The 57,671-nt window shown below is 49.5% G+C and carries 47 protein-coding genes, 2 tRNA genes and 1 riboswitch (1 of these 50 cut by a window edge); of the genes, 43 read left to right on the forward strand and 6 right to left on the reverse strand.

The genetic code is table 11. The features are described from left to right. Positions 1–143: 143 nt before the first annotated feature. From DWY93_RS13320 to DWY93_RS13360, 9 genes are all read left to right on the forward strand, one after another. Positions 144–1,916, forward strand: a complete 1,773-nt coding sequence (locus tag DWY93_RS13320) for a bifunctional homocysteine S-methyltransferase/methylenetetrahydrofolate reductase (RefSeq protein ID WP_117470864.1) — start codon at positions 144–146, stop codon at positions 1,914–1,916. Between the two features lie 163 nt (positions 1,917–2,079). Further along, complete coding sequence (locus DWY93_RS13325; protein ID WP_117470863.1) at positions 2,080–3,336, forward strand: ATP-binding protein; 1,257 nt, start codon at positions 2,080–2,082, stop codon at positions 3,334–3,336. A gap of 179 nt (positions 3,337–3,515) precedes the next feature. After that, positions 3,516–3,595 (forward strand) — tRNA-Leu (locus DWY93_RS13330). Between the two features lie 219 nt (positions 3,596–3,814). Then, positions 3,815–4,378 (forward strand): manganese efflux pump MntP family protein, encoded by a 564-nt coding sequence (locus DWY93_RS13335; RefSeq protein WP_117472490.1) that lies wholly within the window; start codon positions 3,815–3,817, stop codon positions 4,376–4,378. Positions 4,379–4,576: 198 nt separating this feature from the next. Beyond that, positions 4,577–6,367: a VanW family protein gene (locus tag DWY93_RS13340; RefSeq protein WP_117470861.1), complete on the forward strand. Its 1,791-nt coding sequence runs from the start codon at positions 4,577–4,579 to the stop codon at positions 6,365–6,367. Positions 6,368–6,444: 77 nt separating this feature from the next. Beyond that, complete coding sequence (locus tag DWY93_RS13345) at positions 6,445–7,401, forward strand: LysR family transcriptional regulator (RefSeq protein WP_117470877.1); 957 nt, start codon at positions 6,445–6,447, stop codon at positions 7,399–7,401. A 284-nt stretch (positions 7,402–7,685) separates the two neighbouring features. Next, on the forward strand, positions 7,686–8,609 hold the full coding sequence (locus DWY93_RS13350) for a fumarylacetoacetate hydrolase family protein (protein ID WP_117470860.1): 924 nt from the start codon (positions 7,686–7,688) through the stop codon (positions 8,607–8,609). Positions 8,610–8,734: 125 nt separating this feature from the next. Then, positions 8,735–9,529: an SDR family oxidoreductase gene (locus DWY93_RS13355; protein WP_117470859.1), complete on the forward strand. Its 795-nt coding sequence runs from the start codon at positions 8,735–8,737 to the stop codon at positions 9,527–9,529. Between the two features lie 119 nt (positions 9,530–9,648). Then, entirely contained in the window at positions 9,649–10,833 is a 1,185-nt protein-coding gene (locus tag DWY93_RS13360; RefSeq protein WP_117470858.1) for a pyridoxal phosphate-dependent aminotransferase, read from the forward strand. A 79-nt stretch (positions 10,834–10,912) separates the two neighbouring features. On the opposite strand, the gene DWY93_RS13365 is transcribed toward DWY93_RS13360, so the two are convergent. Continuing rightward, positions 10,913–10,984, reverse strand: a tRNA-Gly gene (locus DWY93_RS13365). Between the two features lie 198 nt (positions 10,985–11,182). Here DWY93_RS13365 and DWY93_RS13370 point away from each other — a divergent pair. The 6 genes from DWY93_RS13370 to DWY93_RS13395 all read left to right on the forward strand — a co-directional run bounded on the left by DWY93_RS13370 (position 11,183) and on the right by DWY93_RS13395 (position 16,741). Beyond that, positions 11,183–11,929, forward strand: coding sequence for a gamma-glutamyl-gamma-aminobutyrate hydrolase family protein (locus tag DWY93_RS13370; RefSeq protein ID WP_117470857.1), 747 nt, complete (start codon positions 11,183–11,185; stop codon positions 11,927–11,929). Between the two features lie 15 nt (positions 11,930–11,944). Continuing rightward, positions 11,945–13,282, forward strand: coding sequence for an amino acid carrier protein (locus DWY93_RS13375; RefSeq protein ID WP_117470856.1), 1,338 nt, complete (start codon positions 11,945–11,947; stop codon positions 13,280–13,282). Between the two features lie 284 nt (positions 13,283–13,566). After that, positions 13,567–14,112, forward strand: coding sequence for a flavodoxin family protein (locus DWY93_RS13380; RefSeq protein WP_117470855.1), 546 nt, complete (start codon positions 13,567–13,569; stop codon positions 14,110–14,112). 20 nt (positions 14,113–14,132) lie between these two features. Next, positions 14,133–14,681: a flavodoxin family protein gene (locus DWY93_RS13385; RefSeq protein WP_117470854.1), complete on the forward strand. Its 549-nt coding sequence runs from the start codon at positions 14,133–14,135 to the stop codon at positions 14,679–14,681. A gap of 148 nt (positions 14,682–14,829) precedes the next feature. Beyond that, positions 14,830–15,117 carry an antibiotic biosynthesis monooxygenase family protein gene (locus DWY93_RS13390; protein ID WP_117470853.1) on the forward strand — a complete coding sequence of 96 codons (288 nt, stop codon included), beginning with the start codon at positions 14,830–14,832 and terminating at the stop codon, positions 15,115–15,117. Between the two features lie 256 nt (positions 15,118–15,373). Continuing rightward, complete coding sequence (locus tag DWY93_RS13395) at positions 15,374–16,741, forward strand: MATE family efflux transporter (RefSeq protein ID WP_347466209.1); 1,368 nt, start codon at positions 15,374–15,376, stop codon at positions 16,739–16,741. Positions 16,742–16,911: 170 nt separating this feature from the next. Here the strand turns inward: DWY93_RS13395 and DWY93_RS13400 are convergent, their stop codons facing one another. From DWY93_RS13400 to DWY93_RS13410, 3 genes are all read right to left on the reverse strand, one after another. Further along, entirely contained in the window at positions 16,912–17,595 is a 684-nt protein-coding gene (locus DWY93_RS13400; protein WP_117470852.1) for an ATP-binding cassette domain-containing protein, read from the reverse strand. Further along, a complete protein-coding gene (locus DWY93_RS13405; RefSeq protein WP_117470851.1) occupies positions 17,579–18,352 on the reverse strand; it encodes an ABC transporter permease subunit in 774 nt (257 codons plus the stop codon). Before DWY93_RS13405 ends, DWY93_RS13400 begins: the two co-directional genes overlap by 17 nt. Positions 18,353–18,749: 397 nt before the next feature. Beyond that, a complete protein-coding gene (locus tag DWY93_RS13410) occupies positions 18,750–19,829 on the reverse strand; it encodes an ABC transporter substrate-binding protein (RefSeq protein WP_117470850.1) in 1,080 nt (359 codons plus the stop codon). Between the two features lie 218 nt (positions 19,830–20,047). On the opposite strand from DWY93_RS13410, the gene DWY93_RS13415 reads away from it, so the two are divergent. The 3 genes from DWY93_RS13415 (at position 20,048) to DWY93_RS17805 (ending at position 22,315) form a co-directional block, all read left to right on the forward strand. Then, positions 20,048–20,314: a hypothetical protein gene (locus DWY93_RS13415; protein ID WP_117470849.1), complete on the forward strand. Its 267-nt coding sequence runs from the start codon at positions 20,048–20,050 to the stop codon at positions 20,312–20,314. Positions 20,315–20,447: 133 nt separating this feature from the next. Further along, the gene (locus DWY93_RS13420) at positions 20,448–21,920 is read left to right on the forward strand and encodes a 4Fe-4S dicluster domain-containing protein (protein ID WP_117470848.1); all 1,473 of its coding nucleotides are present in this window, start codon (positions 20,448–20,450) and stop codon (positions 21,918–21,920) included. 188 nt (positions 21,921–22,108) lie between these two features. Next, positions 22,109–22,315, forward strand: a complete 207-nt coding sequence (locus DWY93_RS17805) for a hypothetical protein (RefSeq protein ID WP_117470847.1) — start codon at positions 22,109–22,111, stop codon at positions 22,313–22,315. 168 nt (positions 22,316–22,483) lie between these two features. On the opposite strand, the gene DWY93_RS13430 is transcribed toward DWY93_RS17805, so the two are convergent. Further along, positions 22,484–26,806 carry a 2-hydroxyacyl-CoA dehydratase gene (locus DWY93_RS13430; RefSeq protein ID WP_117470846.1) on the reverse strand — a complete coding sequence of 1,441 codons (4,323 nt, stop codon included), beginning with the start codon at positions 26,804–26,806 and terminating at the stop codon, positions 22,484–22,486. Positions 26,807–27,203: 397 nt separating this feature from the next. Between DWY93_RS13430 and DWY93_RS13435 the strand changes: the two genes are divergently transcribed. The 16 genes from DWY93_RS13435 to xerD all read left to right on the forward strand — a co-directional run bounded on the left by DWY93_RS13435 (position 27,204) and on the right by xerD (position 46,667). Continuing rightward, positions 27,204–28,067: a hypothetical protein gene (locus DWY93_RS13435; protein ID WP_117470845.1), complete on the forward strand. Its 864-nt coding sequence runs from the start codon at positions 27,204–27,206 to the stop codon at positions 28,065–28,067. Between the two features lies 1 nt (position 28,068). Next, complete coding sequence (gene pyk, locus DWY93_RS13440; RefSeq protein WP_117470844.1) at positions 28,069–29,505, forward strand: pyruvate kinase; 1,437 nt, start codon at positions 28,069–28,071, stop codon at positions 29,503–29,505. A gap of 27 nt (positions 29,506–29,532) precedes the next feature. Then, complete coding sequence (locus DWY93_RS13445; protein ID WP_117470843.1) at positions 29,533–30,807, forward strand: diaminopimelate decarboxylase; 1,275 nt, start codon at positions 29,533–29,535, stop codon at positions 30,805–30,807. A 549-nt stretch (positions 30,808–31,356) separates the two neighbouring features. Further along, on the forward strand, positions 31,357–32,250 hold the full coding sequence (locus DWY93_RS13450) for a S8 family peptidase (RefSeq protein ID WP_242990634.1): 894 nt from the start codon (positions 31,357–31,359) through the stop codon (positions 32,248–32,250). A gap of 513 nt (positions 32,251–32,763) precedes the next feature. Continuing rightward, entirely contained in the window at positions 32,764–34,539 is a 1,776-nt protein-coding gene (locus tag DWY93_RS13455; protein WP_117470842.1) for a Na/Pi cotransporter family protein, read from the forward strand. 68 nt (positions 34,540–34,607) lie between these two features. Further along, entirely contained in the window at positions 34,608–35,273 is a 666-nt protein-coding gene (locus DWY93_RS13460; RefSeq protein ID WP_015552367.1) for a response regulator transcription factor, read from the forward strand. Then, the gene (locus DWY93_RS13465; RefSeq protein ID WP_117470841.1) at positions 35,270–36,628 is read left to right on the forward strand and encodes an ATP-binding protein; all 1,359 of its coding nucleotides are present in this window, start codon (positions 35,270–35,272) and stop codon (positions 36,626–36,628) included. The genes DWY93_RS13460 and DWY93_RS13465 overlap by 4 nt, the downstream gene beginning before the upstream one ends. Positions 36,629–36,824: 196 nt before the next feature. Beyond that, positions 36,825–36,928, forward strand: a riboswitch (glycine riboswitch). Between the two features lie 178 nt (positions 36,929–37,106). Further along, positions 37,107–38,459, forward strand: coding sequence for a sodium:alanine symporter family protein (locus DWY93_RS13470; RefSeq protein ID WP_117470840.1), 1,353 nt, complete (start codon positions 37,107–37,109; stop codon positions 38,457–38,459). Between the two features lie 348 nt (positions 38,460–38,807). Continuing rightward, on the forward strand, positions 38,808–38,933 hold the full coding sequence (locus DWY93_RS17810) for a hypothetical protein (RefSeq protein WP_278286485.1): 126 nt from the start codon (positions 38,808–38,810) through the stop codon (positions 38,931–38,933). A 330-nt stretch (positions 38,934–39,263) separates the two neighbouring features. Beyond that, positions 39,264–40,328, forward strand: a complete 1,065-nt coding sequence (gene recA / locus DWY93_RS13475) for a recombinase RecA (RefSeq protein ID WP_015552372.1) — start codon at positions 39,264–39,266, stop codon at positions 40,326–40,328. A gap of 93 nt (positions 40,329–40,421) precedes the next feature. Continuing rightward, positions 40,422–40,934: a regulatory protein RecX gene (locus DWY93_RS13480; protein WP_117470839.1), complete on the forward strand. Its 513-nt coding sequence runs from the start codon at positions 40,422–40,424 to the stop codon at positions 40,932–40,934. A 158-nt stretch (positions 40,935–41,092) separates the two neighbouring features. Then, positions 41,093–42,637, forward strand: coding sequence for a ribonuclease Y (gene rny / locus DWY93_RS13485; protein WP_117470838.1), 1,545 nt, complete (start codon positions 41,093–41,095; stop codon positions 42,635–42,637). A 162-nt stretch (positions 42,638–42,799) separates the two neighbouring features. Continuing rightward, entirely contained in the window at positions 42,800–43,600 is an 801-nt protein-coding gene (gene proC / locus DWY93_RS13490) for a pyrroline-5-carboxylate reductase (RefSeq protein ID WP_117470874.1), read from the forward strand. 177 nt (positions 43,601–43,777) lie between these two features. Next, a complete protein-coding gene (locus DWY93_RS13495) occupies positions 43,778–44,314 on the forward strand; it encodes an NUDIX hydrolase (protein WP_117470873.1) in 537 nt (178 codons plus the stop codon). A 375-nt stretch (positions 44,315–44,689) separates the two neighbouring features. After that, positions 44,690–45,169 carry a hypothetical protein gene (locus tag DWY93_RS13500; protein ID WP_147324210.1) on the forward strand — a complete coding sequence of 160 codons (480 nt, stop codon included), beginning with the start codon at positions 44,690–44,692 and terminating at the stop codon, positions 45,167–45,169. A 610-nt stretch (positions 45,170–45,779) separates the two neighbouring features. Next, positions 45,780–46,667, forward strand: a complete 888-nt coding sequence (gene xerD / locus DWY93_RS13505; RefSeq protein ID WP_117470836.1) for a site-specific tyrosine recombinase XerD — start codon at positions 45,780–45,782, stop codon at positions 46,665–46,667. Between the two features lie 235 nt (positions 46,668–46,902). On the opposite strand, the gene DWY93_RS13510 is transcribed toward xerD, so the two are convergent. Continuing rightward, positions 46,903–48,357, reverse strand: coding sequence for an NAD(P)/FAD-dependent oxidoreductase (locus tag DWY93_RS13510; protein WP_278286486.1), 1,455 nt, complete (start codon positions 48,355–48,357; stop codon positions 46,903–46,905). A gap of 294 nt (positions 48,358–48,651) precedes the next feature. Here DWY93_RS13510 and DWY93_RS13515 point away from each other — a divergent pair, with 294 nt between their 5' ends. The 9 genes from DWY93_RS13515 to DWY93_RS13555 all read left to right on the forward strand — a co-directional run. Then, positions 48,652–49,368: a FadR/GntR family transcriptional regulator gene (locus DWY93_RS13515; protein WP_015552379.1), complete on the forward strand. Its 717-nt coding sequence runs from the start codon at positions 48,652–48,654 to the stop codon at positions 49,366–49,368. Between the two features lie 173 nt (positions 49,369–49,541). Beyond that, complete coding sequence (locus tag DWY93_RS13520) at positions 49,542–50,789, forward strand: enolase C-terminal domain-like protein (protein ID WP_015552380.1); 1,248 nt, start codon at positions 49,542–49,544, stop codon at positions 50,787–50,789. 33 nt (positions 50,790–50,822) lie between these two features. Beyond that, complete coding sequence (locus DWY93_RS13525) at positions 50,823–51,842, forward strand: TRAP transporter substrate-binding protein (RefSeq protein ID WP_117470834.1); 1,020 nt, start codon at positions 50,823–50,825, stop codon at positions 51,840–51,842. 10 nt (positions 51,843–51,852) lie between these two features. Next, positions 51,853–52,338, forward strand: a complete 486-nt coding sequence (locus tag DWY93_RS13530; protein WP_015552382.1) for a TRAP transporter small permease — start codon at positions 51,853–51,855, stop codon at positions 52,336–52,338. Then, on the forward strand, positions 52,338–53,621 hold the full coding sequence (locus tag DWY93_RS13535) for a TRAP transporter large permease (protein WP_117470833.1): 1,284 nt from the start codon (positions 52,338–52,340) through the stop codon (positions 53,619–53,621). The genes DWY93_RS13530 and DWY93_RS13535 overlap by 1 nt, the downstream gene beginning before the upstream one ends. A 57-nt stretch (positions 53,622–53,678) precedes the next feature. Beyond that, positions 53,679–54,719: an alcohol dehydrogenase catalytic domain-containing protein gene (locus DWY93_RS13540; protein ID WP_117470832.1), complete on the forward strand. Its 1,041-nt coding sequence runs from the start codon at positions 53,679–53,681 to the stop codon at positions 54,717–54,719. Positions 54,720–54,744: 25 nt separating this feature from the next. Then, positions 54,745–55,506 carry an SDR family oxidoreductase gene (locus DWY93_RS13545; RefSeq protein WP_117470831.1) on the forward strand — a complete coding sequence of 254 codons (762 nt, stop codon included), beginning with the start codon at positions 54,745–54,747 and terminating at the stop codon, positions 55,504–55,506. A gap of 267 nt (positions 55,507–55,773) precedes the next feature. Continuing rightward, the gene (locus DWY93_RS13550; RefSeq protein ID WP_117472492.1) at positions 55,774–57,606 is read left to right on the forward strand and encodes an NAD(P)-binding protein; all 1,833 of its coding nucleotides are present in this window, start codon (positions 55,774–55,776) and stop codon (positions 57,604–57,606) included. Then, a protein-coding gene (locus DWY93_RS13555; RefSeq protein ID WP_117472494.1) for a [FeFe] hydrogenase, group A crosses the window boundary here: on the forward strand, positions 57,600–57,671 show its start. The gene runs 1,662 nt beyond the window's last position; the window shows 72 of its 1,734 coding nt (coding positions 1–72); its start codon is at positions 57,600–57,602; its stop codon lies off the right edge, out of view. The genes DWY93_RS13550 and DWY93_RS13555 overlap by 7 nt, the downstream gene beginning before the upstream one ends.

Here is a 57,671-nt window from a genome sequence, read left to right on the forward strand (position 1 = left end):
GATACGTGGGTTCGATTCCCATCACCCGCTCTTCTTATGAATTGCCGGATCTCTGAATCTCAGAGGTCCGGTTTTTCTATATAATAATTGTGTCAGAATGTCAGAATACCCCATAAAAGCTGATACCCCACAGGAGGACGCACATGAATTTACGCGAATATCTGAAAACCACCAACCTCATCACCGACGGCGCCTTCGGAACCTATTTTGCCGCAAAATACCAGACCCAGGATATCCCGGAGCTGGCAAATATTACTGCGACGGAGAAAGTAAAGAAGATCCACGAGGAATACCTGAATGCCGGAGCGAAATTTATCAGGACAAATACGTTTGCGTCAAACACAGAAACACTGCAGGAGGATTTTGCGGAAGTTGAGAAAAACATTCAGGCGGCGGTTGAGATCGCGAGAGACGCGGTAAACGGGAGAGATGCCTGGATCGCGGGAGATATCGGCCCGATTCCGGTGAATGGAGCGGAGGACGCGGCGGCAGCGGCGGACGAGTATTATCAGATCGCGAAGACCTTTGCGGAGTGCGGTGTCACAGTTCTGGATTTTGAGACATTCGCGGACCTCGACGGAATTCTCCCGGCGATCAAAAAGATCTGCGCGGAATATGAGATGTTTATCATGGTCTCCTTCTCTGTAAACCAGTTCGGCTACAGCGCGGCGGGACTCAGCGCGAAGCGCCTGTTAGCGGATGCGGCGGCTGTTCCGGAGATCGATGCGGTGGGCTTAAACTGCGGCGTAGGTCCGGCCCATATGCGCCAGATCCTGGAAAAGGCAGGACGTCCTGGGGATAAGTTCCTGCTTGCGATCCCGAATGCGGGATATCCGACACTGACAAGAAATAAGCTCCAGTTTGGCAACACACCGGCATACTTTGCGGAGAAGATGAAGGAACTTCAGGCGCTCGGCGCAGATATTCTCGGCGGATGTTGTGGAACGACCCCGGAATTTATCGGAGAAATGTCTTTATGGGACGGAATCTTAAACAAGATTGTCCTGGATACAGAGACGGATAATGGGGAGCAGACGGGACATGTCCAGAGACATGGATTCCTCTACGATGAAAACGGAGAGAGAAAACAGAAAAAGCTTATCGCGGTAGAACTTGCCCCGCCGTTTGATGCGGATGATGAGAAGCTTTTAGAATCTGCCCATCTTTTAAAGAATGCGGGCGTGGATGTTCTCACATTCCCGGATTCCCCGTCCGGACGTACGAGAGTCGATTCTGTCCTCATGGCGAGCAAGGTGCGTCAGGCCACAGGCCTTTCTGTGATGCCGCATATCTGCTGCCGTGACCGGAATGCCATCGCTATGCGGTCCCTGTTTTTGGGAGCCGCCATCAACGATATCCACAACTTCCTGATCATCACAGGAGATCCGATCCCGTCCACAGCGAGACAGACCGTAAAGGCGGTGTTCAACTCCGATTCCACCGGTCTCATGAAGATCGCAAAGGAGATGAATGAGGATGTCTTCGCGAAGAATCCACTGTGCTACGGCGGCGCCATCAACCAGGGAAGAAAGAATCTGGATGTGGAGATCGGACGTGTGAAGAAAAAGATGGAAGAGGGCGCGGAGTTCTTCCTGACCCAGCCGGTATTCACGAAGGAGGACGCGGCGAGACTGCGCCGGATCAAGGAGGAGACGGGCGCGACAATCCTCTGCGGGATCATGCCGCTGATCAGCAGAAAAAATGCCATGTTCATGAAAAATGAGATCGCAGGCGTCAACGTGACGGACGAGATCGTTGCCAGATACCCGGAGAAAGCGAACCGCAAGGAAGGCGAGGCAGCGGGAATCCAGCTCGCGAAGGAAGTCATGAAGATGGTGGAAGATTTTGCGGACGGATATTACTTCTCATTCCCGTTCAATAGAGTCTATATGCTGCAGGACATCATGGGAAAATAAAGAACTGCAAAGATACAGATTGACAGCTTTTTTTCCTTATGTTATCATGTCAACCGTTGTATAAAATCGGAAACTCCTTGAAAATACAGGGATTTTCTTCCTATAGAAACAGTGACGGCACCCCGGCACCCGGAGACGGCCGTAAACGGAGAACAGAAAAAGAATGATTAAAACGATTACAGCCGCAGAGCTGATCAATGGAAGAACCTTTGACCGGACGATCATTGACATCCGTCCGGCGGAGGAATACAAAAAGGGGTCCATGGACGCCGCCTTAAATATCCCGGAGGACAAGCTGGTGGAATATCTGGAGAATCCGGAAGAGGCGGATCTGGAATCCGGCACCATCGGCGATGGAAAAGCCTGGGAAGAGGGCGTGAATGTGGGAAAGCTTCTCGCGGCGATCCCGAAGGACAAGCCGGTATGGGTACTCTGTCACACCGGAAATAAGAGTCTTTACGTTGCAGAGCTTATGAGCGATGCGGGCTTTGATGCCGGAAGCGTGGAGGGCGGATACCGTTCCTTCCTGCGCCTGTCCCTGTCCATGATGGTCATGAACGAGGAAGAGGTCACAGAGCGGACGAAAGCCATCGAGCGCAGCATCATCACGAAATACCGCAAGTCCATCTGGAGACGCTTCACAAAGGGAGTCCATGACTACGAGTTAATTAAGGAAGGCGATAAGATCGCGGTCTGCATTTCCGGAGGAAAAGACTCGATGCTGATGGCGAAGCTTTTACAGGAGCTGCAGCTTCACGGCAAGGTAAAATTCGATCTTGTGTTCCTTGTGATGAATCCGGGCTACAACGAGGACAACTGGAATATCATCTTAAACAACGCGAAGCTTCTCGGCATCCCGATCAACGTGTTTGAGAGCGATATCTTCAATATTGTCGCTGACGTGGATAAGAGTCCGTGCTATCTCTGTGCGAGAATGCGCCGCGGTTACCTTTACTCCCACGCGAAGGAGCTTGGCTGCAATAAGATCGCATTGGGGCATCATTTCGATGATGTGATCGAGACGACGCTCATGGGCATGCTGTACAGCGGAAAAGTCGAGACGATGATGCCGAAGCTCCACAGCAAGAATTTTGAGGGCATGGAGCTGATCCGCCCGATGTACATGGTCCGCGAGGCGGACATCAAGGCCTGGAGGGATTACAACAACCTTCACTTTATCCAGTGCGCCTGCCGTTTCACCGAGCGCTGTGCGACCTGCGGCGGAGAAAAGGGATCGAAGCGCGACGAGATGAAGGAACTGATCGCGGAACTCAGGAAGCGCTGCGACACCATCGACATGAACATCTTCAACAGTGTCCACAATATTAATTTAAAGACGGTCATCGGTTATCACAAGGGAGACTGGACGTATAATTTCCTGGATGACTACGATGAGGAAGAGAAGAAAATACCGCGGTAGATAAGAATATTTTAGGGCGTCAGTCGGTGGAAAGTTACTTTTCATGGGTAGGAATTTTCTGAACTGAAAATTCCGTATGATACCGTTGTAACTGTGGGAAACTTGCGCGGAAAATTAAACAAAAGCGTAATTGACAATTCTTTTCAAACACGCTATAATGAGATTCTATCGGAGATCATGCGGATGTGGCGGAACTGGCAGACGCACCAGCCTTAGGAGCTGGCGGGCAACCGTGGGGGTTCAAATCCCTTCATCCGCATTCTTCTTTAGAATTACGAATCGAATAACTACCAGAATAGGGGAGTAGTCGGCGCCACTGGCGCAGTAAGGCCAACATACTGGAAATGATCCTGGTTTTACTTTAAATGATGAGACTTATCTGTCGGGAAAAGACAGAGGGGGTCTCTTTTTTTATGCATTTGCGGGCCTCTTACTGGTGGGAAGATCAACAAGAAATAAAATTTGGAGGAAATGATCTATGGGGCTTCTGGAATTGTTTATCCTGGCTGTGGGGCTGTCGATGGACGCCTTCGCGGTGTCTGTCTGTAAGGGCTTGTCGGTGACGAAAATGGAACCGAAGCATGCGTTGCTCTGCGGCGCTTATTTTGGCGGATTTCAGGCGCTGATGCCGGCACTTGGCTATCTTCTGGGAAGTCAGTTTGAATCCATGATCACCCGGATCGACCACTGGATCGCCTTTGTGCTTCTCGGGATCATTGGATCAAGCATGATCAAAGAATCCAGGGAGGACGAAGAGGAAGAGGTCAGCGCGAGCTTTGATATGAAGACCATGCTGGCGCTGGCGGTTGCGACGAGTATTGATGCCCTCGCCGTGGGAGTCACCTTTGCGTTTCTCCATGTAAATATCGTCTGGGCGGTGACCTTTATCGGCTGTACGACCTTTGTCCTGTCGGCGGTCGGGGTAAAGGTTGGTAATATATTTGGGATGAAATATAAGTCGAGGGCGGAGCTGGCCGGCGGAGTGATCCTGATACTCATGGGGATCAAGATCCTGCTGGAGCATCTGGGATTCCTCGGATAATATGAGATACAAATAGACCTCCGGGATTCTTGACAATGGTTTGACAGACCGATATAATGAGTGAGTATCCGAGAAGCGTACAGCAGTGTACGATGAGCATTGTATACATCAGGGTTCGGCATCATTTGATGCGGACCCTGTAACTATGTTGACATAAGCATGGAAAACGATTCTAATTTTCCGGAAAGTTGAAGAAATATGGAAAAGAGAAACACAAACAGACAGAGAGAATATCGGGACGATTACCGCCAGCATTCCCCGGCGTGGATCCGGGCACAGCGCAGGAAGAGAAAGCGCATTATGAGACGGCGGATCATGATCGGCGGAGCGGTGATCTGCGTCGTGCTGATCGCGGGCGTGATCCGGATCTTTTCCGGCGGAAAGAGCCATGGAAAAGAGACGGAGGCCAGTGCCATCGAGGAATCCACATTCCAGGCATCCGATATCAGCGTAAACGGAATTTCCTTAAAGGGAATGACGAGAAGTGAGGCGAAGGCCGCTATTGAAAAAGAATATCCGTGGAAGGTGACGATCACCTACAACGGGGAGAGTATCGACGCGGAGAACCTGATCGACACTGATCTTGACGCGTTTTTAGATGGAATCTGCACGGGAAAGGCAGAGGGAGAGTACACCTTCGCGGTTGAAGACTCCGAGGATCTGCAGTCCGCTGCGGCAGAGGCAGCGGCGGACGCGGCGGCGAAGTGGGATGTGAAGGCAAAGAACGGCTCGATCTCCGAGTATGACGCTGCGACGGATAAGTTCCTGTTTGCGGACGGAGCTCCGGGCAAGGCTGTGAACCAGGAGAAGCTTATAAAGGACCTCGTGGAGGCTGCGACAAGCGGAAACTATGACGCCGTGATCCAGGCTGAGGTCAATGAGAGCCAGCCGGAGCTTTCCGCAGCGAACGCGAAGGAGCAGTATAAGACTCTTTCTACATTTACGACGGAGACGACCGCCAACGAGAAGAGAAATACAAACGTAAAGCTTGCGGCCAGAGCTATCAACGGAACCATCGTGCAGCCGGGTGAGGAATTTTCCTTTAATAAGGTTGTAGGACAGCGCACGGCGGAAAAGGGATATCAGGAAGCGGCTGCCTACAGTGGAGGCGAGGTCGTACAGGAACCGGGCGGTGGTGTATGCCAGGTATCTTCGACGATGTACCGTGTGGCATTCCAGTCCGGTATGCAGATCACGTTCCGAAGATCCCATACCTTTGAGCCGAACTACGTAACTCCGGGACAGGATGCGGCGATCAGCTGGGATATTCCGGATTTCAGGTTTATCAATACATCAAAGGCGGCCATCGGTATTCGCGCGAACTACAGCAACCGGAAGATGACGGTCTCCTTCTATGGGGTTCCGGTTCTGGAAGATGGAATCACGTGGAGTCTGGAGTCTGAGAAGACGGATGAGCTTCCGCCGCCGGAGCCGACTTATGTGGAGGATCCGACGCTGGATCCGGGCACCGAGGTGACACAGAAGGCGGCGACAAACGGCAGCCGCTGGGTTACCTATAAGATTGTTTCAAAGAACGGAACTGTTGTGGAAAAGACGGAAGATCATGCGAAGACTTACAAGGGACATGCAGCTGTGATCCGCAGAAATACAGGAACCGTGAAGGTTTCACCGGATGAGACGACAGCCGTTGAGTCCACGTCGGCAGCAGCTGTAGACGGAATGCCGGACGGATACGTTCCGGGTGAGAGCGTCGCACCGGAGAGCTCCGCCGCCGCGACAACCGCAGCCGGTTCTTCCGGCACATCGGCGGCAGCGGTATCCACCGGTGGCTCTGAGACGAAGGGCACACACAGTGAGACAACGGCTGCATCGACGACAGCGGCAGCGACTGAGGCAGCGACGACGGCTGCACCGGCGACAGAAGCAACGACGGCAGCCGCGCCAAAGGGCCCGGGTGATGAAACATCCGCAGCTGCACCGACGGAAGCCATTGGAAATATTGCGGGATTTCCGGGAAATGGGAACTAGGGAAATCTTTGCACGCATTGGCAATGGCACTGGCAGATACAGGAAAACACCAGATAGAAACAAGGGGTGAATGCGGCATGTTCAGCAGGCGCGAATATGAATATGTGATGGAGATCGCCAAAGAGGGCAGCTTTTCGAAGGCAGCCCAAAAGCTTTATGTGTCCCAGCCAGCACTCAGCGGCGCGATCAAAAAGCTGGAAAAGGACCTTTACGGGATCCCGCTTTTTGACCGTGCCGTCACGCCGGTGGCATTGACACCGGCAGGGCAGTATTACCTTGAGCAGGCGAGAAAGATTTATGAGCTGAGGAATGAAATCGAACATCACTTTGCGGATCTTGCCGGAATCCGGACGGGAATCATCAATATTGGAACTTCCGGATATTTCTGCGCCTATCTTCTCCCGGATATCATCCGTGGCTACTACCGGCTCAATCCGAAATGCAGGATCAATGTGACGGAGACGGATGCCTCCGGCATGGACGCAGGTCTCCGTTCCGGACAGTTCAATATCACGATCGATGTCGAGGTGCTGGATCCGGAAATGTTTGAGAGTGTGACACTGGGATATGAGTATATGGTAATGGCTGTTCCGGCATCCTTTGAGGTCAATGACAGAATGAAACAATATCAGATCTCGAGAGAGGCAATCTTAAACAGAAGTTTTCTGGATGATTCGGTACCGGCTGTTGATCTTTCCCTCGTCGCGAAGGAACCGTTTTTGATGCTCAAAAAACATCACGATGCCTATCGCAGGAGTATGGATATCTGTGCGCATTCGGGATTTGAGCCAAACGTCGTGATGTCCTTCGATCAGCTTCAGACAGCCTATAACGTGGCGAGAAGTGGACAGACCGGTATTATTTTCTTCCGGGATGGGCTTTTAAAATACACGGAGAATACCGAAAAGCTGTGTTATTATAAGCTCGGGGATCCTCTGGCGAAGAGGGCAATTCTGCTGACAATGAAGCGCTATCCCGGCGTTGGACCGACGGTGGATGACTTTATTAAATATCTAATGCTTGCGAAGAAATAACGTGGATGGATACCGACTGCGTATCTGTCAAAATATATAGTATCAGGCGAAAAGCGTCTGGAACAGAATTCTGTTCCGGGCGCTTTTCGTTTATCCCCTATAAGCATTTGCTTATACATCCATATCTGAAAGCGAGTTGGAAATCTTTTCTCATAGATGTTACAGTAATGTCAGAAACAAGCAAGGTACATAAAGAGTTACCGCACAGAGGTCGGATGCGTCAGAACAGAAGCTCCGCATGAAGCGGGAACCACAAAGAAGTCACAGTATAAGGAGGATTCAGCATGAGATTAGCAACTATCAAGGTAAACGGAACAGAAAAAGCCGGTATCGTATTAAATCGCGGTATTCTTCCGATCAAGGCGCTGAACGCCGCAAAGGGAACTGCATGGGCGGAAGACATGATGAGCCTGATCCAGAAACAGCAGATCCCGGGCTTAACAAAATGGTATAACGAGGGCGGAAAGGAAGAGCTTGAGAACATTGCAGGTCTTGTCCCGAACGCAGATGTTGTATATGGTCCGCTTTACCGCAACCCGAAACGTATCTTTGGAATCGGTCTTAACTATGTGGATCATGCGGGAGACATCGGATCCGCAGCGCCGAAGGGATTCCCGGGAAGCTTCTTCAAGATGGCAGATACCCTGATCGGACCTGGGGACGAGATCCTGCTTCCGAAGTTAAAAGAAGCGCAGAAGACGACCGCTGAGGCAGAGCTTGGAATCATCATGGGAAAGGATTGCAGAGACGTTTCCGAGGAGAACTGGCAGGATGCCATCGTCGGATACACAACGATCCTCGACATGACAGAGGAGTCCATCTTAAAGGGAAATGATTATGTGACAGGAAATCCGAGATACCTCTGCATCGTCAAGAACTTCCCGACCTTCTTCTCCTTTGGACCGCAGCTCGTAACACCGGATGAGGTTCCGGATGTGCTGAAATTAAATGTACAGAGTATCCACAATGGCGAGGTTCACGCGGAAAACGTAGTTGCGAATATGACACACCGCCCGGCACGCCTCGTGTCCCTGCACAGCAGTATTCAGGGCTGGTACGCAGGAGACATCCTTTCCACCGGAACACCGAGAGCATTCCACATTCAGGACGGCGACATAGCGGAATGCCGCATCCAGGGACCGGACGGATTTGAGATGGCACCGCTTGTGAACCCGGTCGTTGACTTGAAAAAGCATCCGGAGAAATAGAACTTATTCAATTACTGTATTTTAATCAAACAATTCAAATAATTAAAACAATAATTTGATCCCGGATAGCTGTGAAGAGATAAACAGTTACCAGTTTCAAAACATTTAAATTGGAGGTATCTATCATGGATTTAGGTTTAAAAGATAAAGTTGTTCTTTGCATGGCATCTGCAGCAGGACTTGGAAAAGGAATCGCAACAGAGATGGCGCGTGAGGGCGCAAAGGTTATGATCTGCACCGCTGAACCGTTTAAGGATCAGCTCCTCGAGGCGCAGGCTGAGATCGAGAAAGAGACCGGAAATAGACCGGAAACATTCCTCTGCGATGTGAATAAACCGGAAGACATTGACGCACTTGTAAAACATACGGTCGATACTCTCGGCGACATCTACGCTTTAGTAAATATGTGCCCGGGTCCGAAGCCGGGACCGTTCGAGAACTTTGATGACGCAGCATGGACAGGCGCTTTCAATATGTGTCTCCTTTCCTATGTAAGAACCATCCGTGCGGTACTCCCGTCCATGAAACGTCTCGGCGGTGGCCGTATCGTAAACTCTACATCCTCTTCTGTTAAGGACTGCCTCGACAACCTGATCCTTTCCAACACCATGAGAATGGGCGTTGTCGGCATGAGCAAGACACTTGCAAGAGAAGTCGGCAAGGACAACATCCTGATCAATGTCATCGGACCTGGTCGTATCGGCACAGCAAGAATCGAGAGCTTAAATAAGATGCGCGCGGACAAAGCCGGAATCAGCGTATCCGACTATGAAAAAGAGGACCTTAAGAAATTCCCGATGGCGCGCTACGGCACTATCGACGAGTACGGTCGTCTCGCAACATGGCTCTGCTCTGAGGCAAACACATATGTATCTGGCCAGACGATCCTCTTAGACGGCGCTATGACGACCGCATATTAATCAGAAAACATGTATTGTCCCGCTGCGTGTGAAAACAGCGGGGCAATACGGATTGAAACAGCCAATATCAGGTCGCTCCTTCTGGACTGGGAAGCGTAAAGCAGAAAGGAACTTTAGTGATGGATAAATTATTTGCAAAAAGAATGGACGAGCTCGCTCCGTCCGGAATCAGAAAAGTAAACGAAAAAGCGCTTGCAATGGAGCGTGCCGGTGAGACCGTGATTCACTTTGAACTTGGTCGTCCGGATTTTGACACACCGGAATATATCAAAAAAGCCTGCATCGCCGATATCGAGAAAGGTGACGTTTTCTACACCTCCAACTTCGGTACCATGGAGCTCCGCGAGGCGATCGCTTGGAAATTAAAGACTCAGAATAATGTCGACTACAAGCCGTCCGAGATCATCGTCAGCGTTGGTCTTTCCGAGGCTGTCTTCGATGTAATGACAGCGATTCTCGATGAGGGCGATGAAATTCTCGTTCCGAATCCAGGCTGGTTAAACTACTTAAATGTACCGAAGCTTCTCGGCGCAACACCGATCACCTATACATTAAAGGAAGAGAATGATTACCAGATCGATCTCGATGAGATCCGCGCAAAGGTAACTCCGAGAACAAAAGCCATGGTCCTCATCACACCGAGCAACCCGACCGGAGGTGTTCTCGCTGAGAATGTCTTAAAGGAACTGGCGGAAATCGCAGTGAAGAACGACATCATGGTCATCTCCGATGAGGTTTACGAGAGACTGCTATATGATGATGCAAAGCACATCAGCATCGCTTCCCTTCCGGGAATGAAAGAGCGTACCATCACATTGAATGGCTTCTCAAAGGCGTATTCCATGACCGGATGGAGACTCGGATATGCTGCATGCAATGAGGAGATTGTTAAGACCGTCAACAAGCTTCATCAGCATGTGGTCACATGCGCAACTTCCTTCGTACAGAAAGCAGGCGTCGTTGCCCTCAAAGAAGAGAAAAACGAAGTCATCGACATGGTCAAAGAGTATCAGAGACGCCGCGACTACGCAGTCAAAGCCATCAATGAGATCGACGGCTTAAGCTGCCGCTGTCCGAAAGGTGCATTCTATATCTTCATCAACATTGAAAAACTCGGCATGACCGGGCAGGAATTCGCACCGCTGCTCCTTGAGAACGCAAAAGTTGCCCTTGTTCCGGGCGATGTATTCGGGACGGAAGGTGATCATTATGTCCGGATGTCCTTCGCGAATAGCTATGAGAATGTCGTTGAGGGATGTAAGAGATTGAAAGAGTTTGTTGAGAAGCTTCGCAGGAACAAATAAGCATTTCATATCGGAAGATTACTTCTTTTATATCTAAAAACCCCGGAACCTGTTATAAGATTCCGGGGTACATAACGAGAGCACGAGACGGGATTCGAACCCGCGACCCTCGCCTTGGCAAGGCGATACTCCACCACTGAGCCACTCGTGCGAAATGAAATTGCTTTAAGAGATGTTTCTATTATACCTATAGTTTTTTTACCTGTCAATGATGAAAACGTAATGTTTTACATGATTTTGCACAGCAGCAAAATGGAAATAGTACAATGATCTGGCGAAGATTCGTATCTTTTGACCGTAGTCATGGGATACGGACTCAGGCAGAATCAGATAAACAGGAGGTAAAGATGTGAAGAAAAAGGTGTTGTATGTTGAGCGTGGTATTGATGAATACGGTTTGTATGAAGGAATGCAGGATGCCATGAAGGATCTGAACGTGGAGTTGTCCATCACGCTTGATCCGAAGGACATTGAAGACTGCGACGGAGTGATATTTCCGGGAGGTCTGCCGGATGTTGATCCTGAGCTTTATGGGGAAGAGAATCAGGGCAGCATGAACCTCGACAGAACGCTGGATGATGAGCAGATGGCAATGATCGACGCTGCGGTAAAAGCAAAGAAGCCGATCCTGGCGATCTGCAGAGGAATGCAGTTGGTTAATGTTTATTTTGGGGGAACATTGATCCAGGATCTGGAGAATGGAACTATGCATAAATATGTTCCGAACGAGAATAAGCTGCATGATACGGTCTGCATTTCAGGAACTCCATTCGCGATCATCTACGGTGATACCGGAATCGTCAATTCTGCTCATCATCAGGCTGTAAAAAAACTGGGAAAAGGATTTAAGATCGGTCAGGTATGGCTTTCGGGAAAGCTTAGCCCGGAGCAGAAAAAAGAATGGATGGAAAAGATCGAAAATGATGAGAACCTGGAGATAGAGTGCAAGAGAACCTGTATTATAGAAGGAATGATACATAAGGAGCTGCCGATCATTATGGTACAGTGGCATCCGGAGCTGATGCACAGAGATCCGATCAAGGGAACATTGGATCAGGACCGTATCTTTATGTACTTTGCGTCATTACTGAAATAACAGGGGGAAGATCATATGGCAATTTACAATGCAATCATGGCATTTACGAACTGGATGTGGACATTCCCGATCCTTGCCCTGCTGATCGGCGGCGGTCTTGTAATCACCGTGGCATGCGATTTTGTCCAGATCAAACATTTTGGCTACATGCTGAAGGCAACATTCGGTGATGCAGCGCACAGTAAGAGTGAAGAAGGAATCTCAAGCTGGTCGGCGATGGTAGCGACACTTGCAAATACGATCGGAACCGGCAACATCATCGGTGTCGGAAGTGCGATCGCGTTAGGAGGTCCCGGAGCGGTTTTCTGGATGTGGGTGATCGGTTTTGTCGCGATGGCATTAAAATATTCTGAGGCATTGCTTGGCGTGTATACAAGAGAAAAGGATGCAAACGGACAGTGGCGCGGCGGAGCGAATATTTATCTGGCAAAGATCTGGAAACCACTTGGATGGATCTGGGCGATCACCTGCTGCTTTGGAATGGCGATCGGATGCGGCGTTCACACCGGAGCGATCAGCTCCTCTGTACATACATTCGGAGTGCCGTCCCTGATCACAACCGTAGTTTGCTGTGTGATCATCGTTCTGGTTATTCTTGGCGGTCTTGGCGCACTTGTAAAGGTCACTGACAAACTGGTACCGGCAATGGCGATCATCTATATGGCAGCTGGAACACTTCTGATCATTCTGAATATTCAGAATCTGATTCCGGCTCTGATCTCCGTCTTTACAAATGCATTTACAGGGACAGCGGCAACCGGCGGATTTGCAGGGGCTGCGCTGGCGGCAACGATCAAAAACGGTTGTTCCAGAGGTGTGTACTCGAATGACGGAGGAAACGGAAGCGCCAGCATCCTGCATGCCCAGGCGAACACAAATGAGCCGGTCAAGCAGGGAATGTTTGGTATTTTCGAGGTATTTATGTGCACGATGATCATCTGTACGTTCAGCGCAATGGTCATTCTTGTCACAGGAACATGGGAGACTGGAGATCCTGGTTCTGTTCTGGCGATCAATGCATTTGGAACGATCGGTCTTCCGGGAAGACTCCTGGCATCCATCAGCCTGATCCTTTTCGCAGCATCTTCAGCGTTGTCCATGTCAACATCGGCAGGGATCCTTGCGGAAAGCCTGCTGGGAAAAGCAGCAAAGCGGATCATGCAGATCCTGGTTGTGGTTTGCTGTTTCATCGGAGGCACGATCGGTGTTGATGCGGCACTCCCGTGGGTAGATTTTGGCAACATGTGGGCGATCCTGGTTCATGTCATCGGCATCATGTTCTGGGTTCCGAAGATGCGGGAGCTCACACTTGATTTCTTTGACCGTCTGAAGAAGGGAGAAATCCGGGAGTAAGCAGAGAGCGGACATAATTTTTGCGGCGGGTATACCAGAATCGGTATACCCGTTTTTAAAAAGAGATTTAAATAAAAGCTCAGTGTCAGGATGAAAAAACGAAGGAGAAAATAGTTACTTTGCACGGAGTCACTGATCTGATCAATACTATCGTATAGGTAAGTATTAAACTATAATGTTAGTATTGCACTTAAATGTGCGTACTTGTATTTGAAATCATTCTTGATATAATTCCGATATAAGCAACAAAAAAAGCTGATCCAATAGAAGCGGAGGAAAATTTTATGAGCAAAAAAATCGTAGTTATCACAGGAAGCCCAAGAAAAAACGGCAACAGTTTTGCAATGACAGAGGCATTTATCAAAGCAGCTGAGGATAAAGGGCATACCGTTACCCGCTTTGATGCAGCGATGAAACAGGTTGGCGGATGTCATGCATGCGAGACATGTTTTAAGACTGGAAAGGCTTGTTCCTTTGACGATGATTTTAATATGATCGCACCGGCAATCCTGGAAGCAGATGCGGTTGTGTTCAGCACACCGGTTTACTGGTATTCGATCCCGGCCCAGATTAAAGGGGTTATCGACAAAATGTATTCCTTCTGTGTGGCAGGGAAAGAGATCGCAGGCAAGGAATGTGCTGTGATCACCTGCTGTGAGGAAAATGACCTGTCTGTCATGGACGGTGTCCGGATCCCGATCGAGCGTACGGCTGCTCTGCTGAAGTGGAATATGATCGGCGAAGTGCTGGTCCCGGGTGTTTTAAACGCAGGAGAGATCGAAAAAACAGACGGATGCAGACAGGCGGCTGAACTGGCAGAGAAGATCTGAGAGAAAAGGTGAGTGCAGGTATGGGAAAGAAGATTGTAATACTGAATGGAAGTCCCAGAAAAAATGGGAACACTTCCGCTCTGGTCCGAAAGTTTACGGAAGGCGCAGAGAGTGCAGGGAATGTGATTACGGAATTCTTTCTTGATCACATGGAAATCCATGGTTGTAAAGGCTGTTTTGGCGGTCACAGCAGCCGTGAATGCCCATGTGTCCAGAAAGACGATATGTCACAGATCTATCCGGCCGTAAAAGAATGTGATGTGATCATTCTTGCGACTCCTTTGTATTACTGGAATATGAGCGGACAGATCAGAACAGCGATCGACAGACTGTTTGCACTTGAGGAAGGCGATGGAAACCTGCTCCGGGGACATGGACGGGCAAGCGCACTTTTAATGGCGGCAGAAGGAAATGGATTTGAGGATGTCCTGACTTATTATGATCACCTGATGAAACATCTGAGATGGAAAAATATCGGGCATGTTCTTGCGGGAGGCAATGGGGATGTCGGAGACATCACCGGAAAGCCGGAACTGGAACAGGCTTATGAGCTTGGAAAGTCGATCTGACAGACAATGAGAATGTGTTTTGCGATTCCTAAAAATGTCTGAAGGCAGGAAAATCAAAGGAATCGAAACAAGGACCAGTGCTGGGCGAACTCCTAAAATACGGGAACTTCACCAGTAACGAAATGATAATCGAAAGGAAGAGTGATCTGTGACCCACTATATTGCAGCCCTGACGATAAAAGACGGGAAACGGGAAGAATATATCGGAGAGCTGAAACATGCGAATCTGGTAGAACAGTTCCGGGAACAGCATGGAAATGTCCATTATTTTATCAGTAAATCGGTGGATGATCCGGATGTCGTGATCGTTTCCGATCTTTGGGAGACAAAGGCAGATTTTGATGCGCATTGCAGTTCTGAGATCGTGAAGAAGACATGGACAGAATTGTATGATCAGTATGTATTTTCAGAAAAGTCAGATCTTTACGAAAAATAATAAAAGAGGAAAACGGATGGATCAGAGATGGGTCCATCCGTTTTTGTGCGGAAGGGAAATTCTCAACTGTAACTGGATCATGCGGGAGTTTTATTTTGGAAAATTTCTGGTCATAAAGAGCACGGGAGAGTGATCTCTTCTGGTAAAGCTCCATTATTTTTACACAAAATAGAAAATATGGTATATAATACACCCGAACAATATGAAAATATTCAAAATGATACAGAAGTGAAAAGATCGGAAAGGACAACAGAACGTGGAGCAGACAGGAAAAAAGTCAAAAGAAATGGATATGTTAAACGGCGGACTCGCGGGAAAACTGATCCTGTTTTCAATTCCGCTGGCATTCAGCAGTATTTTACAGCAGTTATTTAATTCCGCGGATGTGGCGGTCGTCGGGCGGTTCGCCGGGGACCAGGCGCTGGCGGCGGTCGGGAGCTGTGTGGCGCTCGTTGGAATCTTTGTAAACCTGATCGTGGGACTCGCGGTGGGACCGAACGCGGCGCTTGCGAACCTGATCGGACAGAAAAACCGCGGAAAGATCAACAGCATGGTCCACACGATCCTGACCTTCGGTGCGGTTCTCGGCATTGCGCTTCTCGTGATCGGAATGCTGGTGGCAAGAATGGTCCTTGTGGCATCCGGAACGCCGGAGACAGTGCTGGATCAGGCACTCTTATATATCAGAATCTATTTTGTGGGAATTCCGTTTATGGTCGCGTACAACTTTGGCGCTGCCATTGTCAGAAGCTACGGTGATACGAGGAGACCGATGTACTACCTTATCGTGTCCGGCGTGCTGAATGTAATTTTAAACCTGCTACTTGTGATCGGATTCCATCTTGGAGTTGCGGGCGTTGCCATCGCCACGGTGATCTCCAACGTCGTCAGCACATTTCTCATTATCTCCCATCTGTACCGCAGGAATGATGAGTTCAGCTTCCGGTTTGACAGGATGCGGATCGATACAAATGAGCTGAAAAAAGTGCTGGCGATCGGTATCCCGGCAGGAATTCAGGGTGCGATCTTTTCTGTTTCCAATGTGTTTATTCAAAGCGGAATCAACATGTTCGGTGAGGCGGCCATCGCGGGTTCATCCCTGGCACTGAATTTTGAGTATTTTACATATGATATTGCAGGTGCTTTTGCCCAGGCGGCGGTTACATTTACGAGTCAGAACTTCGGCGCAGGCAACATGAAGAGATGCAAAAAGATCTTCTGGCTCTGTCTGCTCTTTGGATTCGGATTTACGGAGATCCTCAGCGTGATTTTTATCGTGTGGGAAGATTTTTTCGTCAGCATCTATACGACGAGCGCTGCGGTGGCGGCATACGGGATCATACGAATGGATCGGGTGTGTGCATTGGAAGGTTTAACTGCGACATATGAGGTTGCCAGTTCCTGCCTGCGAGGAACTGGAAAGTCCCTGGAGCCATCCGTCATCACGATCCTCGGTACGGTCGTATTCCGACTGATCTGGCTCACAACGATATTCCGCATGTTCACGACTTATGATATGTTGATGAATGTGTATGTGGCGTCCTGGCTGTTTACGGGATGTTCAATGTTCGTGGTCTACTTCTTACATATGAGGAAGATGGATAAGCTGTTTGCGGCAAGATAGAGAGAAAAAACTGTTACTGTCTGCATCGTGCGTAAATAATAAAAAAGCGTTTTCCTGCAGTATATCAGTTGATGAGATGCCCGGACAGGAGAACGCTTTTTAAAGTTAAAGACCTGCAGATCAGATGATCTGGTTGAAAAGTTATAAGCCAGTTGGAACGGTTTCCCGACTTATAAGTGAAGGATCTTTGCACCCAGAAGCTCTGCGTCGTCCTCTGCATGGGTAGCGATGATCAGGAGCTTTCCGGCGCAGAGCTCTTTGACCAGATCGATCGTGAGCTGCCTTGTATCCGCGTCCAATCCGGTAAACGGCTCATCCATGAGAATGATATCGGTCGGTGCGAGGATCGCGCGCAGGATCGCGACACGCCTCTTCATGCCGCCGGAAAATTCACAGACAGGCTTATTCAGGGCATCTTCCGGGAGAAGACGGAGCAGGTATGCGGTCAGAGCTTCGCGGGAATATCGCTTTCCAAGAGCGAAGCGGAGGTTTTCAATGGCGGTATAGCCTTCCAGAAGACGGTTTTCCTGAAAAACTGCGGAGATCAGGGGATGTGTCCCCCGGAGTCTGCAGGGATCAGATTTTGATACCGTGCCGGAAGAAGCTTTTATATTGTTGTTACTGGGATCCCCTGCCGGTATACCGAACCGGATCACACCGGAATCCGGCTTTTCAAGTCCGAGGATCAGCCGGAACAGTGTAGTCTTCCCGTTTCCGGACGGTGCCATCAGACAGTAGAAAGTCCCGGCGGAAAATTCCAGGGAGAGATCGGAGAGAACCGGCTGTCCGTCGTAGGATTTGGTGACGGAGCGGAGCGCGAGAGCAGTGTCATTTTTTTTATTTATCGGACTCATTCACATCAGCCCCCTTTCCGGCACATTTCTTCAGAATCCACAGAAAACCTTTCTCAAACAGACTGCTCACAAGAATGATGACGACCGTCCACGCGAAGAGCTCCGCGGTGCTCAGATAGATCTTCGCGAGATACAGCCCCTCGCCGATGGAACCGTCCGGCACACCGATGACTTCGGCGGCGATCCCGGACTTAAATCCCATGCCGAGAGCGGTGCGGCAGGCGCTTTTTAAGTACGGGTAGAGTGCTGTGCGGTAGATATAGAGCGCCCGACGGATAAACGGGATGTGGAAGACTTCCGCCATCTCTAAAAGCTCCCGATCCGCAGATATCAGCCCGGCTTTCGTGTTCACATGGATCATGGGATAGACCACGAGGAACGAGATAAAGACGGAGAGGTTTTTAGAGCCGGTCCAGATCAGCGCCAGGATCACGAAGGAAGCGACGGGAACCGTCTTCATGAGCTGCACCGGTGGCTCTAAGAATTCGTCCACGATGGGAAAACGATACGCCAGAGATCCGGTGAAAAGTCCAAGAAAAAATGCCAGAAAGAATCCGATGCTGATCCGCCAGAAAGAAAACGCGATGGCGGACCAGAAATCCGGGAGTAGGATCTGCTCACAGAGCGCCCGCAGCGTATCGGCAGGCCCCACAAGGAAAATATGATTCCGGATCAGGGAGGCTGCGGTCTGCCAGAGGACGATCCAGAACAGGATGATCGAGAGCCTGCGGAGAAATCCGGAAAAACGATGATCCATGGCGGCTGTCTCCTTTCATAAAGTGTAATAAAAATCAATGCTGTTTTCCAGCGGTTGAATTTCTGCATGTAATCGTAATAATAAAATTATAGTAACTATTCAGTGCCTTCATAGTTACGTGCAAAAATCCATTCCAGATCAGCTTCGCTGATGGGATTTTTGCCTTCCAGCCCATGTTTTCTTACGGTCAGCGCAGCAAGTGCGCAGACCTACTGAACAGTTACAAATTATAACAGATATTTCTCATGGCTCAAGCGATTAATCTGACTTATGTAAACTAAATTCCGTGAGAATAAACGAAGATATAGAAATGAGGTATGACTGTTTTGCCAGCCATACCTCGTTTTTCACAGTCGGCATGAATGCTTGTAACTGTTGAGAACTTTCACAGTCACAATTACTTTACATAGTAGAAGCTATCATTCGGCAGCTCACCGCCGACGGAGGACGGGTTCTGGTCATACAGAGCCTGAAGGTAGCCGGAAAGTGCTGTTTTCATCTCATCACCGGAGATAAAGGTGATATTGCAGTAAGGAAGCGCTTTTTTCGCGATCGGAGCTTTTGCGACGATCTCAGCGTTTGCGATGAGCTCGGATGCGGCATCCGGATCCTCCGCAGTGAAGGCGATGGATGCCTCATGTTCCTGTAAGAACGTATCGACGAGGTCCTCGTGCTCCTTTAAGAAATCATTGTTTACGATGGTAACACCTGTTACAAGACGGCTTCCGGAACCTTCACCCTGGACATTATCCCACTCTTTTGTGAGGTCCATGATGATGGAGAGCTTTTCGTTCTGGGCGAGAGCGGCAGTTACGAACGGCTGCGGAAGAAGACCGATGGCGTTCGGATCTTCGGCGAGAACGGAAGCTACCTCGGATGCCTCGGATTTGAACTCGAGAGTCACATCGTCGTCTCCAAGCCCTGCGGCGGAGAGCACATAGCGGAGTGCGTATTCCGGAGTGGTTCCTTTTCCCGGAAGATATACGGTCTTTCCCTTTAACTGATCGATCGTTGTCACGGAGCTGTCGGCAGATACGAAGTAGAGAACGCCGAGAGTATTGATATCGATCACGGAGATATTTTTGTTTGTCTTATTGTAGAGAACGCTTGCGACGTTCGCCGGAAGCAGGGCGATATCGACTTTTCCGCCTGCGACCATGGCAGTCATCTCATCCGCTGCGGTGACCATAGTGAACTCGTAGCTGTTCTCGGACTCCCCGTTTGCGGCCTCGTCCATAAGCTTTACAAGTCCCATGGTGGTCGGTCCCTTTAAACCGCCGACACGGACAACAGCCTCATTGCCGGTGTTTTCAGCTGCAGACTCGGAAGCGGCTTCCGTTGTGGTTTCCTCAGCGGCAGTCGTTGTCTCTTCCGCAGAAGAAGCGGCAGCAGTTGTTTCGGTTGTGGATGATGAGCAGCCTGCAAGGAGAGATCCCGCGATTGCGGCAGCCATCATGACGGATAACATTTTTCTCATAATTTAATTCCTCCTGAAAAAAATCTGACAGACGCGGGTTTTGTCCCACTGCCTGCGTGAATGATAAATCCCCGGTATGCACACGAAAAGAGCATACCGGGGATCCTGAACATGACAGATATTCCCGTATCAGATTCTTTTCGTCTTTTCCCTCAGGACCGTTGACCTTTGGGGTTAGCACGACCGAACTAAATAGAATATATCATGGGGATTTGAGAATGTCAATCCAACATGAGACTGGGGGAGAACATGCTTTAAAGGTTTTAAAGGCGAAGGCTGCATATGCCAAACCGAAAAATAATCGGAAGCGGAGCGACGGGAAAGAGGCGGAACTCGAACCTGATTTTGTTAAAAAAGAGACAAAGAAAGTGGCGCTGGACAGCCGCATGCTGCGAACAAATATCCGATACAGAAAGACAAAAAACATAGGAAAATACAAGGAAATTCGTTGCCTGTACTTTATTGTATACAATTTAAGAAAATAAGGTTTTTCATTGGAATGCGTTGGATTATATATAATTTCCGACTTGCTTTGCAAAGTGGGATATGCGATAATATGATGCGAAAACATTAAAAAATTAAGGTATGATTGAGGATTCAAATTTAGGAGGAAATGGTATGAAAACCAACGATGAGGCACTGCTTAAGATCAAGTATAACGTGCTGCGCACAGTTTCCAAGCTGGCTTTCGAGGGCAGACTCGAGGAAGAGAGAGACAATATCCCGTTCAAACTGATCCCGGGCCCGAAGGCACAGTTCCGCTGCTGTGTATATAAGGAGAGAGAGATCATCCGTCAGAGAGTCCGTCTCGCGGAAGGAAAATGTCCGAGTGACAAACAGAGCGACAATATCATTCAGGTCATCTCTTCTGCATGTGAGGAGTGTCCGATCACAAGATTCGTTGTAACCGATAACTGTCAGAAATGTATGGGTAAAGCCTGTCAGAACGCATGTAACTTTGGTGCGATCTCGATCGGCCGCGACCGTGCCCATATCGATCCGGGTATCTGTAAAGAGTGCGGACGCTGTGCTCAGTCATGTCCGTACAATGCGATCGCTGAGCTGATCCGTCCGTGCCGTCGTGCATGTCCGGTAGATGCGATCACAATGGATACGGAGACAGGAATCTGCCAGATCGATGAAAAGAAATGTATCCAGTGCGGCGCCTGCGTAAGAAGCTGCCCGTTCGGTGCAATTTCCTCCAAGGTATATGTTGTACAGGTGATCGAGGCGATCAAGGCCGGCAGGAAGGTCGTTGCCATGGTTGCTCCGGCGGCTGAAGGTGAGTTCGGTCAGGATATCACAATGGAGAGCTGGCGTACTGCATTAAAGAAGGTTGGCTTTACCGATATGGTAGAGGTTGCTGCCGGTGCTGATATGACAGCAGCTTATGAGGCAATGGAATGGGCAGAGGCATTTAAGGAAGGCAAAAAGATGACGACTTCCTGCTGTCCGGCATTTGTAAATATGATCAAGAAACACTACCCGACTCTGATCGATAATATGTCCACAACGGTATCCCCGATGTGTGCGGCATCCAGAATGTTAAAAGCGATCGATCCGGAGACGATCACAGTATTTATCGGACCGTGTATGGCGAAGAAATCCGAGGCTGCTGACAAGTCCATCGAGAACAATGCAGATTATGTTCTGACCTTCGGTGAGGCCATCGAAATGCTGCGCGGAAAAGAAGTTGAGCTTGAGCCGGCTGAGGAGACAAAGCAGGAAGGCAGTGTCTTCGGAAAACGCTTCGGCAATGGCGGCGGCGTGACAAACGCGGTGATCGAGTGCTTAAAGGAAAAGGGAGAGAGCACAGACGTTAAGGTTGCACGCTGCAGCGGTGCGGCTGAGGTCAAGAAAGCCCTTCTTCTTCTCAAGGTAGGCAGACTTCCGGAAGACTTCATTGAGGGTATGATGTGCCAGGGCGGCTGCGTAGGCGGACCGAGCAATCTGAAACAGGAGATGGCATTCAAGAAAGACCGTGACGCTGTGATCGCGAAGGCAGACGGCCGCGGAGTATGGGAGAACTTAAAGAATTACGATATGGATTCCTTCTCCATGCATCGCAGCTACGAGAAGCCGGAGGCTTAATGTAGGTTTACATAACATATGAATATGGCAGGGTGTCCGGCTGGGGCTGGCGGACACCTGTGAACAAAAGAACAGCATATATTTTCTGGAGAATTTCTGGAAGGTATATGCTGTTTTGATGTCATGGATCCGGGGGGTGTCGGCTTAACAGCGGAAAAATGTGACCTGCAGCAAGTGCTCATGCCTGGGTGAACGGAAGATGGTACTATCTGAACGCGGACGGAGATATGGCGATCGGCTGGATCCTTGTGAACGGAGTCTGGTATTACCTGAATCCGATGGCAGGAGTCCTTGATCCGGGTGGAAATCCGATACCGGAGGGCGCAATGTACGTAAGTGCTGTGACGCCGGATGGCTATCATGTCGGAGTATCCGGGGCGCTGATCGGAAGATAACAGACAGCGGCAGGTATCGAAAATGATATCTGCCGCTGTTTTTATGTGCTTTATCCAGGTTCGATAAGAATCCCACCTTTTTCAGGTGGTAGTAACAGCAAATTCGTCTCAGTGGAAGTCAGTTTTCGACTGAGACGAATTTGTATTTAGAAGCTTATGGTATGTAGATTACAACCGACACTTATTGACACGCTTGGAAGAAAGCTCTTCCACCTTTTTTAACGTCTTCGCCAGATTCGGATCCACATATTCCTCTTTTTCAAGGTTTTTCTGAGCTGTGGAAAGCATCAGCTTGATACGGTTTAACTGGTTTACCTCACTGGCCCCCGGATCATAGTCGACGGCGATGATGTTTGCCTTGGGGTTCGCGTAGCGAAGCTCCTTGATGACACCTTTTCCGACGATATGGTTCGGCAGGCAGCCGAAAGGCTGAACGCAGACGATGTTGTTGACACCGCTCTTGATGAGCTCCAGCATCTCACCGGTCAGGAACCAGCCCTCACCGGTCTGGTTTCCAAGGGAGACAAAATCGTTTGCCATCACTGCCAGCTCCTTGATCCTTGACGGCGGAGTAAAGTGGGTGCTCTTTTCGAGAGCAATTCTTGCGGCTTTTCTCATGTACTCGAGGAGTGAGATCGCCATATTGCAGAGGTGCGCCGTGGAGCGCTTTGTGCCAAGGTTATCTGCCTTGAAGTTGCTGTTGTAGAAGCAGTAAAGCAGGAAATCCATGAGATCCGGCATTACCGCCTCAGCACCCTCAGATTCCAAGAGATCCACGATGTGGTTGTTGGCGGTCGGTGAGAATTTTACGAGGATCTCTCCGACGATGCCGACCTTCGGCTTGTGGACGTTCGTGCGTTCTAAGTTATCAAAGTCGTGGATGATGCCGCGGATATTCTTCACGAAGGTCATCATTCCGGCGCTCTTTGTGGAGAGTGCGTTGACACAGATCTTCTTCCACTTCTCGTGGAGAGCGTTTGCGGAGCCGGGAACGGCCTCATAAGGTCTCGTAGCGTAGAGAACACGCATAAATACATCACCGTATACAACAGCCTGAAGAGCCTTCACAAGCATGGACGGCGTGTAGGTGAAGCCCGGGTTCGTCTCCATACCGTTCGCGTTGATGGAGATGACCGGGATCTGCGCCATTCCGGCTTTTTCCAAAGCGCGGCGGATAAATCCGATATAGTTTGACGCACGGCAGCCGCCTCCGGTCTGGCTCATGAGGACAGCTGTGTGGTCGAGATCATACTTTCCGGACAGCAGGGCATCCATGATCTGTCCGATAACGATCAGGGACGGATAGCAGGCGTCGTTGTTTACATATTTTAATCCCGTATCGACGGCTGTCTTGTCATCGTTCTGGAGAACGACGAGGTTGTAGCCGAAGCTACGGATCGCCGGCTCGATGAGCTCGAAGTGGATCGGGGACATCTGCGGGCAGAGCAGCGTGTAGTTTTTCTTCATGTCCTTCGTGAACATCACACGGTTGTAGGCGCTGGACACGATGGTTCTCGTGTAGCGGCGCTCCTCGCGGACGCGGAGAGCGGAGATCAAAGAACGGATACGGATCCTTGCGGCTCCGAGGTTGTTGACCTCATCGATCTTTAAGACCGTATAGATCTTCCCGGATCGGGTGAGAATATCACTGACCTGATCGGTGGTCACGGCGTCGAGACCGCAGCCGAAGGAGTTTAACTGGACGAGATCCAGGTTATCCTGTGTCTTTACAAAGGCCGCCGCCGCATAGAGGCGGGAGTGGTACATCCACTGGTCGGTAACGACGAGCGGGCGCTCCACCTTTCCTAAATGGGATACGGAGTCCTCCGTGAGGACAGCGAAACCGTAGGAGGTGATCATATCGGCGATGCCGTGGTTGATCTCCGGATCGATGTGGTACGGACGTCCCGCAAGGACGATGCCGTGTTTTCCGGTGTCTTTTAAGTACTGTAAGACTTCCTCGCCTTTCTTCTCCACATCGGTTCTCGCCTGGGCGAGTTCATCCCAGGCCTTTTTAGCAGCCTTCTTCGTCTCGGATTCCGGAATATCGAATTCCTTCTTAAAGACTTCCTGAAGCTGCTTTGAAAGGACAGCCTCGCTTGTGAACGCCATGAACGGATTTAAGAACTTCACGTTCTTTTCCTTTAATTCCTCCATGTTGTTCTTGATGTTCTCCGAGTAGGAGGTGACCATCGGGCAGTTGTAGTGGTTTCCGGCTCCCGGAACCTCTTTCCGCTCGTAAGGAATACACGGATAGAAGATAAACGGCACATCGCGTTTGATGAGCCAGGAAATGTGTCCGTGGGCAAGCTTTGCCGGGTAACATTCAGACTCACTCGGGATCGTCTCGATGCCCAGCTCGTAGATCTGGTGGCTGGACTGTGGGGACAGCATCACGCGGAAGCCGAGCTCCTTAAAGAAGGTTGCCCAGTACGGGAAGTTCTCGTACATGTTGAGGACCCGCGGGATTCCCACAACGCCGTGGGTCGCCTTGTCGGCTGTCAACGGCTCATAGTCGAAGAGTCTGTGATACTTCCATGTAAAGAGGTTCGGGATGTCACGTTTTGCCTTTTCCACGCCGAGACCGCGCTCACAGCGATTTCCGGAAATATACTGACGTCCACCCTCGAACCGGTTGATCGTCAGGACACAGTGGTTTACGCATCCGCGGCAGCGGCTCATGGTTGTCGTGTAGGTCAAATTGATCATATCGTCCAGAGAGAGCATCGTCGTCTCATGGGGACGGTGCATGTAACGCTCACGGGCGATCAGTGCCGCGCCGAAGGCACCCATGATACCTGCGATATCCGGGCGTACGGCATTGCAGCCGGAGATCCGCTCGAAGCTTCGGAGGACTGCGTCATTGTAGAAGGTTCCGCCCTGTACAACGACGTTCTTTCCGAGGTCGCCGGCGGAAGTGATCTTGATGACCTTAAACAGGGCGTTCTTGATCACCGAGTAAGCGAGGCCGGCAGAGATATCCGCAACGGAAGCGCCCTCTTTCTGCGCCTGTTTTACGTTGGAGTTCATGAATACGGTACATCTCGTTCCGAGATCCACCGGGTTCTGGGCAAAAAGTGCCGCCTTCGCGAAATCCTGAACGCTGTAGTTTAAGGATTTTGCGAAGGTCTCGATGAAGGAACCGCAGCCGGAGGAACATGCCTCGTTGAGCTGGACACTGTCCACGGTGCCGTCCTTGATGCGGATACATTTCATATCCTGACCACCGATATCGAGGATGCAGTCTACGGACGGATCGAAGAATGCCGCCGCGTAGTAGTGGGAGATCGTCTCGACCTCGCCCTCATCCAGTATGAAGGCCGCCTTTAAGAGGGCCTCGCCGTAGCCGGTGGAGCAGGAGTAGGCGATCTTCGCGCTGTCCGGAAGCAGGGACTTAATCTCCTTTATGGAAGAGATCGCGGTCGCCAACGGGCTTCCGTTGTTGCTGCTGTAAAAGCTGTAGAGCAGGGAACCATCCTCGCCGACGAGTGCCACCTTCGTTGTGGTGGAACCGGCATCGATTCCTAAGAATACATTTCCCTCATAGGTGGCGAGGTCACCGCGGCGGACCTTGTACTGGTCATGGCGGTCGGTGAATTCCTTATAATCTGCCTCATCCTTAAATAAGGGCTGCATTCTCTTTACTTCAAATTTCATCTTGATGCCGCCGGAAAGATCTGCGATCAGCTTGTCAAGAGAGAAGATCTCTGCGTGATCCTTCGCATTCATGGCAGCGCCGACAGCGGCGAAAAGATGGGAGTGGTCCGGGGCGATGATCGCGTCACCGGTTAAATTTAAGGTGCGGATAAAGGCGTTTCGAAGCTCCGGTAAAAAGTGCAGCGGACCGCCGAGGAACGCTACGTTTCCGCGGATCGGTTTTCCGCAGGCAAGACCGCTGATGGTCTGGTTCACAACCGCCTGGAAAATAGAGGCTGCAAGATCCTCACGGGTCGCGCCGTCGTTGATCAGCGGCTGGATATCAGACTTTGCGAATACGCCGCAGCGGGCAGCGATCGGGTAGATCGCCTTATAATTTTTTGCATATTCATTCAGACCGGCAGCATCCGTCTGTAATAAGGAAGCCATCTGGTCGATAAAGGAACCGGTACCTCCGGCGCAGATTCCGTTCATACGCTGGTCGATCCCGCCTGTAAAGTAGATGATCTTCGCGTCCTCGCCGCCAAGCTCGATGGCGACATCCGTCCGCGGAGCATAGTCCTGAAGTGCGGTCGCAACCGCTACAACCTCCTGGACAAATGGAATATGTAAGTAACCCGACAGAGTGAGTCCGCCGGAACCTGTAATATTGGGCCGTAAAGAGAGTTCACCGAGTTCTCCCTTACACTTTTTCAGAAGCGAGGCCAGGGTTTCCTGGATATTGGCGTAATGCCGCTCATAATCCGCGAATAAAATTTTGTTGTTGTCGTCGATCACGGCAACTTTTACTGTAGTGGAACCGATATCGATTCCCAGACGATAGCATTGATTCATACGAGCGGGGAGTTCTCCCCATACCTCCTTTTCAACAGAAAAAAACGAGCCGTCCGCAAAAAGCAGGCAGCCAGCCGGAATGCGGGCATCAACATGCCGAACCGTTCAGCCATACAATTTTTTGCCGGAATCGGCACATAGCTGAACTGTTATGTCAAAATTCCGCACATAGTATAACACATTAAAAAAGGAAATACAATTGACGGAACTGGCATCTTGAGGCTAAAAACGGTTAAAATTCTGTAAAGAATGTGTAAAGATTTTAGAAGAAAGCGTTGCGGGGATGGATAGACATTCCAGTAACGATATCATAAAGCGTTTGACAAAAGAAACGGTTGGGAATTATAATACGGGACGTAGGAGAAATAGATATTTCTATTAGGAAAGGAAAGCTTCAATGAATTTTATGAACAAGATGGAGCGGAAATTCGGACGGTACGCGATTCCGAATCTCATGTATTATATCGTGATCCTGTATGCGGTGGGCGTGCTGGTCCAGATGATGGCACCGGCATTTTACATCCAGTACCTGATGCTGGATGCGAGGGCGATCCTTCACGGACAGATCTGGCGAGTCGTTACATTTATGATCTGGCCGCCGTCCGGCAGTCTTTTCTTTAACCTGATAGCGATCTACCTTTACTACAATCTGGGAATGACTCTGGAGCGGGTTTGGGGAACCTTCCGGTTTAACGTGTACTTTTTTATGGGTGTGATCGGTCATGTCCTTGCGGCGCTGCTGATCTACATCATTACAGGGCAGGTCTATATTCTCACCACAGATTATCTGAACTTTTCCCTGTTTTTTGCATTTGCGGCCACATTCCCGGAAATGCAGTTTTACCTGTTTTTTGTACTTCCGATCAAGGCGAAGTATCTGGCACTTTTTGATGGACTTTACTTCGTCTATGGATTCCTTTTCGGCGGCATGTCGCAGAGAATTGCGGTCGTTATGTCTTTACTTAATTTTATCGTATACCTCTTCATGTCCAGGGGGAGCCGTCTGAATCCGAAAGAGATCAGAAGAAAGCAGGTTTTTCACACACAGATGCGCGAGGCGCAGAAGACAGCGGAAAAGATCGGACGCCACCGCTGTGCTGTATGCGGACGTACCGAGGAGGATGACCCGAATCTTGTATTCCGCTACTGCTCCAAGTGCGAAGGCGACTATGAATACTGTCAGGATCACCTGTATACCCACAGGCATGTAACAAAAGGTGGGATGGATCCAAGACAGGCAAACAGCAATCAGGAGGCATAACATGAAAAAAACAAAAATTATCTGTACCATGGGACCGAACAGCGATGACAGAGAGGTCATGAAACAGCTGCTCTTAAACGGAATGGATGTTGCCCGTTTCAACTTCTCCCACGGAACACACGATGAGCAGAGAGCCCGTTACAGACAGCTCCGCGAGGTTGCGGAAGAGGTTGGAAAACCGGTAGCGGCTCTTCTTGATACAAAGGGCCCGGAGATCCGTACCGGTGTTTTAAAGGACGGAAAGAAGGTAACTCTGACAGCAGGCGAGGAGATCATCCTTACAACAGAGGATATTATCGGTGACGCAAAGAGAGTCCACATCAACTATAACGGTTTAAATGAGGATGTAACAGAGGGCAACGTGATCCTGATCGATGACGGTCTGATCGAGCTCCATGTTGAACGTGTTGAGGGAACCGAGATCTACTGCAGGATCATGAACGGCGGCGAGCTTGGAGAGAGAAAGGGCGTCAACGTCCCGAATGTAAAGATCAAGCTTCCGGCATTAACAGATAAAGATAAGGAAGATATCCGTTTCGGTATCGAGCTTGGGTTCGACTATATCGCGGCTTCTTTTATCCGTTCCGCAGACGCGATCCGTGAGATCCGCCAGATGTTGGATGAGGGCGGTTCCTCAATGGGAATCATCGCGAAGATCGAGAACGCTGAGGGACTTGAGAACCTCGACGAGATCATCGAGGCCAGCGACGGAATCATGGTAGCCCGCGGTGACCTGGGTGTTGAGATCGCACCGGAGAAGCTTCCGCATCTTCAGAAAATGATGATCAAAAAGTGCAGCGCCGCATGTAAGGTCGTTATCACAGCGACCCAGATGCTGGATTCTATGATCCGCAACCCGAGACCGACCCGTGCGGAGGTTTCTGACGTTGCGAACGCTGTATATGACGGAACAGACGTCGTTATGTTATCCGGTGAGACTGCAAACGGTAAGTACCCGGTCGAGGCATTAAAGATGATGGCTCATATCGTTGAGGAGACCGAGTCCCACATGAACGGTGACTTCTATGAGAAGAGAACCGTATCCGACGATAACCGCCACAATATTTCCAATGCAGTGAGCTATGCGTCCGTCGCAACGGCAGAGTCCCTTGACGCGGCTGTCATCATCGCGCCGAGCATCAGCGGCTACACGGCGAGAATGCTTTCCAAGTGGCATCCGTCAACAAAACTTGTGGGAATGTCCCCGAGTATCTCTGCAGTCCGAAAGATGATGCTCTACTGGGGTGTAACTCCGTTCCAGGCAAAGAGAGCGGAATCCACTGACACTTTAATTGAGAACAGTATTGACATTTTAAAAGAGAATGGTATTGTAAAAGCAGGCGATATCGCGGTCGTGACTGCGGGAGTTGTGGATTATGCGAGAAGACATGAGCCGGCGGCTTCTACAAACATCATGCGTGTTGTAAATATCGACTAACACTGACTAACGAAGGAGAGAACGTACATGGAGAAGAAACCGTTTGTAACGAAGGAACAGCTGGAGGAGATCGCGAAGACATACCCGACCCCGTTTTATCTTTACGATGAGAAGGGGATCCGCGAGAATGCCCTGAAATTAAAAGAGGCATTTTCCTGGAACAAGGGATTCAGGGAATACTTTGCAGTAAAAGCGACACCGAATCCGTTCATTTTAAAAACACTTCAGGAGCTTGGATGCGGAACAGACTGCTCTTCTAAGACAGAGCTTTTAATGTCCGATGCATGCGGTTTTTCCGGCCATGACATCATGTTCTCTTCCAACGATACCCCGCCGGAAGAGTTCAAACTGGCTTACGACCTCGGTGCGATCATCAACCTGGATGATTTCACACATATCGAGTGTCTGGAGAAGACGATCGGAACGATCCCGGAGACGATCTGCTGCCGTTTCAATCCGGGCGGATTATTCAAGGTAACAACTGATATCATGGATAACCCGGGTGATGCGAAGTACGGCATGACAGAGGCCCAGATCACAGAGGCTTACAAGATCTTAAAGGCAAAGGGCGCGAAGAACTTCGGTATCCATGCGTTCCTTGCAAGCAACACTGTGACAAATGAGTATTATCCGCTTCTCGCGAAGGTTCTTTTTGAACTTGCCGTGAAGTTAAAGAAAGAGACTGGCGCCGACATCAAGTTCATCAACCTCTCTGGCGGAATCGGAATCCCGTACAGACCGGACCAGGAGCCGAACGACATCAAGGTCATCGGCGAGGGCGTAAGAAAGGTTTACGAGGAAGTTCTTGTTCCGGCAGGAATGGGCGATGTGGCGCTCTTCACAGAGCTTGGCCGCTTCATGCTGGCTCCGTACGGCGCTCTCGTGACAAGAGCGATCCACGAGAAGCATACCTACAAGGAGTACATCGGTGTTGACGCCTGCGCGGTAAACCTGATGCGTCCGGCAATGTACGGCGCTTACCACCACATCACTGTGATGGGCAAGGAGAACGAGCCGTGTGATCACAAGTACGATGTGACAGGCTCCCTCTGCGAGAACAACGATAAATTTGCGATCGACCGCATGCTCCCGAAGATTGATATGGGTGACCTTTTATTCATCCATGATGCGGGTGCACATGGATTCGCGATGGGATATAACTACAACGGAAAGTTAAAGAGCGCAGAGCTTCTTCTCAAGGAAGACGGCAGTGTCCAGATGATCCGCCGTGCAGAGACTCCGAAGGATTACTTTGCTACATTTGATTTCTGCGATATTCTTAAGAATGTCAGAAACGTGTAAGAAACAGACGGCTGATCTGGACCGGCGTGGCGGACAGCAGTTAAAAACAGAGAGACGGTACTTAGCCCTGGAACGAGTTGAGTGCCGTCTCTTTTTATGTGCTAAAGATGCACACTCGTGCGAAGATGCAGATTGCCGCAAGTGACCGCGCGAGGCGCCGATGGTGGCCGGGAACAAGGTTTAAGCATGGGAAGTGGGAGATCTTTCTGGAAAAATGGCATGAAAAAACCCTGTACATACTGTACAGGGATTCATCATTTAGGATTTCAATTTCAAAAAGGTTTAGGATAAAGGATTTAAAATATCTCGTGCATTTCTTATGGTTAAAGTATAGCACATCACCCCGGAAAATGATTGTATATTCTTTGAATGAATTATTAAGATTTCTTTAAGATTCGGAAGCTGTTTTCGAAGAATGTGGAAAAGTGTCGGAAATACTGCAAATTGTGGGTGGGGATATGCACAGATGTATATTTTGGGCAGTAGCGCAAGACGAAGTGTTTATGAATATCCTGTAAGTAAGAGGAATAGAATAGAGGAATCTTACATGTGAACCATATTAAAGATCAGATCCGCTGCGGCGCGGCTTACCGCCTGGGACTCACCGGAAAAGGCATCGGCGTGGCGGTTTTGGATACCGGGATCTTTCTTCACCGGGATTTCGACAGCCGGGTCACCGGGTTCGCAGACATGGTGAATGGGAAGACCTTCGCCTACGATGACTGTGGGCATGGGACCCATATCTGCGGGATCATCGGCGGCAGCGGACGCATGTCCGGCGGGCGGTACAGCGGGATCGCGCCGGGCTGTGACCTCGTCATGGTGAAGGTCCTGGACCGGAAAGGAAATGGATATTCTTCGGATGTCCTGGCGGGAATCTCCTGGATTTTGGAGAGGAAGGAGAAGCTGGGGATCCGGATCTTAAATATATCGGTAGGTGCCTGCTCGAAGCGGGGGATGAGCGAAAATTCCGCCCTGGTGAAAGGCGTGAACCGGGCATGGGACGCCGGGCTTGTTGTTGTGGTGGCGGCGGGAAACAATGGCCCCCGGACCATGAGCATCACGACTCCGGGGATCAGCAGAAAGGTGATCACGGTGGGCTGTTCGGACGATGACAGGGAGGTCCTGGTGGGTGGAAACCGGATGGTGGACTACTCCGGCCGGGGTCCCACCGCCGCCTGCATCTGCAAGCCGGACCTCGTTGCTCCGGGCTGCAGCGTCGTCAGCTGTGCTGGCCGGGCGGATAAATACACCATCAAAAGCGGCACCTCCATGAGCACTCCCATCGTCTCCGGTGCCACAGCGCTCCTTCTGGAACGGTACCCGGATATGACGAATAAGGATGTGAAGCTGAAGCTTCGGGAAAGCTGCAGGGATATCGGGCTTCCGAGAAATCAGCAGGGGTGGGGGCTGCTGGATGTGGAGAAACTGGTGAGTAAGTAGAAATCATGTAACTGTTCAGTAGGTCTGCGCACTTGCTGCGCTGACCGTAAGAAAACATAGGCTGGAGGGCAAAAATCCCATCAGCGAAGCTGATCTGGAATGGATTTTTGCGTGTAACTATGAAGGGACTGAATAGTTACGAAATTATAATAAACTGGAGTATATTAAAATCCCTTATAAAGTATGCTATATTAAAAACAAAGAGTGCCACCGATAGACGGCTGGTCCATAGGTATCAAAAAAATAACCGTTCGATTTCCTAGGTCGGGGCGGTTATTTTTTTGCATTTACAGTATCTTTTCCACAAAATTCTAACATATCTAAGATATTCCATCAATCGACTCCAGTATAAAACAGAACAAATTCTAAAAGAAATTTAAGGCCGTTCTGGGCTTTGATATTTTACACAGATTTTACATACTGCCTACAAAGCATTTTACATTCCCCTGATATTCTGATACATGGTAAGAAAGAGATAAACAAAATGTTAATGAATTTGAAGAGGGGAAATTTATGGATTTTTTTGGTGTATTGACGATGCTTGGCGGGCTCGCGCTGTTCCTTTACGGAATGGAGACTATGGGAAAAGGTCTCGAAAAGCTTTCCGGTGGAAGACTGGAAAGAATTCTTGAAAAACTGACATCAAATCCGATCAAGGCGGTCCTTTTAGGAGCGGGAGTTACGGCGATCATCCAGTCGTCATCCGCAACCACCGTCATGGTCGTAGGTTTCGTAAACTCCGGTATCATGAAGCTGACCCAGGCGGTCGGCATCATCATGGGCGCGAATATCGGAACGACGGTGACGTCCTGGCTCTTAAGCCTTACCGGAATTGAGAGTGGAAATTTCTTTGTACAGCTGTTAAAGCCGACATCATTTTCACCGGTTCTGGCACTCATCGGCGTCTGTTTTATCATGTTCTCCAAGAAGGAGAAGAAAAAAGATGCCGGAACCATCATGATCGGTTTCGCGATTTTAATGACCGGAATGGAGACAATGAGCGGTGCCGTCAAACCGCTGGCAAATGTCCCGGAATTTACCGGAATCCTGACAATGTTCTCAAACCCGGTCCTCGGAATGATCGCAGGCGCTGTCCTCACAGCGATCATCCAGAGCTCCTCCGCGTCCGTCGGTATTCTTCAGGCGTTATGCGCCACAGGGGCGGTAAATTTCAGTACTGCGCTCCCGATCATTATGGGACAGAATATCGGAACCTGTGTGACAGCGATGCTCTCCGGTATCGGTGCCTCAAAGAACGCAAAGCGTGCGGCACTGGTCCATCTTTACTTTAATATTATTGGTACCGTTATTTTTATGATCGTCTTTTATACGATCAATGCGGTCGTTCATTTTTCCTTCCTGGACACAGCGGCAAGCGCTATGGGAATTGCCGTGATCCACAGCAGCTTTAATATTGCGGCAACGATCATGCTTCTTCCGTTCGGCAACGGCCTTGTAAAGCTTGCATGCCTCACGATCCCGGAAGAGAAGAAGGAAGCTCCGGTCCAGAACCAGGAAAAAGACGCGTTCCGCCTTCTCGACCAGCGTTTCCTCGACACGCCGGCTTTTGCGGTTGAGCAGTGCCGTCAGACGACGATCCAGATGGCGAAGCTTGCACGGGAATGCTTCTTCACGGCGGTGGATCTGCTTCACGGCTATGATGACGAAAAGGCAGCCCGTGTGGAGGTACTGGAAAACCTTGTGGATCGCTATGAGGATGAGCTTGGAACTTACATGGTAAAGCTTGGCGGAAAGAATCTTTCCAAGTCAGACAGCCATACCGTATCCCTGCTCTTACACTGTATCGGAGATTTTGAGCGTATTTCCGATCACGGCATGAACCTGAAAGATTCCGCAAAAGAGATGAAGGAAAAAGAAATGCAGTTCTCCAGCAAGGCAGAGAAGGAACTTGGCATATTCTTCGACGCGGTAAAGGAGATCCTGAACCTGTCCATCGATGCCTTTGAGACGAACAATACGGATGAGGCAGCCAGAGTGGAGCCTCTTGAGGAGGTCATCGACGATATCAATACCGTCGTAAAGGCAAACCATATCCGAAGACTCCAGAAGGGAAAATGTACGATCGAGCAGGGATTTGTGCTTTCTGATATTTCCATGAATCTGGAGCGTGTTTCCGACCATTGCTCCAACATCGCAGTCAGCGTCATTGAGATCGACCGTGACGGTTTTGATACCCACGGTTATCTTGACAACCTGAAGCGTGACGGAGATCCGCATTTCGCGGCGATGGTAGAGCAGTACCGCGGCAAATATATGCTTCCGGTATAGGAAGATATGTAGTAGAATGTTTTTAGTGCTGAACAGTAAGACAGAAAGTGAGACAGGAGGAAAGGACCATGGCTCTGATCTATGCGGTAGAAGATGATAAAAATATTCTGGAGATTGAGATGTTCGCGTTAAAGAACAGCGGATATCAAGTGGAAGGATTTGAATGTGCCCGCGATTTTTATAAAAAGCTGGAAGAAAAGCAGCCGGACCTTGCCCTTTTGGACATTATGCTGCCGGACGAGGACGGATTGGAGATCGTTGCAAAGCTCCGCCGCCGCCCGGAGACGAAAAAGCTTCCGATCATCATGGTGACGGCAAAGAGTACCGAGATCGACAAGGTAAAGGGACTTGATGTCGGAGCGGATGACTACCTGACAAAGCCTTTTGGTGTCATGGAGCTGATCGCCAGAGTAAAGGCGGTGCTCAGAAGGACGATGGAGGAAGATAAATTCCTGACCCTGGGGGATATCTTCCTGGATGATGAGAAACATATGGTATACGTGAAGGATGTTCCGTGCAGCCTGACATTTAAGGAATATGAGCTCTTAAAGCTCCTGCTCCACAATGCGGGGATCGTAGTGACGCGAGAGATCATTTTAGAGCGCGTCTGGGGAATCGACTTTGAAGGTGAGTCGAGAACTCTGGACATGCATATCCGGACGCTCAGACAGAAACTCGGTGAAGCGGGTTCCATGATCCGCACTGTGAGAAATGTGGGGTATATGATCGAATGAAACGGAAAATCCATATGGAACTTCTGGCCACGGCAGTGTTCGCAATTTTACTGACACTGCTGTGTGCCTTATTTGTTTTTTACGGGGTCTACCGGAAACAGGTCATCGGGGATCTGAAGGCTGACGCTCTTGTCATGAAAAATATGCACATCTTCGACAATATATCCGATCTGCATCCGGATGCCTACGACCTGAACCCGGATACGCTGCGCATCACGGTGGTGAATGCCAATGGGAGCGTTATTTTTGACAGCAACGCGGATTTTTCTGTGATGGAGAACCATGAGGACCGCCCGGAGATCCACATGGCGGCGAAGGTCGGAGAAGGAAGCGGAACCCGCCGGTCGACGACTCTGGATAGAAATCTGTTCTACTATGCGATCCGGATAGACAACGGACGGATCTTGAGGATCGCGAGGGAGGGCGACAATATTTTTGCCCTGACCCAGAACATGATGATGACGGTAGTCGGAGTATTTGTCCTTCTCTTTTTCTTCTGTATCATGATGGCTAATTACTTTACGAAGAACCTTGTGGCGCCGATCGAGCAGATGGCGGAGAATCTTTCGGAGCCGGGGACGCAGGCGGCCTATAAGGAGCTGGTACCGTTTATGAATAAGATCCGGCAGCAGCATGAGGATATCTTAAAGAGCTCCCAGGTCCGGCAGGAATTTACGGCGAACGTGTCCCATGAGCTCAAGACCCCGCTCACGGCGATCTCCGGCTATGCGGAACTGATCGAACACGGAATGTCCGGGGAGAATACAGAACGGTTTGCGTCGGAGATCCATAAAAACGCGGCGAGACTTCTGACCCTGATCAATGATATCATCCAGCTTTCCCAGCTTGACGGTGGAAAGAAAGATGTGGATTATAGAGATCTGGATCTGTTTCCGCTGGCGAGAGAATGTGTGGACATGCTCCAGATGAATGCCCAGAAACAGAACGTGACGATCCGGGTCCAGGGCGGAGAAGCACCGGTTTTCGCGGATAAGCAGCTGATGGAGGAATTGATCTATAATCTTTGCGACAACGCGATCCGGTACAATAAAAAGGACGGAACTGTGACGGTGACGACCGGCATTGAGAACGGGCATACGTTCCTTTCTGTGAAAGACACCGGAATCGGTATCTCTGCGGAACATCAGGAGCGTGTATTTGAGCGATTCTACCGTGTGGATAAGAGCCGCTCGAAGGCGACGGGAGGAACCGGTCTGGGACTTGCGATCGTAAAGCACATCGTTGCCCAGCACGGGGCAAAATTGACCCTTGAGAGTGAGCAGGGCAAGGGAACGGAGATCCGCGTAGAGTTCTCGGAGGCGTTAAAGCAGCATGAGATTGAAACTGCAAAATAGCGTCAGGAGGTTCATGCGGAGCGGTCAGAAAATGGTTCGTCAGATTGAAGCAAAAGACAGATGATCTGCAGGTCATATGTGACAATATTTACAAAAATTACAAAATTTGCTGCTTTACTTCAAAAACACGTTGATACAGAAGGAAAACTGTGATAGTATGTAACACATAAGTGCAGTCCAGGCGGACAAACGTCCGTCTGGATACTCTGGAGAGTCTCCGTATGGAGCGCCGAAGGTGTAAGACCGGTTCATGTCCATGGTACCGGTCGATCTCTCAGGCAAAAGGACAGGGCATACAAATAACCACAATGGGGCAACTCCCCGTTGTATGCAAATGTTCTACTCTTTGGAGAGCTGATCAATATCAGCTCTTATTTTATTGCATGGAAATTCAGAGGGGATATTCCATGATGCCGGACAGCCGGAAATTTAAAGAAAAGGCTGGCGGCTATGATGATGAAAGAGGAGGATAATTAAAATGGACACACTGATGCAGCTTGTAACAAAGGGAAATGATTTTCTGTGGAGCTTTCTCCTGCTCGTTCTCTTATGCGGAACCGGACTTTACTATACGATCCGCCTGAGATTTATCCAGGTCAGAAAGTTCGGGGAGGGCGTCCGTCAGGTATTCGGGCATTTCAGCATGAACGGTGAAAAGCACGAAAAAGGCGAGATGACTCCGTTCCAGTCCATCGCGACAGCCATCGCAGCCCAGGTAGGTACAGGAAACCTTGCCGGAGCGGCGACAGCCCTCATCGGCGGAGGCCCGGGCGCGATCTTCTGGATGTGGATCAGTGCATTCCTCGGAATGGCGACGATCTACGGAGAGGCAGTTCTGGCACAGACATATAAGACAGAGGTAAACGGCGAGGTGACAGGAGGTCCTGTCTACTACATCAAGGCGGCGTTCAAGGGAATATTCGGAAAGGCGCTTTCCACTCTGTTCGCGGTATTTATTATTCTTGCGCTGGGCTTTATGGGAAATATGGTTCAGTCCAATTCTATCGGAGCAGCGTTTGTGGAAGCATTTCAGGTATTCCATGTGGAACTTTCACCGATGATCGTCGGCATTGTCGTCGCAGTGATCGCAGCGGTGATCTTCCTTGGAGGAACAAAGAGTCTGGCAACGGTAGTTGAGAAGATCGTTCCGATCATGGCCGGCGTTTATATCGTCGGCAGCCTGGTCCTGATCTGCATGAACATCACGGCTCTTCCGGCAGCGTTCCTTTCCATTATCGAGGGCGCGTTTGCGCCGGAAGCAGTTCTCGGCGCAGGCGCTGGAATCACGGTGCGTGAGGCGATCCGCTATGGTGTTGCCCGCGGCCTCTTCTCAAACGAGGCAGGTATGGGATCCACCCCGCATGCCCACGCGAGAGCGAAGGCGGAATCTCCACATCATCAGGGGCTCTGTGCAATGGTCAGCGTGTTCATCGACACATTTATCGTCCTGAACCTGACGGTATTCTCTGTCCTCACAACAGGCGTTATGAGCACAGGAAAGGACGGCACCGCGCTCACTCAGGCGGCATTCATGAAGGGATTCGGCAGCGCGGGGATCATCTTCGTTGCAGTCTGCCTGTTCTTCTTCGCGTTCTCCACGATCTTAAGCTGGCATTTCTTCGGACTTGTGAATGTGAAGTATTTATTCGGCGAGAAGGCATCAAAGCTCTACTCCCTGATCGTTGTTGCCTGCATCGTGATCGGTTCCTGCCTGAAGCTGGAGCTTGTATGGTCCTTAGCGGACTTCTTCAACGGGCTTATGGTCATTCCGAACGTTCTGGCGCTTCTGGCGCTCAGCGGACTGGTAGCGCGGGCTTCGAAGGAGAGATAGGAAGTCCTGGCGTGAGCTGGATGGGAATACATATATAATAAATAGGATAGAATGGCGGCAGAACATGTATTGTGGGCATGGGCTGCCGTCTTTTGTTGTTTACGCGGAGCATGGGGAAGGAAGCTGTGAGGCGGATATTGGAGATCAGACAAATTTTTCATGGCTGACCAGGTAAAAAATGAGGGTCTGAATTTGTGGAGAATGCCGATTGACAGGGCGAAGGAATTTCGATATAGTACGGGTATCTGAAATCGTTCTGGGAGGTCTGTCCCGGATAGCAGATAGTTCATGATGCGGGAAAGCATCGTCCTGGCGGCGGATCGCTGCAGGCCTCAGTGAGAAGATAAGATGGAAAGAAGTAAAGGACAGGCAGAAGGGTATTTTATGACAGCGGAGAGCAAAAAGTCTGGTATTGAAACGTGGGGATCTGCCGGAGAGGGGATGAAGTATGATGGTGTTACTGTGCGCGGGTAGGGATTTTCTGAACTGAAAAATCCGTACAATACAGTGGCGGTAGTGGATTTTTCCGATTTGGAATGCGAAGCATCAGCAAAATCAGTTGCTGTTTGCGCAAGGCGTGAACAGTAACTGCGAATTGATCAAAAGCGGTCGGAATGATAAGAAACAGTTGACTTTTTACATGGATTATATTATGATTAACAGGTACAGAACATTTGTTCGCATACGGCACTCCGCTTTCGTGGACGTGAAGTATGTGAAGAAATATGCGGATTGAAAAATCAGTGATTATTGGATGTCCGGGGACGCGGGGAACGCTGCGGGGCCGGATCTTGGAGGAAGAATATGAATAAAGATGATAAATTAAAAGCCCTTGACGCGGCTCTCACACAGATTGAAAAAGCTTACGGAAAAGGCTCCGTTATGAAGCTCGGTGATTCCGGTGCGAATATGAATATCGAGACGGTTCCGACGGGTTCCTTAAGCCTTGATATTGCTCTCGGACTTGGCGGCCTTCCGAAAGGACGTGTCGTTGAGATCTACGGACCGGAGTCCAGTGGTAAAACAACGGTCGCTCTCCATATGGTAGCGGAAGTCCAGAAGCGCGGCGGGATCGCCGGATTTATCGACGCTGAACACGCTCTCGATCCGGTATACGCGAAGAATATCGGAGTTGATATCGACAATCTCTATATCTCCCAGCCGGATAACGGCGAGCAGGCCTTAGAGATCACAGAGACGATGGTGCGTTCCGGTGCCGTTGATATCGTGATCGTGGACTCTGTAGCGGCACTTGTTCCGAAGGCGGAGATCGACGGCGATATGGGTGACTCCCACGTCGGCTTACAGGCCCGCCTGATGTCCCAGGCCTTAAGAAAACTGACCGCCATCATCAGCAAGACAAACTGTATCGTGATCTTTATCAACCAGCTCCGTGAGAAGGTCGGCGTTATGTTCGGAAACCCGGAGACGACCACTGGTGGACGCGCCCTTAAGTTCTATTCTTCCGTTCGTCTTGACGTAAGAAGAACCGAGTCCTTAAAGCAGAGCGGCGAGGTGATCGGAAACCACGTCCGCGTAAAAGTTGTAAAGAATAAGATCGCTCCGCCATTTAAAGAGGCTGAGTTTGATATTATGTTCGGAAAGGGAATCTCCCGCGAGGGCGATGTTCTTGATCTGGCTGCTGACGCAAATATCGTCGAGAAGAGCGGTTCCTGGTACGCGTATAAGGGAGCGAAGATCGGTCAGGGACGCGAGAACGCGAAGACCTACCTTGCGCAGAATCCGCTGATCTGCGAGGAGATCGAGAACCAGGTGAGGGAGCTTCACGGACTGGAAGCGCAGCATGTTGCCCCGGGTGAGGCAGCTGCGGCACCGGCGGTTAATGAGGCTGAGGAAGCTGACGAGTAATAAAAATAATGATGAAAAAGAGAACTGTCTGGCGGGTACGGCACTTTAGAAAGAAGCTTGAGACAGGAAGGCAGTTCTGACAGGAAAGCATAGATGAAAGAATGGCAGCAGGAAGAGCACCGGGAGCAGAAAATGTATGCCGGTGCGGATGGAGACGCGGTTCCGGAGGAGTTCCGGGAGGCGCGGAACAAAGGTCTCTACTATCTTCAGTTTTCCGGAAAAACAGAAAATGAAATGCGCAAGAAACTGGCGGAACAGGGGTTTTCGCCAGCCTCTGTTGAAGATGCGCTTCTTTTTCTGAAACACTACCGGTATCTGGACGATGAGGACTACGCGAGGCGGTATGTGGAGAAAAACGACCACAAAAAGAGCATCCGCCAGATGAAATTTGACCTCCGCCAGAAAGGCGTCAGCGACGATCTGGTGGAGATGGTCTTTGAGGATATGGAGGTGGACGAGTCTGCCCAGATCCTCGGACTTTTGAGAAAGAAAAATTACGACCCGGAAGAACCGGATCCCGCGAAACGCCAGAAGATCTACGCATTTCTGGCGCGAAAAGGTTTTTCCTACGAGGCGATCAACAGTGCGATGAAGCAGTGGGAATAGAGCTGTTTCCGGCCCCAAAGGACAGGATATGACAGGCTTCGTGGGGATGCACAGAAGTACCCGGAATGAGGGCATTATACTTGACATAATGCATAAAACAGTTTAAAATTGAAGTGTTGTAATTAGTACAATGAAAACTAAATAAAGGAGGTGCTCCTGTGTCACCAATAATCAGCGTTATTATAACAGCAATTATTGTGGCTCCTATTACCTGGGTCGTGGCTGTCGCTTACCGCAAGAACAGTTATGAAAGCAAGATCGGTAGCGCAGAGGAAAAATCCAGAGAAATAATAGATGAAGCATTGAAGGTCGCCGAGACGAAGAAGAAAGAAGCTCTCCTGGAAGCGAAGGAAGAGAATTTAAAAGCGAAAAATGAGCTTGAAAAGGAAACCAGAGAACGGAGAGCCGAGATCCAGCGTTATGAGCGCCGCGTACTGAGCAAAGAGGAAAACCTCGACAAAAAATCTGAGGCAATGGAGAGAAAAGAATCCAGTCTTGCCGCGAAGGAAGAGACTTTAAGAAAGCGTTCTTCCGAGGTCGAGGAATTATTTGCTAAGGAGCAGGAAGAACTGGAGAAGATCTCCGGACTTACCAGCGAGCAGGCGAAGGAATATCTTCTGAAATCCGTAGAGGAAGATGTAAAACACGACACCGCAAAGCTCATCAAGGAATTAGAAGCCAAAGCAAAGGAAGAAGCTGACAAGAAAGCCAAAGAATATGTGGTTACCGCCATCCAGAGATGTGCAGCTGACCATGTGGCTGAGACTACAGTTTCTGTCGTTCAGCTCCCGAGCGATGAGATGAAGGGCCGCATCATTGGACGTGAGGGACGTAATATCCGTACTCTCGAGACAATGACAGGTGTGGAACTCATTATCGATGATACACCGGAAGCTGTCGTATTATCCGGTTTTGATCCGGTAAGACGTGAAGTTGCAAGAATTGCTCTTGAAAGACTGATCGTGGATGGACGTATCCATCCGGCGAGAATCGAAGAGATGGTGGAGAAAGCGCAGAAGGAAGTTGAAAACATGATGCGCGAGGAAGGTGAAGCCGCAATCCTTGAGGTCGGCATTCACAATATCCATCCGGAGCTCGTCAAGCTCCTCGGCAAGATGAAATTCAGAACCAGCTATGGTCAGAATGCATTGAAGCATTCCATCGAGGTCGCACAGTTATCCGGTTTACTGGCAGCCGAAATTGGTGTTGACGTCAGAATGGCAAAGCGTGCCGGCTTATTACATGACATTGGAAAATCCGTTGACCATGAGATGGAAGGTTCCCATGTACAGCTCGGATCGGAACTCTGTAAGAAATACAAAGAGTCCCCGATCGTTATCAATGCTGTGGAATCCCACCATGGCGATGCTGAGCCGACGAACCTTATTTCCTGCATCGTTCAGGCAGCAGATACGATCTCCGCTGCAAGACCGGGTGCAAGAAGAGAAACGTTGGAGACATACACGAACCGCTTAAAGCAGCTTGAGGATATCACAAACTCCTTCAAGGGAGTAGACAAGTCCTTTGCGATCCAGGCGGGACGCGAAGTGCGCATTATGGTAGTACCGGAGCAGATCAGCGATGACGATATGGTTCTTCTCGCAAGAGATATATCCAAGAAGATCGAAGAGAGCCTGGAGTATCCGGGACAGATTAAAGTCAACGTGATCCGCGAGTCCAGAGTTACCGATTACGCGAAATAAAAATGAAAGCCGTTGCTGTGCAGAGAGAATCTGTATGGCAGCGGTTTTTTTAACAGGAAATTTAGAAGTCTCTGTGCTGCCGAAGCTTTTGCAATATGAGCAAAGATTGGTCTGCTGCAGATGAGAGATAACAGAGAATATAAAACAGGAGGTAATATGGATATGGCAAAGATTGGTTTTATCGGAATGGGAAACATGGGAACCGCTATCATGCGGGGACTTTTAAAGACATATAAGCCGGAAGAACTGCTTTTCACAAGCGCCCATGAGGCGAAGATGCAGAAAATTACGGAGGAGACAGGTGTTGCCCATGTCTCAACAGCAACTGACTGCGCAGAGCAGGTAAAATACCTGGTGCTGGCAGTAAAGCCGCAGGTACTTCCGACAGTTTTTAAGGAATTAAACGGAAAGATCAGGAAAGATCAGGTTGTGATCTCCATCGCGGCTGGATATGCGATCGCGGATCTCCAGGCAGGTCTCGGAGACAGTGCGAGAATCGTCCGCTCCATGCCGAATACACCGGCTATGGTCGGCGAGGGAATGTCCGGGGTGAGCTACGATGAGGCGCTGTTTACCGATGAGGAAAAGGATGTCATCGACGGATTCTTTACTTCCTTCGGAAAGATGGAGAAAGTGGATGAGAAGCTGATGGATGTTGTTGGAAGCGCCAGCGGCTGCTCCCCGGCCTATGTATACATGTTTATCGAGGCGCTGGCTGACGGCTGCGTAAAGAACGGACTCCCGCGCCAGGCCGCTTACAAGATGGTTGCCCAGGCCGTTTTAGGAAGCGCGAAGATGGTCCTTGAGACAGGAAAACATCCGGGCGAATTAAAGGATATGGTATGCTCACCGGGAGGAACCACTATCGAGGGACTTGCTGCCCTTGAGGAGAACGGATTCCGCGGTGCGATCATTAAGGCGTGTGATGCAAACTTTGAGAAGAATAAAAAGTTAAAAGGCTGATAATTACGTGAAAGACACGGAAATTTCCGTAGCAGTGTGAAAAATGTAAAAAAATAAGTTCTGAGCAGAGGAAAATACTGCAGGGTAATTCCGCAGAATAGAAAATCTGAGAGGAATTGTTTAGAATGTCTGTTAAGGCAGTTAGCAGATACATTCATGAAAGGAAAAGACTTTAGTATGGAAAAAACAACTCGTTTAAAACGTGATCTTGCATACACCGGAACGATCTTAAAGATCTACCGGGATACCGTTGTCGCGAACGGAATCGAGGAAGTGTATGACTATATCCACCACGATGGCGCGGCAGCCGTTCTCCCGGTGACAAAGGACGGAAAGATCCTCATGGTGCGTCAGTACCGGAACGCCTTAGACCGGTTCACGCTGGAAATTCCGGCAGGAAAACTTGATGCGCCGGATGAGCCGAAGATCGAGTGCGCGGCGAGAGAACTTGAGGAGGAGACAGGATTCCGCAGCGAAACCCTGGAATTCCTGATGACAGTCAACACGACAGTGGCTTTCTGCGATGAGCAGATCGGTGTCTATATCGCAAAAGACCTGATCCCGTCAAAGCAGCATCTCGATGCGGATGAGAGTATTGATGTGGAAGAGTGGGAAGTAAAGGATCTTCTTGAGATGATCTACACCGGCAAGATGACAGACGCGAAGACGATTGCGGCAATCCTTGCGTACGCTCAGAAAGAGGGAATTCGATAGAAAAAACGGCAGAAGCCAGTAAGCGGAAAGTGTCAGTGAGGATAGGGCTGGCTGCCTGCCTGTGGAAAGATTGCTGCAATTAGAAAAAATCCTGGTAACTGTTCAGTAGGTCTGCGCACTTGCTGCGCTGACCGTAAGAAAACATAGGCTGGAAGGCAAAAATCCCATCAGCGAAGTTGATCTGGAATGGATTTTTGCACGTAACTATGAAGGTACTGAATAGTTACAAATCCTGTGGATAAAGTAGGCCCATATGCGCATACATTGTGAAAAAGGAACATGGACGGTATCGCTATGGCCGGAATTCACAGGCATCGGAGATTTTGGGACAGTCAGATGTTCTGGCTGTCCTTTTTTTTATTCTTGGGGACCGTTATGGGGACAGTTTTCTTCAATAAGATGAGCGCAGAGATGAAAAGCACACTTGAAAGCTGGTTCTCCGGGATCCTCACATCATCGGAGATCGTGTCGGCGGACCGGTATAGTCTGTTTGTGGGAGTATTGAAAAAACGGTTTGTGTGGATTTTATTGGGAATTCTGATCTGCCAGGCAGTTTTTGCCAGAATCCTGTTTTACGCGGGAGCAGTCTATCTGGCATTTACATCCGCAATCGCTGTCTGTGTGTTGACGATGCATGCGGGAATTTATGGGATCCTGCGCTTTTTCGGACTTGTATTTCCGCAGGGATTCTTTTATATACTGGCGGCTTACCTTTTATGGATCATGGTCGTGGAGCAGGCGGATGGAAAAGAGAAAATCAGGTTATGGATGATGGTATTTTTTATGGTGCTTGGAATTATATCTGAGATATTCATAAATCCAAATTTCTCAGCGCTGATCTTCCAACTGTTTTAGAAAGGCATATCTGAAAATCGTGGATTTGAATTAGGACGTCAACGGAAGAGACAATATCTGACGAAAGGCGTTGAAGGCGTGGTACGGTAGTCAGGATAATGGGGCGGAAAAGTGGAATTTTCCCAGGAAATACGCGGCTTTCAGCCCTTTTTTTTATAAAAAAATTTTGCGCATTTTGACAAGATATTGCCATTGTGGATATATACAGTTCCATATCTAGCGATTAGTTATGTAAAATAGTCTAAAATGGGATCCAAGTGGGAAAAATCCGTTTGATTTTGCCCTAAAATGGGACTATAATGTAGAAAAATACTGGTTTTGCCGGGAAAAACAGCGTATCGGGGGGATGGTGGAAAACTTAGGCCTATGTCCCCTGTTTCCCAAAGGCAGACATCGTGAAACTAAAAAACAGATAGAGTATAAACGTGTATAGACACAGGTGCTGAAAATTTCGAACAGGAAAATTTTGTGTAACTGTTCTGTGGATTTGCGCACTTACTGCGCTGACCAGGAGAAAACATAAGCTGGTGAAGCTGCTGAATAGTTATGATTTCGTATAGGATCGTGAAAAGCGCGGATAACTGTGTCTGGAAATGAACGGGGAAAAGGTATGAGAGAGGAAATTCAAACCTTCATAAACTATATGGAGGAAGAAAAACACGCGTCAAAAAATACAACGCTTTCTTATCAGAGAGATCTGTTAAAAATGGCAGATTATCTGGAGGAAAACGGAATCACAGACTGCGGGAAAGTGACAAAGACGGCGTTAAATTCCTATATCCTTTTCCTGGAGAAAGAAGGAAAAGCAGCGTCGACAGTTTCGAGGGCACTGGCATCCACGAGATCGTTCTTTGGCTGGCTGTTTAAGGAAGGAAGGATCCGCCGTGATCCGGCAGATTCGATGCATGCGCCGAAGATCGAGAAAAAGGTGCCTGTGATCCTCACAGTTGACGAGGTGACGAAACTCCTGGAGCAGCCGTCCGGCGCGAATCCGAAGGAGATCCGCGATAAGGCAATGCTGGAACTCTTATACGCGACAGGGATCCGCGTGACGGAACTCGTGAATCTAAAGCTCTCCGATGTAAATATGTCCATCGGCTTTATCACCTGCCGCGATGAGCACAAGGAGCGGATGATTCCCTTTGGCCATGCGGCGAAGGACGCTCTTGCGAAATATCTGGAGTCTGCCCGTGAGACATTTTTAAAAGGAACACGATCGGAACTGCTGTTTACAAATTACAGCGGCAGAGCCATGAGTCGTCAGGGATTCTGGAAGATTATCAAATACTACGGGGACCGGGCAGGAATCGAGGAAGACATCACACCCCACACTCTGCGCCATTCCTTTGCGGCGCATCTTTTAAGCAACGGAGCTGACATGCGCGCCGTCCAGACCATGATGGGTCATTCCGACCTAGCATCCACCCAGATGTACACGGCATATGCCATGGACAGCGCGGTCAGAGAGGCGTACCAGGGAGCGCATCCAAGAAAGTAAAAGTGAAAACTTAGGCTGGAAGGTAAAAATCCAATCGGCGAAGCCGATTTGGAATGGATTGGAGAAGGAAAAACGCTTACTGGTCATCAGTAGTTGTTTATAAAATATGAAAAGAGCACCTGCGGCTTCAATGTTTTGGAAAATTCCTTAAAACATTGGAGCGCAAAGATGCTCTTTTTTCTATTTTACATGTGTGGTTTTCAGCATACAGATTCAAAGGAAGCTTTTTACTGCCCTATTTCTGATCGATCTTCGCGAGAATACTTCTGGCAACGGATAAGCCATTCGCGGATGCCTGCTGAAGTCCGCGGGTCACGGATGCACCGTCACCGATAGCGCGGAGACCGTGGATGTTTGTCTCGAAGTCCTTATCGACAACGACCTTGTTGGAGTAGAATTTAACCTCCACTCCGTAAAGCAGTGTCTCATCGCTGGCGATACCCGGAGTTACCTTGTCGAGGGCCTTTAACATCTCCTTGATGTCCACCATGATGCGGTGCGGGAGAACTAAGGAAAGGTCGCCCGGAACGGCATCCTTTAAGGTCGGGATGATGTTGTTTCTGCAGAGACGTTCCTCCGTGGTGCGGCGGCCTCTCTGGAAATCACCGAAGGTCTGGACCAGGATCTTTCCGTCGCATAGCATGTTGGACAGCTGGGCGATATGTTTGCCGTACTCGATCGGGGTCTTGAAGGGCTTTGTGAAGTTCTTGGAAACCAGGATCGCAAAGTTTGTGTTGTTTGTCTTATATTCTTTTGATTTATAAGCGTGACCATTTACGACAGCCAGGCCGTTCTCATAGTATTCGGTAGCAACCTCACCGGACGGGTTCGTACAGAATGTACGGACCTTATCGTCGAAGGTCGGTGTGTAGTATACAAGCTTTGCCTCGTAGAGGTTCTTGTTGAGGAACTCCATGACCTCGTCGCGGACCTCAACACGGACGCCGATGTCGACGGTTCCTACTTCGGTATCGATTCCGTGGTCATCGCAGATGTGGGAGAACCAGTCGGAGCCTTCACGTCCGATGGCGGAGACGATCTCATCTGCGTAGTATGTCTCATCTTTATCGGTGATAACACCCTTTGCGGTACCGCCCTCGATGATGATATCCTTGACCATGGTGTTGAATTCCATGTGGATTCCGTTCGCGAGAAGGTGTTCCTGCAGTCTTGTGTAGATCTTATAACCTTCCTCGGTTCCGAGGTGGCGGATCGGGCATTCGATGAGTTTTAAGTTTGCGTTGATGGCTTTCTTGCGGATCTTGCGGATCTCCTGCTGTTTGTCAACGCCGTAGACGTTCTTATCAGCGCCGAACTGCAGATAGATATCGTCGGATTCCCGGATGAGTTCAGTTGCCTTGTCATATCCTAAGATCTCCGGCAGATTTCCGCCGACATCCGGGGAAAGGGAGAGCTTGCCGTCGGAGAAAGCTCCTGCTCCGGCGAAACCGGTGGTGATAGAACATGGTTTGCAGCCCACACATACCTTTGTTGTTCTCTTCGGACAGACACGTTTCTCGATCGGTCTTCCTTTTTCAATCATTAAAATATTCAGTTCAGGTTTTTCTTTGATCAGCTCATACGCGCAGAAGATTCCGGACGGGCCCGCGCCGATGATGATCACGTCAAAATGTTCTCCGGATTTCATATCACAAGTCTCCTTTCGGGTGAGTGGATAATTTCTGTACACATCATTTCTATTCTACCATGGAAGTTTCAGCGATGCAAGCAAACGGCGGCAGATCAGTACAGAGTGATATAGAGTTAAGATGCTTTACATGGGCAGTCATTTTCTGCATGGAACATATCAACATTCCCCGCAAAGATTCCGTTCAGTCTGTAAAAAACAACGAAAAATATTGAAAATGGGTATTGACTTTAGGTAAAAATAGGATATAATCAACTCATAGGTTGTCTGACAAGTAAAAGAACAATCTTATCCGCCCAACAAGCAGAATAATAAAGAAGCAGGTAACGCGCGAGGATGAAAATAAAAACAGTCAATATTACGGATCAGGTCGTTGAGTATCTGAAGGAAAATATTGAATCCGGAAAATGGAACATCGGCGAAAAGATTCCGTCTGAAAACCAGATGGTTATGGAACTTGGAGTCAGCCGTTCCAGTATCCGATCGGCACTTCAATATCTGATCGGGATTGGTGTTCTGAAAAGCTATCAGGGAAAAGGAACGTTCCTGATCAACACTCAGGTTGAAAACTGGGACGAGGCAGAATACAAGATCACATCGGAAGATTGTATGGATATCTGCAAAGTACTGGAATTCAGAAAGATTCTGGAGCCGGGGGCATGCGTACTCGCAATGGAAAACTGCGATGAAAAAACAGTTGCCGCTCTGGAAGTTTATCTGGAACAGATGAAGGAATTTAAAGGAGACCGAGCGAAATTTGTCCGTGCAGACCTGAAATTTCATGAAGTTATCAGCCGGACCTCCGGCAATCCGCTTCTGGAAAAGAGTCTTCATAAAGTTTTTCTGGAATCCAGAAAGAACCATGAACAAATGAATGAGTTGTTCGGATATGAGACGGGACTTCACTACCACACGGAGATACTGGAAGCATTTAAAAATCATGATGCAGAAAGGGCTCGTGACGTAATGGAACAGCATCTTGGTGGTTCGATTGAGACATTGAAGATGTCTGGAAAGATCGAAGATCGTGAAGGCGGAACAGGAAAAAAATAAGCAATGAGTAAAACAGGGTGTCGGTTGCAGCGCAAAAGGCACCTTGATAATAAAACCAAACTTGTATGATGAGTAACAAGTTAAGAGACAATCAAGACAACTTGAAAATCTGCAAAATCAATAAACTGATTATGGCAACGTCTTATAAATAAAAGGATGAGGAGGAATATGGGATGTCAGTAAAGATTAGGGATATCCGGGTGATCTGTACGGCACCGGAAGGAATCAATCTTGTGGTCGTAAAGATCGAGACAAATCAGCCGGGGCTGTATGGACTTGGCTGCGCAACCTTTGCTTACCGCCATCTGACGGTAAAGCATCTGATTGAGGAGTATATGAAGCCGCTGCTTGTAGGGCGTCCGGTTGAAAATATCGAGGAGACCTGGCAGCTGATGCATCAGAACGGCTATTGGAGAAATGGCCCGATCGAGAATAACGCGATTTCCGGAATCGACATGGCGCTTTGGGATATCAAGGGAAAGATGGCAGGGATGCCGTTATACGAGTTGTTTGGAGGAAAAGTAAGGGAAGGAATTCCGGTCTACCGTCATGTGGACGGACGGGACATTAATGAGATCTGCGAGAATATTCAGATGTATCAGGAAATGGGGATTACCCACTTAAGATGCCAGTGCGGCGGTTACGGCGGACTTCCTTATGGACAGACACCTGAGACAGCACCAGAAGGCGCACATGATGGATTGTATCTCGATTCTAAGAAATACATCCGCGATACAATCCAGTTATTTGAACAGATTCGAGCGAAGATCGGTTACGATATGCAGCTTGTGCATGATGTCCATGAGCGGATTGCTCCGGCTGATGCGGTGGCGCTTGCGAAAGGTCTTGAACCGTTTGATCTTTTCTTTCTGGAAGATCCGGTTCCGTTAGAGCAGCTCTCCTGGCTTAGAAATTTAAGACAGCAGACGAGCATCCCGATCGCGCAGGGGGAACTGTTCAACAATCCGTATGAATGGAGAACCGTGATCGCAGAACAGCTCATCGATTTCATCCGTGTTCATATCAGCCAGGTTGGAGGAATTACACCGGCGAGAAAGCTTCAGATCTTTGCGGAGCAGTTTGGTGTTCGGACAGCATGGCACGGACCGGGGGATATGTCTCCGTTAGCCCATGCAGCAAATATCCACATCGACCTTGCGGCACAGAATTTCGGTGTTCAGGAATGGTCCGGGATCGAACCGCCGAACTTTGTGATTCAGGAATTAAAAGGACCGCACGGCGCGCTTCTTGATGTATTCCCAGGTATGCCGGAGTATCGGAAAGGCTATGTTTACGCGAATGATAAGCCAGGCCTGGGCGTCGATATCGATGAAACTGAGGCGGCAAAGTATCCGTGTGAAAACACCGTGACAACGTGGACACAGACAAGAGGACGTGACGGAGCACTTGTAACTCCGTAGATTTTCGGAAAAGGGAAAGGAGCTTAAAGAGGAATGAGCAAAAAGTCATCAGCTCTCGCAGCTGCAGGAATTCTCGCAGCAGCAGTTGTACTCAGCGGATTCAGCATCTACAAGGACAGTCATCAGAAGAACAGCACAGACGGAACGATCACGCTTCGAATGGCACAGACATCCTCGCAGACCGGAGCTATCGGACAGGCGATGGATCATTTCGCAGACAGGATCTATGAGGAGACCGGGGGAAAATACAAGATCGAGACTTATCACAATGGTCAGCTCGGTGCAGAGATCGATACGATCGAAGGCTGTCAGATGGGAACGATCGATATCGCAGTCGTAAACCAGTCTACGATCGGAAACTTCATCAGTGATTTTCAGGCATTGGACATTCCGTATCTGATTACATCGACAGATCAGGCAGATGCAGTGTTCCTTGGTGATATTGGAACAAGATTTTTAGACAAGCTTTCCGGTGTTCAACTTTATGGACTTGGAATCTGGGAATCCGGTTTCCGAAACCTGACAAACAGCAAGCGTGATATCAACTCCGTAGACGATGTTTCTGGCCTTAAGATCAGGACTATGGAGAATCAGGTACATATCGCATTCTGGAAAGCCATGGGAGCCGACGCGACACCGATGTCCTGGGGCGAGGCGTACACCGCGCTTCAGCAGGGCGCTCTCGATGGACAGGAGAATCCGGCAACGGTTATTCTGACAAATAACGTCGCACAGGTCAACAAACATCTTGCGATCACGGAACATGCGTATTCGACTGTATTCCTCGTTATGAGTCCGGAAACCTGGGCATCCTTCGATGATGAGACAAAACAGATCTTTACAGACGTCATGGCAGAATGCAGTATCAGTGAGAGAGAGCTGAGCCGGAAGATGGATGGAGAAGCTGTTGACCAGTTAAGGGAACAGGGAATGACCGTCACATATCCGGATAAGCAGCAGTTCATCGACAAGGCAGCAGACTTGTATGCGCAGTGGGAAGAACAGTATGGTGATATGATCTCTGAGATCCGGGCACTGTCAGTAAATAAGTAGGAGGTGCGTTATGGAAAAATTCGCGGCAGTCTTTAAAAAAGTACAGAAAATCAATAAAGCGATCATCGGCGCAGTCCTTTTACTGATGATCGGAGTTGTATTCTTACAGACATTTTGCAGATTTGTTATATTTAAGAGCCTGACATGGTCGGAGGAACTTTCCAGATATCTGTTTGTGGCATTGATCGTTCTTGGAATCAACCTCGCGGCGACAGATCACCTGTTTGTCCGCATTGAGCTGATCGACGGATACCTGAAGGGAAAGGCACAGTATGTTATGGATGTGATCCGGAAAGGAATCGCCATTTATGTTAGTTTGATTCTTATGTATAGCGGCTACGGGCTTATTGAGATCGGTGGATATCAGATCAGCCCGGCAATGGGAATTCCAATGAGCCTGCTTTACGGGATCATGTTTATCGGATTTATTATGAATTTCCTCGCATTGATCGTAGATACCTGGGAGGAATTTGGAAAAGAGAAGGAGGTAGGCTGATGCAGACTGCAGCTATTGCTTTGATCGTTGTCCTGCTTGTCGGCATGGCATGCGGACTTGAAATTACATGGGCATTGGGGTTATCATGTATTGCAGCGGTTCTTCTTGACCCGAAGCTTACATTTGTAGTGATCGCACAGAGAATTTTCGCAAACTCCAACAGCTTCTCAATGCTGGCGATCCCGGCATTCATGCTCGCCGGTGACGTTATGTCAAAGGGCGGACTTTCCAAACGTCTCGTTGCCTTTGCAGATTCCCTCGTCGGCTGGATCTCCGGTGGAATCTCCCTGGTATCCATCGTTGCCTGCACATTCTTTGCAGCAATTTCCGGTTCCTCTGTTGCTACAACAGCGGCTATCGGCGGACTGATGTACCCGGAGATGGTAAAGCGCGGCTATCCGGAATCTTATGCGGCAGCTGTTCAGGCGATCGGAGGAACACTTGGAATCGTAATTCCGCCGAGTATCGTGCTCGTTATTTACGGTAATATCACAGGAACAGACGTAGGCGCACTCTTAATGGCCGGTATTCTTCCAGGTGTTGTCTGCAGCATTTTTCTTTGCCTCTATGCTTACTACAAAGCAAAGAAATGCGGATTCCCGAAATCCGACAAGTTTTCCTTCAAGAGATTTCTTGTTTCCTTTAAAGACGCAGTATGGGCGCTGATCATGCCGGTCATCATTCTCGGAGGTATTTACGCCGGAATCTTTACACCGACAGAGTCCGCAGTTGTTGCCGTTGTTTATGGTCTGATCGTATGCCTCGCTGTTTATCGCGAGATCAGCATGAAGACGATCTGGGAGATCGTTGAGAATACAGCAGAAGGAACTGCAAACCTGATGATCCTTGTTGTGACAGCGCAGATGTTTGGCTGGCTGATCTCTTATTATCAGATCCCGCAGGCAGTGACGAACTTCATGCTCGCATTTGTCTCTAATAAATATATGTTCTGGGCGATCATCATCATCCTTCTGACGATCTGCGGCATGTTCCTGGAAGTTGGAGCAACAAACCTGATCCTCGGCCCGATCCTTGCGCCGATCGCTGTTGCATTTGGAATCGATCCGGTACAGTTCGGACTTGTCTTCGTATTTCTTCTTGCAATGGGACAGGCGACACCGCCTTTCGGAACCTGTATGTTTGTGGCATGCGGAATCAGCAAACAGTCCGTTGGTCAGGTGTCAAAGCATCTGGTTCCGTTCGTTGTAGTAGAGATCCTCTGCGGAATCTTATTTGCACTTGTTCCGGGAATTTCACTGCTGCTCCCGTCGATCATAGGGTAACATGGAATAAACCGGTTATAGATAAAACAAAGCTTTTCAGAAAAAGGAGAATGAATTATGGCTGAAATGATGAAAGAAGTCGTTGTTGTAGAACCGCATAAATATGAGGTGCGTGAGGTTGAGATTCCGGAACTTGCAAACGAGGATGAAGTCCTTATCCAGATGAAATCCGCAGGTGTATGCGGAAGTGACCATCACATCTGGCATGGCTCCAATCCGTGCTCCACATATCCGAGAATTCCAGGACATGAGAACGCCGGTGTGATCGCAAAGATCGGTAAAAACGTGAAAAATGTGAAGGTGGGTGACCATGTTATCGTGGATCTTCTCTCCTCCTGCGGAACCTGTTACCAGTGTACGCATGGAAGAAAGAACGTGTGCGAGCATGTAAAAGTAAGAGGTTCCGGAGCAGACGGCGGCTGGAGAGAGTATTTCACAGCGCCGGCAAAAGAAGTATACAAGATTTCCGATTCTGTCAAGTGGGAAGATGCGGCACTTGTTGAGCCGTTTGCAATCGGTTCCCACTGCACAGGACGCGGTCGTGTGGTCGAAGATGATGTTGTATTTATCCTTGGTACAGGAACGATCGGTTCCATTATTTTACAGACATGTAAGGCGAAGGGCTGCAAGACCGTGATTTGCTGTGATATCAGCGATTCTTCCCTTGAGCGCGCAAAAGAATACGGCGCTGACTATGTGATCAATTCCAAGACTCAGGATGTTGTTGCGGAGATCCAGAAGATCACAGACGGACATGGCTGCACCGTAGCGTTTGACTCTGCATGCTTCCCGGGTTCCCTGACAATGTGCCTGCAGCCGGGGATCCTCTGCAACGCGGGCCGTATGGTACCGATGGGATTCTGTACAGAAAAAGAGGGAATCACACAGGCGATGATCAATCAGAGAGAGCTTGACATCATTGGCTCCAGGATGTCTCAGGATGCGTTCGAGCCGACGATCGCAAGAATGGAAAAGGGTGAGTATATCACCGAAGGCATCGCAACAACATTCATCAAATTCAGCGAGATCGACAAGGTCTTCCATCTGATGGATCATCCGGACGAGTCCGCGAAAAAGATGGTAATTCTGTTTGATTAATAATAATAAAAAGGAGAGCATGATCATGGAATTATTTAACATAGCTGGAAAGAAAGCAATCGTAACAGGCGGAACAAGAGGACTTGGTTGTGGAATGGCAGAAGGTCTGATGGAGGCAGGATGTGAGGTCGTGATCGTCGGAACTTCCGACAAGGTCTATGATGTGGCAAAAGGATTCTGCGACCGCGGCTTCAAGTGCCACGGTGTAAAAGCAGATTTCAGCAAGCGGGAGCAGGTATATCAGGGATTCAATGACTGTGTGGCTGCACTTGGCGGCGATCTTGACATTATTGTAAACGCACATGGTATCCAGAGACGTCATAGTGCGGAAGTATTCCCGATTGAAGAGTGGGATGAAGTTCTCAATGTAAACTTAAATTCTGTATTCATTCTTTGTCAGGAAGCTGCAAAGATCATGTTGAAGAAGGGATATGGAAAGATCATCAACATCGCATCTATGGTATCCTGGTTTGGCGGACAGACTGTTCCAGCTTACACAGCAGCAAAGGGCGGCGTGACACAGCTCACCAAGGAACTCAGCAATGACTGGATTGCAAGAGGCGTCAACGTCAATGCGATCGCGCCGGGTTATATGGCAACAGAGATGAACTCCGCGCTGCTTGATCCGGAGAATCCAAGATATCAGCAGATCACCGAGCGTATTCCGGCAAATCGTTGGGGTACTGGCGATGACATGAAGGGTGCCTGCATCTTCCTCGCATCCCACGCCAGCGACTATCTGGGCGGAGCGATCATCCCGGTAGACGGCGGATATCTTGTAAAATAACATAGGTACAAATGAAAATGCCGTCCGGAAAGTCTCCGGGCGGTATTTTTTTGCAGGCACAATCTTATCTATGAATTTGTCTAAAAATTAACGTTAAACAAAAGATTATTAAGCAAAATACATAAAACACTTGATTTATTTAATGAACGCATGATAGAATCGACAATATGTTAAGAAACAAATTCAATAAGCCATAGAGGGGAAAGCAGACATACCTGCGTGAGAAGGTGTGACTGATGAAAAAAGATTGCAAGAGGAGAGGATCATATGAGCAGATTGGAAATCATGTCCCCGACCCGCGCGCGGATCGTGATGGAGGGACTTTATAAAGATCTGGAACGAAGAATCGAGTCAAGCCCGCCGGGGCTCTGTCCGGTTGATATGGCCAGAGCATTTCTGGAGCTGTGCCATGCGCAGACCTGCGGAAAGTGTGTGCCGTGCCGGATCGGTCTCGGACAATTGAACCAGCTGATCCGGGATGTATTAAACGGAAAAGCGACAATGGACACGCTGGAGCTTATGGAAAAAACGGCGCTGTCGATCATGGACTCCGCCGATTGCGCCATCGGCTATGAGGCGGCGAACATGGTCTACAAGGGACTCATCGGCTACCGCGATGACTATGTGGAGCATATCAGGAACGGACGCTGTACCTGTACCTACAACCAGCCGGTTCCCTGTGTCGCGATCTGTCCTGCCCATGTGGACATTCCGGGCTATGTGGCGCTTGTGGAAGAAGGAAGATATGCTGATGCGATCCGCCTGATCCGCAAGGACAACCCGTTCCCAACGACCTGCGGCTTTATCTGTGAGCATCCCTGCGAGGCGAGATGCCGCCGGAATATGGTGGATGATGCGGTCAACATCAGAGGACTCAAGCGGTTTGCGGCGGACTACGCAGGCTTTGTGGATCCGCCGGAATGTGCTCCGTCAACGGGAAAGAAGGTCGCTGTCCTCGGCGGCGGTCCCGGTGGTTTAAGCGCAGCTTACTACTTACAGCTCATGGGACATCAGACTACCGTATATGAGATGCTTCCGAAGCTTGGCGGCATGCTCCGCTACGGAATCCCGAACTACCGTCTCCCAAAGGATCGGCTGGATGAGGATATCAACGCGATCTTAAAGACAGGAGTGGAAGTAAAACAGGGCTTAAAAATCGGCGTGGACATTACGATTCAGGAACTTCGGGAACAGTATGACGCGGTGCTCATCACCATCGGTGCCAGCACGGATAAAAAACTTGGACTTCCGGGCGAGGACGCGGACGGCGTGCTCTCCGCGGTACAGTTCTTAAGAAGTGTTGGAAAAGACGAGATCATCGATCTGACCGGAAAAGAAGTCGTTGTCATCGGCGGCGGAAACGTGTCCATGGATGCGGTCCGAACGGCGAAGAGACTGGGTGCGAAGAAAGTCAGCATTTTATATAGAAGACGAAGAAACGATATGACAGCGTTGCCGGGAGAGATCGAGGGCGCTGTCGCCGAAGGTATCGAGATCGTGACCTTAAAGGCCCCGGCGTCCCTGGATGTCGGCGAGGATCACAAGATTCACGGCATCTACGCGACCCCGCAGATGATCAGTGCGATCAAGGATGGACGTGCCAGCGTGAAGCCGACAGGCGAGCCGGATGTCTACATCCCATGCGACATCCTCATCAAGGCCATCGGACAGGATATCGAGTCCGGACATTTCGAGAAGGCCGGGATTCCGGTATCCCGCGGCAAGATCGTCACCTTAAAGAGCGGCGCTTTTGAGAACATGCCTGGCGTATTCGCGGGCGGCGACTGCTCCAGCGGTCCGGCTTCCGTCATCAAAGCCATCGCGGCGGCGAAGGTCGTTGCGGCGAACATCGATGAATACCTCGGCTACCACCACGAGATCACCAGCGGTGTGGAGATCCCGGAGGCGAGCCTGAAAGACAAGACCCCGTGCGGACGCGTGAACTTAACGGAACGTGATGCCTGCGAGCGTGTCTGCGATTTCAACGCAGTGGAGAACTGCATGACCGAGAAGGAGGCGAAGCAGGAAGCCGGACGGTGCCTGCGCTGCGACCATTTCGGATACGGAATCTTTAAAGGAGGCAGGAGTACATTATGGTAAATATGATCATCGACGGAAAACATGTTTCGGCAGAGGAAAATATCACGATCATGGAAGCTGCTGAG

The sequence above is a fragment of the Clostridium sp. AF28-12 genome (assembly GCF_003435225.1).
Taxonomy (GTDB): Bacteria; Bacillota; Clostridia; order Lachnospirales; family Lachnospiraceae; genus Pilosibacter; species Pilosibacter fragilis.

Excerpts from the sequence above, each read along its gene's own strand:
- DWY93_RS13455 (WP_117470842.1), top strand. The coding sequence starts at position 32,764 with ATGGATTTTTTTGGTGTATTGACGATGCTTGGCGGGCTCGCGCTGTTC.
- DWY93_RS13540 (WP_117470832.1), top strand. The coding sequence starts at position 53,679 with ATGGCTGAAATGATGAAAGAAGTCGTTGTTGTAGAACCGCATAAATAT.
- DWY93_RS13470 (WP_117470840.1), top strand. The coding sequence starts at position 37,107 with ATGGACACACTGATGCAGCTTGTAACAAAGGGAAATGATTTTCTGTGG.
- DWY93_RS13545 (WP_117470831.1), top strand. The coding sequence starts at position 54,745 with ATGGAATTATTTAACATAGCTGGAAAGAAAGCAATCGTAACAGGCGGA.
- DWY93_RS13405 (WP_117470851.1), bottom strand. The coding sequence starts at position 18,352 with ATGGATCATCGTTTTTCCGGATTTCTCCGCAGGCTCTCGATCATCCTG.
- DWY93_RS13415 (WP_117470849.1), top strand. The coding sequence starts at position 20,048 with ATGTCAATCCAACATGAGACTGGGGGAGAACATGCTTTAAAGGTTTTA.
- DWY93_RS13325 (WP_117470863.1), top strand. The coding sequence starts at position 2,080 with ATGATTAAAACGATTACAGCCGCAGAGCTGATCAATGGAAGAACCTTT.
- DWY93_RS13465 (WP_117470841.1), top strand. The coding sequence starts at position 35,270 with ATGAAACGGAAAATCCATATGGAACTTCTGGCCACGGCAGTGTTCGCA.
- DWY93_RS13445 (WP_117470843.1), top strand. The coding sequence starts at position 29,533 with ATGGAGAAGAAACCGTTTGTAACGAAGGAACAGCTGGAGGAGATCGCG.
- DWY93_RS13515 (WP_015552379.1), top strand. The coding sequence starts at position 48,652 with ATGAAAATAAAAACAGTCAATATTACGGATCAGGTCGTTGAGTATCTG.
- recA (WP_015552372.1), top strand. The coding sequence starts at position 39,264 with ATGAATAAAGATGATAAATTAAAAGCCCTTGACGCGGCTCTCACACAG.
- DWY93_RS13500 (WP_147324210.1), top strand. The coding sequence starts at position 44,690 with ATGGGGACAGTTTTCTTCAATAAGATGAGCGCAGAGATGAAAAGCACA.
- DWY93_RS13435 (WP_117470845.1), top strand. The coding sequence starts at position 27,204 with ATGAATTTTATGAACAAGATGGAGCGGAAATTCGGACGGTACGCGATT.
- DWY93_RS13530 (WP_015552382.1), top strand. The coding sequence starts at position 51,853 with ATGGAAAAATTCGCGGCAGTCTTTAAAAAAGTACAGAAAATCAATAAA.
- DWY93_RS17810 (WP_278286485.1), top strand. The coding sequence starts at position 38,808 with ATGGAAAGAAGTAAAGGACAGGCAGAAGGGTATTTTATGACAGCGGAG.
- DWY93_RS13340 (WP_117470861.1), top strand. The coding sequence starts at position 4,577 with ATGGAAAAGAGAAACACAAACAGACAGAGAGAATATCGGGACGATTAC.
- DWY93_RS13345 (WP_117470877.1), top strand. The coding sequence starts at position 6,445 with ATGTTCAGCAGGCGCGAATATGAATATGTGATGGAGATCGCCAAAGAG.
- DWY93_RS13420 (WP_117470848.1), top strand. The coding sequence starts at position 20,448 with ATGAAAACCAACGATGAGGCACTGCTTAAGATCAAGTATAACGTGCTG.
- DWY93_RS13535 (WP_117470833.1), top strand. The coding sequence starts at position 52,338 with ATGCAGACTGCAGCTATTGCTTTGATCGTTGTCCTGCTTGTCGGCATG.
- DWY93_RS13350 (WP_117470860.1), top strand. The coding sequence starts at position 7,686 with ATGAGATTAGCAACTATCAAGGTAAACGGAACAGAAAAAGCCGGTATC.
- DWY93_RS13360 (WP_117470858.1), top strand. The coding sequence starts at position 9,649 with ATGGATAAATTATTTGCAAAAAGAATGGACGAGCTCGCTCCGTCCGGA.
- DWY93_RS13460 (WP_015552367.1), top strand. The coding sequence starts at position 34,608 with ATGGCTCTGATCTATGCGGTAGAAGATGATAAAAATATTCTGGAGATT.
- DWY93_RS13375 (WP_117470856.1), top strand. The coding sequence starts at position 11,945 with ATGGCAATTTACAATGCAATCATGGCATTTACGAACTGGATGTGGACA.
- DWY93_RS13550 (WP_117472492.1), top strand. The coding sequence starts at position 55,774 with ATGAGCAGATTGGAAATCATGTCCCCGACCCGCGCGCGGATCGTGATG.
- xerD (WP_117470836.1), top strand. The coding sequence starts at position 45,780 with ATGAGAGAGGAAATTCAAACCTTCATAAACTATATGGAGGAAGAAAAA.
- DWY93_RS13335 (WP_117472490.1), top strand. The coding sequence starts at position 3,815 with ATGGGGCTTCTGGAATTGTTTATCCTGGCTGTGGGGCTGTCGATGGAC.
- DWY93_RS13320 (WP_117470864.1), top strand. The coding sequence starts at position 144 with ATGAATTTACGCGAATATCTGAAAACCACCAACCTCATCACCGACGGC.
- DWY93_RS13380 (WP_117470855.1), top strand. The coding sequence starts at position 13,567 with ATGAGCAAAAAAATCGTAGTTATCACAGGAAGCCCAAGAAAAAACGGC.
- proC (WP_117470874.1), top strand. The coding sequence starts at position 42,800 with ATGGCAAAGATTGGTTTTATCGGAATGGGAAACATGGGAACCGCTATC.
- DWY93_RS13400 (WP_117470852.1), bottom strand. The coding sequence starts at position 17,595 with ATGAGTCCGATAAATAAAAAAAATGACACTGCTCTCGCGCTCCGCTCC.
- DWY93_RS13385 (WP_117470854.1), top strand. The coding sequence starts at position 14,133 with ATGGGAAAGAAGATTGTAATACTGAATGGAAGTCCCAGAAAAAATGGG.
- DWY93_RS13355 (WP_117470859.1), top strand. The coding sequence starts at position 8,735 with ATGGATTTAGGTTTAAAAGATAAAGTTGTTCTTTGCATGGCATCTGCA.
- DWY93_RS13410 (WP_117470850.1), bottom strand. The coding sequence starts at position 19,829 with ATGAGAAAAATGTTATCCGTCATGATGGCTGCCGCAATCGCGGGATCT.
- DWY93_RS13480 (WP_117470839.1), top strand. The coding sequence starts at position 40,422 with ATGAAAGAATGGCAGCAGGAAGAGCACCGGGAGCAGAAAATGTATGCC.
- DWY93_RS13430 (WP_117470846.1), bottom strand. The coding sequence starts at position 26,806 with ATGAATCAATGCTATCGTCTGGGAATCGATATCGGTTCCACTACAGTA.
- pyk (WP_117470844.1), top strand. The coding sequence starts at position 28,069 with ATGAAAAAAACAAAAATTATCTGTACCATGGGACCGAACAGCGATGAC.
- DWY93_RS13525 (WP_117470834.1), top strand. The coding sequence starts at position 50,823 with ATGAGCAAAAAGTCATCAGCTCTCGCAGCTGCAGGAATTCTCGCAGCA.
- DWY93_RS13520 (WP_015552380.1), top strand. The coding sequence starts at position 49,542 with ATGTCAGTAAAGATTAGGGATATCCGGGTGATCTGTACGGCACCGGAA.
- DWY93_RS13495 (WP_117470873.1), top strand. The coding sequence starts at position 43,778 with ATGGAAAAAACAACTCGTTTAAAACGTGATCTTGCATACACCGGAACG.